This window comes from Streptomyces zingiberis, from assembly GCF_012034935.1.
In the GTDB taxonomy this organism is placed as follows: Bacteria; Actinomycetota; Actinomycetes; order Streptomycetales; family Streptomycetaceae; genus Streptomyces; species Streptomyces zingiberis.
On sequence record NZ_JAATEN010000034.1, the window covers coordinates 1 to 45,507 of the forward strand.

32 protein-coding genes and 1 pseudogene are annotated in these 45,507 nt (G+C 74.7%); 10 read left to right on the forward strand and 23 right to left on the reverse strand.

From position 1 onward, the window contains the following. Positions 1-348 precede the first annotated feature (348 nt). The 4 genes from HCK00_RS26175 to HCK00_RS26190 all read right to left on the reverse strand — a co-directional run bounded on the left by HCK00_RS26175 (position 349) and on the right by HCK00_RS26190 (position 4,537). The gene (locus HCK00_RS26175; protein ID WP_206321020.1) at positions 349-1,602 is read right to left on the reverse strand and encodes an MBL fold metallo-hydrolase; all 1,254 of its coding nucleotides are present in this window, start codon (positions 1,600-1,602) and stop codon (positions 349-351) included. Between the two features lie 723 nt (positions 1,603-2,325). Beyond that, positions 2,326-3,246: an SAM-dependent methyltransferase gene (locus HCK00_RS26180; RefSeq protein WP_311765504.1), complete on the reverse strand. Its 921-nt coding sequence runs from the start codon at positions 3,244-3,246 to the stop codon at positions 2,326-2,328. Positions 3,247-3,421: 175 nt separating this feature from the next. Continuing rightward, a complete protein-coding gene (locus tag HCK00_RS26185) occupies positions 3,422-3,667 on the reverse strand; it encodes a DUF397 domain-containing protein (protein WP_168104525.1) in 246 nt (81 codons plus the stop codon). 3 nt (positions 3,668-3,670) lie between these two features. Then, positions 3,671-4,537, reverse strand: coding sequence for a Sco1979 family transcriptional regulator (locus HCK00_RS26190; protein ID WP_168104526.1), 867 nt, complete (start codon positions 4,535-4,537; stop codon positions 3,671-3,673). A 137-nt stretch (positions 4,538-4,674) separates the two neighbouring features. Between HCK00_RS26190 and HCK00_RS26195 the strand changes: the two genes are divergently transcribed. Both HCK00_RS26195 and HCK00_RS26200 read left to right on the forward strand, forming a co-directional pair. Beyond that, a complete protein-coding gene (locus HCK00_RS26195; RefSeq protein WP_311765505.1) occupies positions 4,675-5,133 on the forward strand; it encodes an ATP-binding protein in 459 nt (152 codons plus the stop codon). A 432-nt stretch (positions 5,134-5,565) separates the two neighbouring features. Beyond that, a complete protein-coding gene (locus HCK00_RS26200) occupies positions 5,566-6,381 on the forward strand; it encodes a tyrosine-protein phosphatase (protein WP_168104527.1) in 816 nt (271 codons plus the stop codon). 102 nt (positions 6,382-6,483) lie between these two features. On the opposite strand, the gene hpnH is transcribed toward HCK00_RS26200, so the two are convergent. From hpnH to HCK00_RS26270, 15 genes and pseudogenes are all read right to left on the reverse strand, one after another. Further along, positions 6,484-7,506, reverse strand: a complete 1,023-nt coding sequence (gene hpnH, locus HCK00_RS26205) for an adenosyl-hopene transferase HpnH (protein WP_168104549.1) — start codon at positions 7,504-7,506, stop codon at positions 6,484-6,486. Positions 7,507-7,511: 5 nt separating this feature from the next. Further along, positions 7,512-8,216 carry a phosphorylase family protein gene (locus HCK00_RS26210; RefSeq protein WP_512700816.1) on the reverse strand — a complete coding sequence of 235 codons (705 nt, stop codon included), beginning with the start codon at positions 8,214-8,216 and terminating at the stop codon, positions 7,512-7,514. A gap of 21 nt (positions 8,217-8,237) precedes the next feature. Continuing rightward, positions 8,238-8,462: pseudogene (locus HCK00_RS28885) on the reverse strand (1-hydroxy-2-methyl-2-butenyl 4-diphosphate reductase); the annotation flags it as partial. Next, positions 8,462-10,498: a squalene--hopene cyclase gene (gene shc, locus HCK00_RS26215; RefSeq protein ID WP_168104529.1), complete on the reverse strand. Its 2,037-nt coding sequence runs from the start codon at positions 10,496-10,498 to the stop codon at positions 8,462-8,464. The gene shc and the pseudogene HCK00_RS28885, both read right to left, overlap by 1 nt. An 858-nt stretch (positions 10,499-11,356) precedes the next feature. Next, on the reverse strand, positions 11,357-12,415 hold the full coding sequence (locus tag HCK00_RS26220) for a polyprenyl synthetase family protein (protein WP_311765506.1): 1,059 nt from the start codon (positions 12,413-12,415) through the stop codon (positions 11,357-11,359). Between the two features lie 98 nt (positions 12,416-12,513). Next, positions 12,514-14,034 carry a hydroxysqualene dehydroxylase gene (locus tag HCK00_RS26225; protein WP_240966227.1) on the reverse strand — a complete coding sequence of 507 codons (1,521 nt, stop codon included), beginning with the start codon at positions 14,032-14,034 and terminating at the stop codon, positions 12,514-12,516. A 154-nt stretch (positions 14,035-14,188) separates the two neighbouring features. Next, positions 14,189-15,217 carry a squalene/phytoene synthase family protein gene (locus HCK00_RS26230; protein ID WP_168104550.1) on the reverse strand — a complete coding sequence of 343 codons (1,029 nt, stop codon included), beginning with the start codon at positions 15,215-15,217 and terminating at the stop codon, positions 14,189-14,191. 323 nt (positions 15,218-15,540) lie between these two features. Continuing rightward, entirely contained in the window at positions 15,541-16,617 is a 1,077-nt protein-coding gene (hpnC, locus tag HCK00_RS26235; protein ID WP_311765507.1) for a squalene synthase HpnC, read from the reverse strand. Between the two features lie 1,051 nt (positions 16,618-17,668). Further along, on the reverse strand, positions 17,669-18,466 hold the full coding sequence (locus tag HCK00_RS26240; protein WP_311765508.1) for an ABC transporter ATP-binding protein: 798 nt from the start codon (positions 18,464-18,466) through the stop codon (positions 17,669-17,671). Then, positions 18,459-19,394, reverse strand: a complete 936-nt coding sequence (locus tag HCK00_RS26245) for an ABC transporter permease (RefSeq protein ID WP_168104532.1) — start codon at positions 19,392-19,394, stop codon at positions 18,459-18,461. The genes HCK00_RS26240 and HCK00_RS26245 overlap by 8 nt, the downstream gene beginning before the upstream one ends. A 151-nt stretch (positions 19,395-19,545) precedes the next feature. Next, on the reverse strand, positions 19,546-20,400 hold the full coding sequence (locus HCK00_RS26250) for a glycosyltransferase family 2 protein (RefSeq protein WP_168104553.1): 855 nt from the start codon (positions 20,398-20,400) through the stop codon (positions 19,546-19,548). A gap of 38 nt (positions 20,401-20,438) precedes the next feature. Continuing rightward, complete coding sequence (locus HCK00_RS26255; RefSeq protein WP_168104533.1) at positions 20,439-21,218, reverse strand: CDP-alcohol phosphatidyltransferase family protein; 780 nt, start codon at positions 21,216-21,218, stop codon at positions 20,439-20,441. Further along, on the reverse strand, positions 21,196-22,257 hold the full coding sequence (locus tag HCK00_RS26260; protein ID WP_168104534.1) for an iron-containing alcohol dehydrogenase family protein: 1,062 nt from the start codon (positions 22,255-22,257) through the stop codon (positions 21,196-21,198). The genes HCK00_RS26255 and HCK00_RS26260 overlap by 23 nt, the downstream gene beginning before the upstream one ends. Then, positions 22,245-22,997 carry a phosphocholine cytidylyltransferase family protein gene (locus HCK00_RS26265; protein ID WP_168104535.1) on the reverse strand — a complete coding sequence of 251 codons (753 nt, stop codon included), beginning with the start codon at positions 22,995-22,997 and terminating at the stop codon, positions 22,245-22,247. Before HCK00_RS26265 ends, HCK00_RS26260 begins: the two co-directional genes overlap by 13 nt. Then, on the reverse strand, positions 22,994-24,898 hold the full coding sequence (locus tag HCK00_RS26270) for a DUF5941 domain-containing protein (RefSeq protein ID WP_168104554.1): 1,905 nt from the start codon (positions 24,896-24,898) through the stop codon (positions 22,994-22,996). Before HCK00_RS26270 ends, HCK00_RS26265 begins: the two co-directional genes overlap by 4 nt. Before the next feature lie 483 nt (positions 24,899-25,381). Between HCK00_RS26270 and idi the strand changes: the two genes are divergently transcribed. The 5 genes from idi (at position 25,382) to HCK00_RS26290 (ending at position 31,288) form a co-directional block, all read left to right on the forward strand. Beyond that, on the forward strand, positions 25,382-26,020 hold the full coding sequence (gene idi / locus HCK00_RS26275) for an isopentenyl-diphosphate Delta-isomerase (protein WP_168104536.1): 639 nt from the start codon (positions 25,382-25,384) through the stop codon (positions 26,018-26,020). A 226-nt stretch (positions 26,021-26,246) separates the two neighbouring features. Then, a complete protein-coding gene (locus tag HCK00_RS26280; RefSeq protein ID WP_168104537.1) occupies positions 26,247-27,128 on the forward strand; it encodes an SCO6745 family protein in 882 nt (293 codons plus the stop codon). A gap of 333 nt (positions 27,129-27,461) precedes the next feature. Beyond that, positions 27,462-27,587: an LPFR motif small protein gene (locus tag HCK00_RS28320; RefSeq protein WP_277348319.1), complete on the forward strand. Its 126-nt coding sequence runs from the start codon at positions 27,462-27,464 to the stop codon at positions 27,585-27,587. Positions 27,588-27,698: 111 nt separating this feature from the next. Further along, entirely contained in the window at positions 27,699-30,179 is a 2,481-nt protein-coding gene (locus tag HCK00_RS26285) for a Tex family protein (RefSeq protein WP_311765510.1), read from the forward strand. Positions 30,180-30,343: 164 nt separating this feature from the next. Then, a complete protein-coding gene (locus tag HCK00_RS26290) occupies positions 30,344-31,288 on the forward strand; it encodes an EamA family transporter (protein ID WP_168104538.1) in 945 nt (314 codons plus the stop codon). A 227-nt stretch (positions 31,289-31,515) separates the two neighbouring features. Here HCK00_RS26290 and HCK00_RS26295 read toward each other — a convergent pair whose 3' ends face one another. Then, positions 31,516-33,306: a BCCT family transporter gene (locus HCK00_RS26295; RefSeq protein WP_311765511.1), complete on the reverse strand. Its 1,791-nt coding sequence runs from the start codon at positions 33,304-33,306 to the stop codon at positions 31,516-31,518. A 612-nt stretch (positions 33,307-33,918) separates the two neighbouring features. Between HCK00_RS26295 and HCK00_RS26300 the strand changes: the two genes are divergently transcribed. The 3 genes from HCK00_RS26300 (at position 33,919) to HCK00_RS26310 (ending at position 39,186) form a co-directional block, all read left to right on the forward strand. Then, positions 33,919-34,665, forward strand: a complete 747-nt coding sequence (locus HCK00_RS26300; RefSeq protein ID WP_168104540.1) for a MerR family transcriptional regulator — start codon at positions 33,919-33,921, stop codon at positions 34,663-34,665. A gap of 577 nt (positions 34,666-35,242) precedes the next feature. Next, positions 35,243-37,258, forward strand: coding sequence for a hypothetical protein (locus HCK00_RS26305; protein ID WP_168104541.1), 2,016 nt, complete (start codon positions 35,243-35,245; stop codon positions 37,256-37,258). A gap of 380 nt (positions 37,259-37,638) precedes the next feature. Continuing rightward, a complete protein-coding gene (locus HCK00_RS26310) occupies positions 37,639-39,186 on the forward strand; it encodes an ABC transporter substrate-binding protein (protein ID WP_168104542.1) in 1,548 nt (515 codons plus the stop codon). 231 nt (positions 39,187-39,417) lie between these two features. On the opposite strand, the gene HCK00_RS26315 is transcribed toward HCK00_RS26310, so the two are convergent. The 3 genes from HCK00_RS26315 to HCK00_RS26325 form a co-directional block, all read right to left on the reverse strand. Continuing rightward, on the reverse strand, positions 39,418-41,718 hold the full coding sequence (locus HCK00_RS26315; RefSeq protein ID WP_168104543.1) for a 3-hydroxyacyl-CoA dehydrogenase NAD-binding domain-containing protein: 2,301 nt from the start codon (positions 41,716-41,718) through the stop codon (positions 39,418-39,420). 67 nt (positions 41,719-41,785) lie between these two features. Next, a complete protein-coding gene (locus HCK00_RS26320; protein WP_168104544.1) occupies positions 41,786-43,000 on the reverse strand; it encodes an acetyl-CoA C-acetyltransferase in 1,215 nt (404 codons plus the stop codon). A 481-nt stretch (positions 43,001-43,481) separates the two neighbouring features. After that, entirely contained in the window at positions 43,482-44,732 is a 1,251-nt protein-coding gene (locus HCK00_RS26325) for a CaiB/BaiF CoA transferase family protein (RefSeq protein ID WP_168104545.1), read from the reverse strand. Positions 44,733-45,507 lie beyond the last annotated feature (775 nt).

Consider the following 45,507-nt stretch of genomic DNA (forward strand, 5'->3'; position numbering starts at 1 on the left):
CACCGCCCCGGCCTCCCCACCCCCCCCGCCCCCCCCCCCGCCCCCCCCCCCGGGGGGCGCGGCGGCGGGGGGGGGGGGGGGGGGGGGGGGGGGGGGGGGGGGGGGGGGGGGGGGGGGGGGGGGGGTCACGATCCGCCTGCCGTCCAGCGGCGGGCGGGGGCGGTGCAGTGCGGCGGCACGCCGGGCCCGGACCCTCGGGTGAACCGGGCCCGGCGTACCGCCGCGCACCGAGGGCCCGTCGTGGGCCGCCGGCCCGTCCGCGGCCGGCCTCCAGCGGCGAACGGTCCGCCTCACCAGGCGGAGGCCGATCCGGCCCCGGCACCGCCGAACTCGCCCCCTACAGGGACGTCACCGCTCACCCGCGAGGCCGAGATCCTCCCTGCTCGTCCCGGCCGCGCCCTCGGTGCTCCGGGGGCGGCGCCACGGACGGTCGATCGGCGCGGACACCTCCCGCCACCACGCCTCCACCGGGAGCTTCCCCGCGGGCTCGAACGGCTCCCCCGGCCGGGGGAACGCCACCGCCTGACCGGCTTCCTCCGCCGCGTCCTTCGTCCACTCGCCCGGCTCCGCCCACGCGTGCGGCGCCAGGTTGAAGGTTCCCCAGTGGATCGGCAACAGCACCCCACCCGGACGGCCTCCCTGGAGGTCGAGGTGGGTCCGCACCCCCTGGGCCGGTGACATGTGGATGTCCGGCCAGGCCCCGGGCAGCGGCGTGGGGTCCGTGTGGTTCCTGGGCCAGTGCGCGCTGTAGGCCCCGATCTGGATCATCGTGGCGTCGAACGGGCCGTAGGTGGCGCCGGTCTCGGCGAAGCCGGGGAACCAGCCGGTGTCGCCGCTGTGGAAGATCCGGTGGTGGGGCCCGGCGACGACCCACGCCGCCCACAGGGTGCGCATGCGCAGCAGAGCACGGCCGCAGAAGTGGCGGGCGGGCGTGGGGGTGAGGGTGAGTTCGCCGATCCGGACCGGCTCGTGCCAGTCCAGTTCCTCGATGTGCGCCGGGTCCACACCCCAGTGCTCCAGGTCGGCGCCGACCCCGAGCGGGACGGCGAAGCGCGTGCCGCCGGCCGCCAGGGCGCGGATCGTCCCCATGTCGAGGTGGTCGTAGTGGTCGTGGGAGATGACGACGACGTCCACCGGGAGGAGTTCGGCGAGCGGCAGCGGCACGGGGTGGAGCCGGCGCGGTCCCGCGAAGGCGAACGGGGAACAGCGCTCGCCCCACACGGGGTCGAACAGCACCCGGTGGCCGTCGATCTCGGCGAGGACGCTGGAGTGCCCCGTCCAGGTCAGCCGGAGCCCGGACGCGGGCGGGCCGTCCGGGAGACTCCGGTGGAGCGGCACCGGCGCGGCCGGCGCGCGGCGGGCGCGCGCGGCGCGGCCGAACTGTCCCCGCAGCATCGCCCCGAGGTCGCCGGGCGACATCGACATGGTGCCCGTGGGCACGGGGTTGTGGAACCGGCCGCCGGCGTACTGCGGTGAACGGCGCATCCGCTCCAGCCGCTCCCCCGCCGGGCGCGCGCCGAAGGCGGCGGGCCGCAGCCGGGCGGCGAGGGACCGCCGGGGCGGGGTGGCCGGCTGACCTGGGCGGGGCGCGGATTCCGTCATGGGACCTCCGTGAGGCAGGGGCGGCAGGGGTGGCTCACGCCGTGCCGCTCCGTGCCGGAGGCGGCCCGGCACCCGGCCCGGTCCGGTACCACGCCGTGGTGAGGCGTGCGGGACCGCGCGGAAGGTGCGGGCGCGGTACGGACGGGGCGGACCGGGCGTGAGGAGTGAACGCCGGGCCGCTGCCGGGAATTCCCGCGCGATGCGCGCTCCGGCCCGCCTTCGGCGCCGGGCCCGGCCTGATACCCGCCCGTCCGGGCACCGGTTCTGCCCGGACGGGCGACCGGCCCGGCCCGTACGGGCGCGTCTCTTCTCCCGGCATGTCACCGGGCCGGGGCCCGGGAGTCACCGTTGCGGCGGCCGTCCGGCTGGTTCATGTCCGGCCATGCCCGCTCGTGTACGGGAGATTTCCGGGCGCCGGGGACGGGGCCAGGGCCTCCCGCACCGCTCATCCACCTCCGGGGATTCACCGCCCCGCCCGGCGCCGGGCTGTCCCCAACCAGCCCCGAGCGGTCCCGCGCGCCCACGCGCCTCCCGCCCCGTCGCCGCACCCGGCCACCACCGGGCGCCCTCTCGGGGACGGTTCACGGGCAGCGAGGGCCACCCCGCGGGGCCGGGCCACACCGGCCCCCGGACCCGCCCGTTCCGCCCGGAGTCGGGGGCCGGGGCGGGCACCCCGGCCCCGGCGGACCGGCCCGGGCGGACCGGCCGCCGCTCGTCACCCCGTCAGGGCTTCCGCGCCACCCCCGCGTAGAGGGCGGCGACGTCGTCGAAACCGGCCCGGATGCCGGCCCCGTCCTGCGCGTCCGCAGCCCCCGGGGCGTCCTGGAAGGTGCCGTCCTCCGCCTCCGCCGCATCGTGCCCGGCGTCCTCCGGCTCCAGCTCCGGACGCCAGGCGGAGGCCTGTACCAGCCCCGGTTCGAGGAGGTCCCAGCCTTCGAAGAACCGTGCCACGCCGTTCCGGTCGCGCAGGGTCACCGCGGCCGCGGTGCGTTCGTAGACCTTCCGCGCCCCGACCCCCGGGTCGTCCCGTCTCGCGATCTCCTGTTCGCCGCCGTGGAAGTCGGCGGTGACATGGCTGAGGATGAGGTGGCTGCCGCTGGGCAGCCCCTCGCCGAGGGCGGCGACGATGCCCGCCGGGTCGGCGGCGTCCTCCACGAAGTGCAGAACGGCCACGAGCATCAGCGCGACCGGCTCGCCGAAGTCGATGAGGTCGCGGAGCGCGGGGCTCTCGAGGATCGACCGCGGGTCCCGCAGGTCCGCGTGGACGAAGGCGGTGCCGCTCTCACCGGCCAGCTTGGCGTCGGCGTGCGTGGCCACGATGACGTCGTTGTCGACGAAGGCCACCCGGGCCGCGGGGTCGATCTCCCGGGCTATCTCATGGGGGTTGGGCGAGGTGGGGATGCCCGTGCCGATGTCGATGATCTGCCGGACCCCGGCCCCCACCACCGCGCGGACCGCGCGGCGCATGAAGGCGCGGTTGGCGAGCGCGGTCACGCGGGTGCTGGGGGCGAAGCGCAGGACCTCCTCGGCGGCGTGGCGGTCCACCTCGTAGTTGTCCCGCCCCCCGAGGTAGTAGTCGTACATCCGCGCCGGGTGGGGTCTGCTCGTGTCGATCCGCTCGGCGGGGAAACCCTGGTCGGTCACACCGGTCTCCGTTTCCGTCCGGCCCCCGGTGCCCGCGGCGGCTGCTGCCGCGGCGGGAGGGAGCCGAGTTCTGTCCTGGTCGGGACGCCCGTTCCGGACGTCGGTCGGGACGTCGGTCGGGGCGTCGGTCGGGGCGGGGCGTCCGGGACGGCGCCCGTCACGGCGCCGGCCCGGGTCAGGCGAGGAGGAAGTCCGCCTCGCCGCCCTTCGCGCCGCGGATGAAGGTCGCCATCTCGTGGTGTGTGTATATCAGCGCGGGGCCCTCGGGGTCGGTGGACTGCCGCAGGGCCACCCTGCCGTCCCCCAGCTTCATCGCCTCCACACAGCTTCCGCCGTTGCCGCCGCTCCACGGCCGCTGCCAGCCCTCCGTGCCCAGGTCCTTCGCGGGCATCCCGTTGTAGATACGTGTCCTGCGATCCATGGTTCAGATCTCCTTGCGAATACCACCCAGCAGGGACCGGATGGAGTGGGCGGGCGCGGCCTGCGCGCACATGCGGTCCAGCGCCTCCAGGAACGTCGACACGTCATCCCGCTGATCCATGTAGGCGGCGCCGACGAGGCTCTCCGTGTAGACGACGTCCGGGAGTTCCGGGACCGGGAACCGGAAGATGTGGAAGGGCCCGTACATGGCCGGGTGCGGTCCGGCGGCGAAGGGCATCAGCTGCAGCCTGACCCGGGGCATCTCGGCGGCCTCGGCGAGCCGGTCGATCTGCTCACGCATGACCTCGGGGCCGCCGATCGGCCGGCGCAGCACCGTCTCGTCCATGACCACCCACAGCAGCGGCGGTTTCTCACCGGTGAGCACCGCCTGGCGTTCGGCGCGGAGCGCGGTGAGGCGCTCCACCTCCTCCTCGGTGGCGTGGGGCATCCCGGCGCGCAGGACGGCGCGGGCGTAGGCGGGCGTCTGGAGCAGGCCGGGCACGTAGTGCGGCTCGTAGGCCCGGATGACGCTCGCCTCCCCCTCCAGGGCGACGAAGACGCTGAACCACTCCGGCAGGACGTCACGGAAACGGTGCCACCAGCCGGGCTGGTTGGCCTCCCGGACCAGGGCGAGGAACTCCTGGACCTCCTCCTCGCCGGTGACCCCGTACACCTGGAGCAGCTTCTCCACATACGGGGTCTTGAGCCCGACTTCCGCCTTCTCCATCCGGCGGATGGTGGCGTGGGTGACATCGAGGGCCCGCCCGGCCTGCTCGTAGGTCAGCCCCGCCGTCTCCCGGAGGTCCTTCAGGCGTCTGCCGAGCACGACCCTCAGGACGGTCGGCGCACCCCCCGACCGCGCGTCCTTCACCGCACATCCCCTCCAACAACCTTGACCCGCACGCAGTCTGGCACGGCGTCAGGCGACCGGGCCAGGTTGACTTCACCGTTTTGCAAATTACAGACTGATCCTTGCCAGGCGTGTGTGGCAAGCCGCATAGTGGCGACGTGGTCCCTTACCAAGACGCGTTGCGACTGGGCCGCTCCGGCGGTCTCGTCGCCCAGCCCTTGCAGGACGTCTTCCATCTGCCGGCGAAGAGCACATCGGTCGCGAAGGCACGGAGGCGCGTCCTGACGGTGCTGTGCGAGTGGGGAATCGGCGAGAGGTGCCGCGCCGACGCCGAACTCGTGGTGTCGGAGCTGTTCACCAACGCGGTGTGCCACACCGACAGCGTGAAGGTCACCTGTGACGTGCGGCTCACCGGGCGGCTGGTGCGGGTGGAGGTGGCCGACCAGGGCCGCGCGGAGACAGAGCCCCGCGCCACGTTCTCCCACGCCGACGACGAGGGCGGGCGGGGGCTGCTCCTGGTGGGGGCGCTGGCGGAGGAATGGGGAGTCCGGCCGCACGAGAGCGGGCGGGGCCAGGTCGTCTGGGCCTGCCTGCGCTGCGCCGGCCCGCGCGGCTGACCGCCGGGGACGGCGGGAACCAGCCGGGGGACGGTCGGCGAGGGGACCGGAGAGCGGCTCCCGGCCGCGTACGAGGCGGACGGAGCCAGGAGCGTCCGGGCCCGCCCGCGGTACGGCGGCACACGCCGCCGCGTCGCGGGGCGGGTGCCCGGACCGGTGCCGTCCCGCGCCCGGCACGGGGCGGGCGCGGGACGGCGGCGGGCAGGGGACGGCGGGCGCGACGGGGACGGCACGACGGCGGCCCGGGGCGCCCGCGCGCCCGGTGGCCGCCCCCGCCCGCGCCACGCCGGGGACGGCGTACCCGGGCCTCCGCGTACCCGGGCCTCCGCGCGCGGCCACCCTTCCGGGTGACGGGCCGGCCGTCCGCGCGGGTGCCGTAGGGTCGGCAGGACCGCGCCGGTGTGGGGCCGGCGCCGACCGGGAGGAGCGCCCGTGACGCAGACGCCTCAGGTATCCCAGGTTCCGCAGCCCGAGCCGGTGCTGGCGGGGGTGCGGAACTTCCGCGACGTGGGCGGCCTGCCGGCCGCGGACGGCCGCCGGGTACGCCGGGGGGTGCTCTACCGCAGCGGGCATCTGGCGAAGGCCACATCCGAGGACGCCGCGTTCCTCGCCTCCCTGGGACTGCACACCGTCTTCGACTTCCGCAACGAGGCCGACGTGGCCCTGGACGGCCCGGACGTCGCCCTGGACGGGGTGCGGCTGGTGAACCTGCCGCTGACCGACCCGGCGCACGGCGCGGAGTTCTGGCGCATGGTGCGCGACGGCGACCTGGCCCAGCTCCGCGCGGCGCTGGGCGACGGCCAGGGGGCCCGCCGGATGGCGGACACCTACCGGGAGATCGTCCTCACCCGCACCGCCGAGCACAGCCAGGTGCTGCACGCCCTGGCCGAGGACAGCGTGCCGGCGCTGATGCACTGCGCCGCGGGCAAGGACCGCGCCGGCCTCTCGGTGGCGGTCACCCTCCTCGCGCTGGGCGTGGAGCGGGCCGACATCGAACGGGACTACCTGATCAGCGCCGCACCGCACCGCCGCTACCGGTACCGGCGCGCGGAGGGCGCCGCCGGCGGGCTGTCCCCGGAGGTCGGCGAGTTGCTGGGCCCCCTCTTCGACGCCCGCCTGGAGTACCTGGCGGCGGCCTTCACGGCGATCGAGGAGGAGTGGGGCACGGCCGACGCCTATCTCACCCGCGGCCTGGACTTCGGCCCGCACGCCCGGGAGCGGCTGCGGTCCCGGATGCTCGACGGCTGACCGGCTCCGCCCGGGACCGGGTGACGCCGGGGCCGCACCGGGGCCGGTGCCCCTCCCGGGGCGCCGGCCCCCCAGGACCTGACCGGCCGTTCCCCCGCCCCGTCAGCGGCGGCTCCCGCCCGCGGTGTCGCGCACGGCCCGCAGGGACTCCCGCAGCGATCCCATGGTGGCGAGCACGGCGGTGGGTTCGTAGCCGCAGTGGGCCATGCAGTTGGCGCAGCGGGGGTCCCGGCCCCGGCCGTAGGCGTCCCAGTCGGTCTCCTCCACCAGTTGCCGGTAGGTGGGGACATGGCCGTCGCCCATCAGATAGCAGGGCCGCTGCCAGCCGAGCAGGGAGTAGTTGGGAATGGCCCAGGCGGTGCAGGGGAAGTCCACCCGGCCCTCGAGGAAGTCGAGGAAGAGCGGGCTGTGGTTGAGCCGCCAGCGGCGCCGGTTCCCGCCGTCGAACGCCTTGGCGAACAGTTCGCGGGTCTGTTCCACCCCGAGGAAGTGTTCCTGGTCGGGCGCCTTCTCGTAGGCGTAGGCGGGGGAGATCATCATGTGGTCGACGCGCAGGTCGTCGTTGAGGTAGTCCAGCACCTCGATCACCGTCTGCGGGGTGTCGGTGTTGAAGAACGTCGAGTTGGTGGTGACCCGGAAACCGCGCCGCTGGGCCTCCCGGATCGCCTCGACGGCCTCGTCGAAGACGCCCTCCTTGGCGACGGAGGCGTCGTGGCGCTCGCGCAGCCCGTCGATGTGGACGGTGAAGGCGAAGTAGCGCGAGGGCGTGAACTTGTCCAGATGCTTGCGGAGCAGCATCGCGTTCGTGCAGAGGAAGACGTAGCGGCGCCGGGCCACCAGCTGCCGCACGATCTCGTCGATGTGCGGGTGCATCAGCGGCTCGCCACCGGCGACGGACACCATCGGGGCGCCGGACTCCAGCACCGCTCCGACGGCCTGGGCGACGGGCATCCGCTGCCGGAGCAGCCCGGCGGGGTGCTGGATCTTCCCGCACCCCTCGCATTTGAGGTTGCAGGCGAAGAGTGGTTCCAACTCGACGATCAGCGGGAACTTCGCCCGCCGCCGGAGCTTCTGGGCGAGGAGATAGGTTCCGACGCGGATGGTCTGGCGCAGCGGCATGGCCATCTGGCTCACCTCCTGGGGAGCGGCAGGGAACGGTGCCATTCGTAGAAAGCCGGCAGGACGGTCCGCAGGACGCGGAAGGCCGATATTCCACCGAGCACCGTGGCCGCCCGGGCCAGTTCGCGCTCCGGGGTGTCCACGACCACCCGTACGGCGGCAACGGGGCGGTCCCCAGCGGCCAGGGCGGCACGGAGCGTGGCCGCCGACTCCATGTCGGCGGCGATCGCCCCGGTGGCGGCGTGGAGGCGGGCGCGCTCGGCGCCACGGACGAGACGGCCACCGCTCACGAGCGGCCCGGTGTGCACGGTCACGCCGCCCCTCCGCCGTGCGGGCGGGGCCGGCGCGGCGGTGAGAGCGGCGGCGAGGACGGCGGCGCCGTCGCACGGGATCACCCGGGCCGGTGTGCGCGGGTCACCGTCCGCCGTGCCCCGCGTCCGGGCGGCTCCGCCGGCGGCCCCGGCTGCGTTGCCGACTGCGTTGCCGACTGCGTTGCCGACTGCGTTGTCGACTGCGTTGCCGGCCGTTTTCCCAGCTGCCTTCCCGGCCATGTGCCCTCCGGCAGGTGCGCCGGGCACATCGCCGCCCGCCTCCCCGTGCACCCCGTCGCCCGCCGGGTCGGCCGTGGCGCCGGCTGTGGCGCCGGCTGTGGCGCCGGCCGCCTCCGCCATCACCTCGGCCACCACCTCCGCCACCACAAGGTCCCCGGGGCGCATCCCCGGGGCGAGCGCTCCGCAGAAGCCGGTGGCGAGGACGGCGGTGGGCCCGGTGCCCCCGGTGCCCGCGCCGGCGCTCCGCAGCCCGCGGCGGACGGCGTGCTCGGCGGCTCGTGGGCCCATCCCCGTCCGCAGCAGGGTCAGCCCGTCGGGCGCACCGGCCCGGCCGGCGGTGCGCAGGGCGAACCGTTCGACGGAGAGCGCGCAGGCCACCAGCAGCGACGGCGGGCTCGCGGGGGGCCTCATCAGCCGTCCCGCGGGCCGGGCCGGACCGTGGGCCGCACCGCGGCCACATAGCGGCCCAGCGCCGTGAGGGGGAACACCACGCGGTAGAGGTGGTAGTTGATCGAGAAGTCCCAGGGGAAACCGGTGCCGGTGAACTGCGGCTCGTCCCACGAGCCGTCCTCGCGCTGGGTGCGGGCGAGCCAGGACACGCCGCGCTCCACGGCCTTGCAGTCCTCCTCACCGGCGGCGAGGAGGGCGAGCAGCGCCCAGCCGGTCTGGGAGGCGGTGGAGTCACCGCGGGCGATCCACTCCGGGTCGGGGTAGGAGCGCAGGTCCTCACCCCAGCCGCCGTCCTCGTTCTGGACGCTCTTCAGCCAGTCGACGGCACGCCGCACCGCGGGATGACCGGCCGGGACCCCGGCGGCGGTGAGCGCGGGGACCACGGAGCCGGTGCCGTAGAGGTGGTTGACACCCCAGCGCCCGAACCAGGCGCCACTGGGCTCCTGTTCGGCGAGGAGCCAGGTCACGGCGCGCCGTACGCGCCGGTCACCCACGAGCCCCTCCCCCGCGAGCATCTCCACGACATGCGCGGTGACGTCGGCGGACGGTGGGTCGATGACCTCCCCGAAGTCACAGAACGGCAGCCGGCCGGCCAGCCGGCTGGTGTTGTCGGCGTCGAACGCGCCCCAGCCGCCGCCCGCGGACTGCATCCCGAGCGTCCAGCGGACGGCGCGCCGCACGGCCGTGTCCACCCGTTCCCGGTCGGGGTGGGCGGCGCGGCGCAGCGCCAGGACGACCTCGGCGGTGTCGTCGGTGTCGGGATAGGTGTCGTTGTGGAACTCGAACGCCCAGCCGCCGGGCTCCAGCCGGGGCCGGCGGACGGACCAGTCGCCGGGGCGCCGGACCTGCTCGCCGAGCATCCAGTCGGCGGCCCGGACGAGCGCGGGGTGATCGGCGGGCAGCCCCGCCTCCGCGAGCGCGACGGTGGCGAGGCAGGTGTCCCAGACCGGGGACTGGCAGGCCTCCACCATCCGGCAGGGCCCGCCGTCCGGCCCGGGGAGTTCGCTCCACACGGCGTAGCGGTCGAGCGAGGCCAGCCCGGCGCGGAGCACGGGGTGGTCGAGGTCGTGGCCGAGCAGGTGGAGCGCGATGACGGAGTAGACGGCGGGCGGCTGGATGCCGCCCCAGCAGCCGTCGTTCTCCTGCCGTTCGGTGATCCAGCGGGCGCAGGCGGCGAGCGCCGCGCGGCGCAGCGGGCGCAGCGCGAACGGGCGGTAGGCGCGCAGGGCCCGGTCCAGACGGTGGAAGAGACCGTCCCAGCTGGTGAGGGGGGCGCGGGTGGCGCCCCGCTGCGCGGTGTCCGGGCCGGCGCGGAGCTCGTCCAGCGGGAAGGGGGCGCGGCGCACGGGGCGCTTCGCGGAGACGACGGTGAGCGGCACGATGGTCTGCCGGGCCCAGCAGCCGAAGTCGTAGATGTTGAGCGGGAACCACCGCGGCAGGAAGATCATCTCGGGCGGCAGTTCGGGCAGGTCGTCCCAGGACCACCAGCCGAACAGGGCCAGCCAGACGCGGGTGAAGACCCGGGTGGCGGCGATACCGCCACGTTCGCGCGCCCAGGCGGAGGCGGCTGCCATGTGCGCGGCGTCGGGCGGGTCGCCCGCCAGCCGGAGCGCGGTGTACGCCTCGACGGTGGCGGAGAGATCGCCGGGGCCGCCGTGGAAGGTCGACCAGGTGCCGTCGGCACGCTGCCGGGAGCGGATCCAGCGGGCGGCGGCCTCGGTGGTGCGCGCGTCACGGATGCCGAGGAACTCGCGGAGCAGCAGGTCCTCGGCGTCCATGGTGACGTTGGTCTCCAGGTCGCCCTTCCACCAGCCCTCCTCGTCCTGGCGGGCGAGCAGGTGACGGACCGCGGCCTCCGCGGCGCGCGCGGCGTCCTCCGGGGGGCCGGAGGGCGTGGTGGCGGCCGGGAGGACGGGGGCCGGGCCGGCCCCCACGGTGGTACGGGCGGCGGGCGGGCGCGGCGGGGTGCCGCCGTCGGTGGTGGACGGTGCCGTCATGGGGTGCCCTTCGTACGTCGGCGGGGAGGGTGAGGTGGTGGGCCGGGCCGCTCCGGTCGGTATGGGGCCGGGGTGCGGGATCGGGGGGCGGGGCCGGGTGCGGCGCCGCCCGGCGGCCGTTCTCCTGCTCCAGGCCCCGGGGGCCGGGCCCTGGAGCGGGGCGCCACCACACGGCGGACCATGCGGCGCGGTGCGAGGGTGCGACGGGGCGGGTCGACGAGGCGGGGTGCCGGAGCGGGGCGGGGCGGCGGGATGGGGCGGCGGGCGGCGCCACGAGGCGGGGGCCGCGGCGGTGCGTCGCGGCGTGCCCTGTGGCGCCGTCACGGCTGCGGCACGTGCCCGCGGCCCGGCCGGGAACACCCGGCCGCACGAGCCCGGTCTCAAGTGACCCGGTCTCCCCGGTCCGGCTCACGGCCCCGGTCTCACAGCCCTCGTCTCACGGGTCCCGTCCGCCCCGGCACCACGCCCCGCGTCGGGCCCCGGGCGGCCCGGCCGCCCGGGGTTCCGCCCGCCGCCGCTCGTCCCGGTCCGGGCCTACGGGCGGCGGGCGCCGTCCTCATATGGACCGGCGGGGCTCCTCCGGGCCGGGGACGCGGCGGCTCGGCCGGTCCGTCCCTCCGGCGGCCGGAACGCCGCGTCCCCGGCCTGTGCTCTGCGGCGGCTCGGGCCTCACCCCCCGCACCGTCCTCGTGGCCACGGACCGCGGAGCGGCCGTGACCTGTCCGGCGGTTGCCCGCTCCTGCACGGGCGCCGTCCTCCCGGCGGCCTGCGGGACACCGCCGGCTGCCCGCCCATCCGGGTACGGCCGGTCCCCCACGGCCATCACCCGCGCCGCGGTCCCTCCCGCCGTGCGGCCGGTCATCTCTGCCGCACGACGACGAAGTCCGCCAGGGCGACGAGCTGTTCGCGGACGCCGGGGTCGAGTTCGACCCGGTCGAGGGCGGACAGCGCGGCGGTGTGCTGGCGCTGTGCCTCCTCCGCCGTCCAGGAGCGGCCGCCGGCCTCCTCGATCAGCGCGGCGCGCTCGGCGAACTCCGTCTCGTCGAAGTCCTCGGCGCCGTCGCTCCCCGCGTCCACGGCCAGGATCGCCCCCAGCCGGTCCGAGGCGGGGCCGCCGGCGGCGAGGGCGGCGACCACCGGCAGGGATTTCTTGCGCTGGCGCAGATCGCTCCAGGTCTGCTTGCCGGTGGCCTCCGGGTCGCCCCAGATGCCGAGGATGTCGTCGACGGCCTGGAAGGCGAGGCCGAGGTGGTAGCCGTAGTCCTCCAGCGCGTCCGCGAGGTGGTCGCCGGCGCCACCGAGGACGGCGCCGATGGAGGTGGCGCAGGCGAGGAGGGCACCCGTCTTGTTGCCCTCCATGCGCAGGCACTCCTCGACGGTGACCCGCTCACGGTGCTCGTAGGAGATGTCCTGGGCCTGACCGTCGATCAGCTTGCGGCTGGCGGTGGTGAGACGGCGCGCGGCGCGGGCCCCTTCGGCGGTGCCGAGTTCCAGCAGGACCTCGCTCGCCAGGGCGAAGAGGGCGTCGCCGACGAGGATGGCGAGGGCCGGGCCGTGCACCTTCCAGACGGTGTCGCGGTGGCGCCGCTGCTCGTCCCCGTCCATGAGGTCGTCGTGGAGCAGGGAGAAGTTGTGCACCAGTTCCACGGCGACGGCCCCGGGGACGCCGGTCTCCGGGGCGGCGCCGGCGGCCTCGGCGGAGAGCAGGGCGAGCGCGGGGCGCACCGCCTTGCCGCCGTCGCCCTCGGCGGGGCGGCCCCCGGCGTCGATCCAGCCGAAGTGGTAGGCGGCGACGGTGTCCATGGGCGGGGCGAGGCGGGCCACGGCGGCTCGCAGCACCGGCGTGGCGAGCGTCCGTCCGCGCAGCAGCAGCGCGGCGACGTCCGCGGTGTCGATGGCGGGATGCGCCGTATTCACACTCTCTCCTCTGGTTCCTGGACGGCCGGGGTCCTGCTCCGGCCGGGACGGCCCGGGTGGTACGGGGTGCCCGGTGCGGGCGGGTACGGGCGTGGTGGTCATACGGCCGTGCCTTCCTGGGTGTGTCCCGGGCGGCGGCCCGGGTCCACGGCGGTCGGGGCGGGGGGCGGGTCGGCGCGGCCGCGGGCGGCGCCCAGATGGCGCAGGGCCGCCGCGGCCGCGGTGGCGCCGCTGCGGGCCGCGCCTTCCATCGTGGCGGGCCAGCCGGTGTCGGTCCACGCCCCGGCCAGCAGGAGACCGGGGGCACGTGAGATCGCGTGGGGGCGCAACCGCGCGGTGCCGGGCGCGGGAGCGAAGGTGGCCGCCCGTTCGCGGGTGACGAAGAAGTCGAGGACCCGGGCGGGCCGGGCGGCCGGCAACAGGCGGGCCAGCTCGGGCAGGAAACGGGCGCGCAGGTCGGCGGCGGGCTGGTCGATGATGTCTCCGGCGGCCGACTGCGACAGGGCGAGGTACTGGGCGCCGCCGGTGAGGCCGGAGGGCTCCGTCCGGTCGAAGACCCACTGGACCGGGGTGCCCAGCGCGGCGAGGAAGGGGCGGCGCAGCACCCTGCGATCGTAGACGACGTGGAGGTTGACGATCGGCGCGGTCCCGAGCCCGCGCAGGCGTGCCGGCCGCTCCAGGGCACCGTCCGGCAGCAGCCGTTCCGCCTCTTCGGGCGGGACCGCGAGGACGACGGCGTGGGCGCGGAGGACCGTCGGAGTGCCCCCGGGACCGTCGAGGTCGGCCCGCCAGCCGCCGTGCCCCGTCCCGCTCCCGTCCGCGGCGCGGTCCGGGGAGGTGCCCCGGGAGGTGCCGGTGGAGGTGTCCGGCGGTCCGGGCTCCGGGGCCGCCCCCGGTGGACGCAGCCTGCGGAGACGGGTGCGGAGCAGGGTGCGGACGCCCGCGCGGTCCAGGGCCCGGCGGGCGCGGACGTCGTGGAGTTCGCCGAGCGGCACCCGGGCCCGTCCGATGTCGGCGGCGCCCGCCTCGCCGAGCAGCCCGGTGCGGAAGACCATGGCGGCGAGAGCCAGGGAGACCTGGTCGGCGCGGGCGTTGAGGGTGGCCGTGCCGACGAGGTCCCACAGCGCCTCGACGGCGCGCGGCGACTGGCCGTGGTGGCGCAGCCAGTCCCCGAAGCGGGCCCCGTCGAGTGCCGGATCGGCCGGGTCGAGCCGGCGCAGGGCGAGCGCGGCGCGGGCGGCGGCGGAGCGCTCGGCGAGGGACAGGTGCGGGTAGCGGGCGAGGGAACCGGCCAGGTGCAGCGGCGCGGGGAGCGCGGAGCGGCGCAGCCTCCCCAGCGTGTGGTCGCGGGCGTCCAGGACGGGCACGTCGAGGCGGTCCTGCACGGGCGCGAGCGGGGCGCCGCCGACGCGGTCCAGCAGCGCGCGGTAGGCGGTGCAGCAGCGCAGATGGACGTGCTGGCCGTTGTCGGCCGTCAGGTCCCCGGCCGGGGAGGAACGCCGGAAGGAGAAGGCCAGGCCGCCCAGGCGCGGCCGGGCCTCGGCCAGCACCACGCGGACGCCGGCGTCGGCGAGCGCGAGGGCCGCGGCCGTCCCGGCGATGCCCCCGCCGGCGACCAGAACGGTGGGCTGGCCGTCCGGGCCGCCCGGGGCGGGAACCCCGGGCGTGGCGCCCGGCGAGACGGGGACGGCGGTCACCGCACGCACCTCCCACCGGTCCGGACGGGACGACGGCGGGACACGGACCGGGCGCCCGGCCCCGACAGGGCGACGGTCACCGCACGCACCTCCCACCGGTCCGGACGGGACGACGGCGGGACACGGACCGGGCGTCCAGCCCCGACAGGCCCCGCACCGCGACATACGCCTTCTCGGGCGCGGGCAGCGAGACCCGGCCCCGCAGCACGGCCTCCGGATCCCGCGCGATGCGGTCCAGCAGCCGGCGGTAGATACCGGCCATGGCGGCGACGCAGGCCCCGCTGCGCCGGTCCAGCAGCGGCAGCAGCCGCAGCCCTTCGGTGAACAGGGACCCGGCGCGGCGGGCCTGGAAGCGCACCAGCCCCGTGAAGTCGGCCCCGGCGGGCGGGACGAGCGGGGCGGCGGGGGCGCCTGCGCCGGGGGTGTCACCGGAGGCGCCCGGCTCGGCGGGGGCGCCCCGCGGGCCGGCCGGTGGACCGACGGGGAACGGAAGGCAGTCGAACGCGGCGAGATCCTCCGTGGGGAGGTAGATCCGGCCGTCGGCGGCGTCCTCCCGGATGTCGCGGAGGATGTTGGTGAGCTGGAGGGCGAGGCCGAGCGTGTCGGCGTACCCGGGGGCGCGCGCCGCCTCGCCGGCGCCGTGCCCTTCCGGGTCCGTGACCCCGAACACCCCCAGGGAGAGCCGGCCGACGGACCCGGCGACGCAGCGGCAGTACGTCCGCAGGTCCTCCCAGGTGCCGTAGGCCGTGCCCCGTACGTCCATCAGCACGCCGTCGACGAGTTCGCCGAACGCCCCGAGGGGGATGGGGTACCGTCCGGCGGCGTGCGTGAGGGCCACGGCGACCGGGTCGGTGTCGTCGGGACGGATCTCCCCGGCGCGGATCCGGCCGAGCAGGGCCCGGGTGGCCTCGAGGCGTTCCCGCTTGGCGGCCTCGGGGAGGTCACCGTCCCCGATGTCGTCGATGCGGCGGGACAACGCGTACAGCGCGGACATGGCCCGCCGCTTGCCCGGCGGCAGCAGCCGGATGCCGTAGGCGAAGTTCCGCGCCTGCCGTCCGGTGACGGTCTCGCAGTACCGGTAGGCCGCGAGCACCGGTTCCGCCAGCGGCGGCGGCGCGGGAACCGCGGACGGCGGCGTGGGCACAGATCGGGTCACCGCGCCTCACCCCCTCTCTTCGCCGGGGAGCACCGGCGGCCCCCATCCACCGCGGTCGGGGGCGGAAGCGCGGGCCGGGTGGCGGCGCCTCCCCCCGCCTCCGCACGGGGGAGGACCACCGGCGGCCCCCCGTGCGCCGCGGGCGGCAGCGGAAACACCGGCCGGCACCCGGCCGGGGACACACACCGGCACACAGACCGGGACACAGCCCGGGACACAGGCGGGAACACAGACCGGGTCAGCGGCCGGGGCACGAACCGGGGCACCACCGCTCACCCCTCTCTTCGCAGGGTGACCGCCACCGCTCGCAGCAGGGCGGTACGGGACGGCCGCGGGGGTTCCGGCAGCACGTCGTACCCGGCGGCGGCGATCGCGCCCAGCGCGGCCCGCCCGCCGCCCACGAACCCCGCGAGCAGCAGCCGGAGCCGGCCGGTGACGCCGCGCACCAGCGGGCCCCCCTCGTCCAGCAGCGCGTGGGCGCGCAGCGCCTCCTCGCGTACCAGAGCGCGCACCGAGGGGCTGCCCTCGGGCCGGCGCAGGTCCTCCTCCCGGACGCCGTGCCGGGCCATGGCGTCGGCGGGGAGGTAGATCCGGCCGCGGGTGAGGTCCTCGGCGACATCCTGCAGGTGCTCGACGACCTGGAGTCCGGTGCAGACCGCGTCGGAGCGCCGGACGCGTTCGGCGCTGGTGGTCCCGGTGACGGCGAGGACCAGCCGGCCGACGGGGTTGGCGGAGAGTTCGCAGTAGCCGAGCAGGTCCTCCCAGCTCCGGTAGCGGGTGACGCGCTGGTCACGGCGGCCCGCCTCGATCAGGGCCAGGAACGGTTCGGGCGTCAGACCCTGACGCCGCACCAGCGGCCGGAGCGCCCGCAGCAGGGGGTGGCGGGGCTCGCCCCCGGGGGCGAAGACCCGGTGCAGGTCCCGCTCGGCGGCGTCGAGCAGGGCCAGGCGATCGACGGCCGGAACGGCGGGCTCTGCCGCGCCGGCCACCGGGCGGGTGACCCGGCCGGACGGGTCCGGGTGGGCGACCGGCTCCCGGCGTCGCTCCCCGTCGGGCCGGCGGTCCGCGACCGGATCAGCGGCCGGACGCCGGGGACCGTCCGCCTCCGGGCCACCGGCCAGGTCACAGGGGCCCTCACCGAGCAGGACCGCCGCGTCACCGCCCGCCGGGTCGAGGTCGCCGTCTCCGATGTCGTCGACCAGGCGTGCGTAGCCGTAGACCGCCATCAGATCGGCGCGCCAGGCGCGGGGCAGGAAGAACGGCGCGACGGGGAAGTTCTCCCGCGCCGCCTTGGCGAGGGTGGCTTCCGGCCGGGCCCGGGCCGGATGCGGCTCCGTCGCGGCGGTCACCGGCGCCCGCCCGGGGCGGGGCGTCTCGTGGGGCCGACCGGTCGCGGGACGGCACAGGCGCCGTGGATCCGGAGAGTTCCCGTAGCCATAGCCGTCACGTCCTCTGTTCTCCACCGTCCGCACAGAACACCTTGCTCCCGGCACAAAGCCCGGGCGATCACCCCATCCATACCACTTCATACGGAAAACACGCATGGAGCGGCAAATGCCCGTGATGCGATGCGCGCCCAGACTACGGGACAGGACACCCGAAGGCGCGCCGGGAGCGCAGACGGCGAGCGGCGGGCCACGCGAGGCCCGGCGCCACCGGCCCCGGGCGAGCGGGCCCGGGCGGACGAACACCCCCCGGTCCCTCGTCACTTCGGCGCCGGCGGGCGCGCCGCCACCCGCGAGGGAGCGCGAACGCGAGGGTGGACGGCCCGGCGCGGCCACCTCCGGCTAACGGGCCTGATCGGGGGACCCCCCGCACCACCACCACGCCCCATCACGCCCCACCACGCCCCACCACGACCGGACGCCACGAGGCGGCTCCCCGAACACGAACGGACAGCCGGCCGAACAGACCGGCACGACGAACGGACGGGCGCAACCAACCGACATACAGACAGGCAGACAGGCAGACAGGCAGACAGGCAGACAGGCAGACAGGCAGACAGGCAGACAGGCAGACAGGCAGACAGGCAGACAGGCGAGTGGATCACCGGGAGCCGGCGGCCGCGAGCTTCTCCGCCCTCGGCACGGACGCGGAGTCGGCGCTGCGGCGGACGGCGGGGCATCACGCAGTGCTGGGCGGAGCCGGCGCGGCGGCTGGGGCGAAGCCGGTGGGGACCACCGCCCCGGGGCCCCACCGGGCGCCGGGGCGGGAGCGGGAACGGGAACAGAAGCGGGGCCGACACCACGGGGTCCCCGCCGGATCGTTCCGGCGGGGACCCCGTGGTCGGCTTCCTCTCCTGTCCCCCGTCCCCCGCCCCCGCCTCCCAGGCGGGCCCGGTGACCGGGGGGCCGACGGGGCCGACGGGACCGACGGACCGACAGGACTCAGGGGCCCGGGTTACTTCCCGGTCTCCTTCTCGTACGCCTTCAGCACCTCGTCGGTGGAGCCGTCCATGACCAGTTCCCCGCGCTCCAGCCACAGCGTCCGCTCGCAGGTGTCACGGATGGACTTGTTGTTGTGGCTGACCAGGAAGACCGTGCCGGCCTCCTTGCGCAGTTCGCGGATGCGGGCCTCGGAGCGCTTCTGGAACTTCCGGTCGCCGGTGGCCAGCGCCTCGTCGATCATCAGCACGTCGTGGTCCTTGGCGGCGGCGATGGAGAAGCGCAGCCGCGCCGCCATGCCGGAGGAGTACGTGCGCATGGGCAGGGTGATGAAGTCGCCCTTCTCGTTGATCCCGGAGAAGTCGACGATGCTCTGGTAACGGGAGCGGATCTGCTCGCGGGTCATGCCCATGGCCAGCCCGCCGAGGATCACGTTCCGCTCGCCGGTGAGGTCGTTCATCAGGGCCGCGTTGACACCGAGGAGCGAGGGCTGGCCGTCGGTGTAGACCTTGCCACGCTCGGCGGGGAGCAGTCCGGCCACCGCCTTCAGCAGGGTGGACTTGCCCGAGCCGTTGGAGCCGATCAGGCCGATGGCCTCACCGCGGTAAGCGGTGAAGGACACGCCCTTGACGGCGTGCACCTCGCGCATCCCGGCCGGCGCCTTGCGGCGGATCAGCCGGTTGAGGGCGGCGGTCGCGCTGCCCTTGCCGCGCGGCCCGCCGTTGACCCGGTAGACGATGTGCAGCTCGTCGGCGATGACGGTGGGGACGCGGGTGGCGTCGCCGCCCGGACGGGATTCGCTCTGCTCAGCCACGGCCGTACCGCTCCTCAGCCTTCCAGAAGTAGATGAAGCCGCCGATGCCGATCAGGAGGGCCCAGCCGAGGCCGAGGGCCCAGACGTGGTCCGGCAGGCGTGAGCTGCCGTATCCGTCGATCAGCGCGAACCGCATCAGGTCCATGTAGACGGCGGCGGGGTTGGCCATCAGCACGTCGGCGAGCCAGCCGGGGGCCGAGGCCTTGGAGAGCATGTAGTCCAGCGGGAACATCACACCGGAGGCGTACATCCAGGTCCGGGTGACGAACGGCATGAGCTGGGCGAGGTCGGGGGTCTTGGCGCCCAGCCGGGCCATGATCATGGCCAGTCCGGAGTTGAAGACGAACTGGAGCGACAGCGCCGGCAGCACGAGCAGCCACGACAGCATCGGGTAGTGCCCGAACGCCGCCAGCACCACCACCAGGACGATCATCGAGAACAGCAGTTGCTGGAGCTGCTGGAGCGAGAAGGAGATCGGCAGCGAGGCCCGCGGGAAGTGCAGCGCCCGCACCAGGCCCAGGTTGCCGGAGATCGACCGCACGCCCGCCATCACCGAGCTCTGGGTGAAGGTGAAGACGAACACCCCGGTGACCAGGAACGGCACATAAACGTCATGGCCCAGGTCGCCACGGGCGCCGAGCAGCAACCCGAAGATCAGGAAGTAGACCGCCGCGTTGAGCAGCGGGGTCGCCACCTGCCACACCTGGCCCAGCTTGGCCTGGCTGTACTGGGCGGTCAGCTTGGCCTGCGAGAAGGCGACGATGAAGTGGCGCCGGCCCCAGATCTGCCGGACGTACTCCAGGAGGGAGGGCCGGGCCCCGCTCACCGACAGTCCGTACTTGGCGGCGAGCTCGGCCGGGGACAGGCCGTCGTCGGGGGATGGCGGGGCGCTCACCGCGACCGCACCTTTGTGCGATGTCTCACTCACAAGTGGAAACTTTCGTCCTCATGTAACGCAGCCATAGGGAACGCGGCCGTACGGGGCCGGCCTGGACCCGGCCCCGGGCACGGCCGGGGCTCACACCCGCTCCCCCGGTCAAAGGTTCTCCGGGGTCTCAAGGGGTCCCAGGGAGAGCTTGTCAGATGATGGGAGGCCGGCCCAGTCGGGTCAGACGCCATACCGTACGCCACTTCATGGGCCGCCGGGGACCGCAGGGCGACCGCCAGCCCTCCGCGAAACCGCCGAACCAGGCCCGCAGCGCCGGCCGGGACGGCCGGCGGGCGAGGGTGAGCAGCAACCACACCCCCAGATAGAGCGGCACCAGCGGAAACGGCAGGTTACGGCGGGCCAGCCAGACGCGGTTCCGCGCCACCATGCGGTGGTAGACCGCGTGCCGGCTGGGCGAGGTCGCCGGATGCAGCAGCACCAGGTCCGCGCGGTAGTCGATGGACCAGCCGGCGTCCAGGGCCCGCCAGGCCAGGTCGGTCTCCTCGTGAGCGTAGAAGAAGTCGTCCGGCAACCCGCCGACCTGCTGGAAGACGGCCGTGCGCACCGCGTTGGCGCCACCGAGGAAGGTGGTGACCCGGGAGGAGCGCATCGGGTCGGCGGCGCGCAGCCGGGGGACGTGCCGCCGCTGCGTGACCCCGGAGTCCGGGTCCGCGATCCGGAAGCTGATGATCCCCAGCCGCGGGTCGGCGCCGAACGCCTGCCGGCAGCGCTCGGCCGTGCCGGGGTCCGGCAGCAGGCCGTCGTCGTCCAGGAAGAGCAGGACGTCCACGTCCCGGCCGCCGGGCCCGAACGCCTCGATGCCGACGTTGCGCCCGGCGGGGATGCCGACGTTCTCCTCCAGCTCGACCGTCCGCACGGTGAGGTCCGGCACGCTCAGGTCGGGCAGCGGCGACCCGTTGCCCACGACCACGACCTCGACGGGGTCGCCGTCCTGCTTGGCCACCGAGTCGAGCAGCGCGCGCAGCTCCTCGGGACGGTTGCCCATGGTGAGGACCACCGCCCCGAGGCGGGTCACCGGCGCGCTCACTTCAGCCTGCTGGAGGCGAGGACGGACACGAGGTGGAGCAGCGTCTGCAGCAGGGCGATCCCGGCCAGCACGGCCACGCCGAGGCGGGTGAAGAAGAGGTCGCCCCGGACGGCGTCCGCCACCGCCACCACCAGGATGAACAGCGAGGCCTCGACGCCGAGGATCAGCCGGTGGAACTTGAGCGCCGCGGCCGCCTTCCGCGCCGTCGCCACCCCGGAGGAGCGGGGCTCGGAGGCCGCCTCCTGCACCGGCGGCAGCCCGCCCTGGTGCCGGGCGACGCCGACGAGGTCGGTCTCCGCCTTGATCAGCACGGCGCCGAGCGCCGCGAGGGTGCCGAGGAAGGCCCACAGCCAGTCCACCCGCCCCTCGCCCCACAGGTCGGCGGCGCGCAGCCCGAAGCCGACCAGCACGGCGGCGTCGCACAGGTAGGCGCCGACCCGGTCGAGGTAGACCCCGCCCAGGGAGAACTGCTTCTTCCAGCGGGCCACCTCACCGTCCACGCAGTCCAGCAGCAGGTAGAGCTGGACCGCCACCACGCCGAGCAGCGCGCCGGTGATCCCCGGCACCAGCAGCGCCGGGGCGGCGAGGACGCCGCAGACGGTCATCACATAGGTCAGCTGGTTGGGCGTGACCCGGGTGTTCACCAGGTGCCGGTCCACACGGAGCGAGAGTTCGCGCATGTAGAGCCGGCCGGCCCAGTGCTCGCCGCTCCGCCGGTCCTTCACCCCGGGGGGGTGAACGACCGGGCGGAGTTCAGCTACCGATGGCTTTGGCATAGTCGGCGTAAGCGTCCCTGATCTGGTCGGTGGAGAGGTTGAGGTGCTCCAGGATGGTGTACCGCCCGGGGCGGGTCCGCGGCGCGAACTCCACCGCCTTGACGAACTCCTCGTCGCTGAAGCCGATCTCGCCCGGGAGCACCGGCAGCCCGTGCCGCCGCAGCCCCGCGGCCATCAGCGCGGCCTGCTCGTGCGCGCCACGCAGGTGCATGGCGAAGGCGGCGCCGAGCCCGCACTGCTCACCGTGGGCGGCGGCCCGCTTGGGGTAGAGCAGGTCGAGGGCGTGGTTGATCTCGTGGCAGGCGCCCGAGGCGGGACGGCTGTCCCCGGCGACCGACATGGAGATGCCGGTCAGGACCAGCCCTTCGGCGAGCACCGTGAGGAACTCGTCGTCCCCGCAGCCGCCCGGGTGGCGCAGCACGGCCTCGCCGGACTGCCGGGCCATGGCGGCGGCCAGGCCGTCGAGGTGCTCCCCGGTCTCCCGGTGGGAGAGCTCCCAGTCCGCGACGGCGGAGATGTTGGAGATCACGTCTCCGACGCCGGAGCGGACGTAGCGGATCGGGGCCTCACGGATCACGTCGAGGTCGATGACGATCGCGATCGGGTTGGGCACCCCGTAGGAGCCGCGGCCCGCGTCGTTGTCGAGGGTGGCGACCGGCGAGCAGAGACCGTCGTGGGAGAGGTTCGTCGCGACGGCGACCAGCGGGAGGCCGATCCGCGCCGCGGCGAACTTCGCACAATCGATGATCTTGCCGCCGCCCATGCCCACGACCGCGTCGTAGTGGCCGGACTTCATCGCGTCGGCCAGCTTGATCGCGTCGTCCAGGGTGCCGCCGCCGACCTCGAACCAGGCCGCGTCGGGCAGCGCCGGGGCGAACCGCTCACGCAACGCGGGCCCGGAGCCCCCGCTGATCGCGATCGCCAGCTTGCCGGAGGCGGAGATCCGCTGGTCGGCGAGGAGACCGGCGAGATCGTCCAGCGCCCCGGCGCTGATGTCGACGACGAGGGGGGAGGGGATGAGTCGGGTCAGTACCGGCACGCGATCTCCCGGCCACGTGCGAGGTCGTCGTGGTTGTCGATCTCGACCCACTCGACCTCGCCGATCGGGGCCACGTCGACCTGGAAGCCGCGGTTCACCAGTTCCTGGTAACCGTCCTCGTAGTAGAGGTCGGGGTCGCGCTCGAAGGTGGCCTTGAGCGCGTCGGCCAGCTCGGCGGCGGCCTCCGGCTCGATCAGGGTGACGCCGATGTACTCGCCGGTGGCCTCGGAGGGCTCCATCAGCTTGGTGATGCGCCGCACGCCCTTCTCCGCGTCGGCGACGACCTTCATCTCCTCGTCGGCGAGGGTCTTCACGGTGTCCAGGGCGAGGATGATCTTCTGGCCCCGGCCGCGGGCGGCCAGCAGGGACTTCTCGACGGAGACCGGGTGCACGGTGTCGCCGTTGGCGAGGATGGCGCCCTGGGCGAGGACGTCACGGGCGCACCACAGGGAGTAGGCGTTGTTCCACTCCTCGGCCTTGTCGTTGTCGATCAGAGTGATCTTCAGGCCGTACTTCCGCTCCAGGGCCTCCCGGCGCTCGTACACGGCCTCCTTGCGGTAGCCGACGACGACGGCGACCTCGGTGAGGCCGACCTCGGCGAAGTTGCCCAGGGCGATGTCGAGGACGGTGAGGGACTCGGGGTCGCCCTCGGGGCCGACCGGCACCAGGGCCTTGGGCAGCGTGTCGGTGTAGGGGCGCAGACGCCGTCCGGCGCCGGCGGCCAGCACAAGGCCGATCATGCGGGTTCTCCTGATTCGTCGTGTACGGCGGGTGCTCCGGAGGAGACCCAGAAGCGGATGCTCTCGGCGAGCACCACGAGCGCGACGGCCACCGCGAGGGCGGTCAGCGCGAGCGTGAATCCCGGGGCGGTCAGCAGGGCCGCGGCGGTGACCACGAGGACCCGGCCCTCCTGCCCCCCGGCCGCCCGGACCAGCCAGGCCGGCGGGGCGCCGGTGCCACCGCGGATGCGGTACACCGTGTCGTAGTGATGATAGGCGGCCGCGGCCACCAGCCCGAAGGCCGCGGGCAGGGCGCCGTCCGCCGCGGAGCGGGCCGCCAGCAGCAGCACGGTGCCGTACTCGGCGGCGCGGAACACCGGGGGGACGAGCCAGTCGACGGGCCCGGTCAGCGGCCGGGCGGTGGCCAGCCCGGAGAGCGCCGCGTAGCCGAGCGCGGCCAGGACCGGCCAGACGCTGCCGAACGGGGCGAATCCCGCGGTGAGCAGGATCAGCGCGGCGGCGAGCAGGGCGGCGGCCGGGGCGCCGAACAGCGCGGGCAGCCGGCGGGCGGCACCGCCCAGCGCGGCGGACGCGGCCGAGGCGAGCGGGCCGGAGTCGGCGAGTTCCGCCAGCGCGCGGGCGGCGCGGCCGGTGCGGGGGCCGCGGCGGGCGAGGGAGCGCAGCAGCCGGCCCGCGGTGGTGTAGCAGGCGGCGAGGGAACAGCCGGCGAGCAGGGCCAGGAAGACGACGCGGGGTGTGGTGAGTGCCGTGAGGACGGCGATCATCGCCCAGCGCTCCCCGATCGGGAGCACGATCATGCGGCGGGCCCAGACCGTCCAGCCGACCCTGTCCAGCTTGCCGGAGAGCCCGGCGGCGGGGCCGGTGGAGCCGGGGGCGTCGTGATCGGCCTCGGTGAAGGAGAAGTCGACCACGTGCCGGACGGTCTGGAGCACCATCGCGGCGAGGGCGAGCACCCATACGTCCACCCCGCCGAGGTCCCAGGGACCGCCGCCGTCACCGCCGCCGTCGCCGGCGCGGACGGCGCCCACGGCGAGGCCGGCGTAGAAGGCGTACTCCTTGGCCCGGTCGAAGGTGGCGTCGAGCCAGGCGCCGAGGGTGGAGTAGCGCAGCGCGTAACGGGCGAGCTGCCCGTCGGCGCAGTCCAGCACGAAGGAGAGGAGGAGCAGCGCCCCGGCGGCGACGAAGCCCGGACGGGTCCCGGTGGCCGCGCAGCCGGCCGCGGCGAGCGCGGTGAGCAGCGAGGCGGTCGTGACCTGGTTGGGGGTGAGGCCGCGCCGGGCGCACCACCGGGCCAGATGGCGCGAGTAAGGGCTGATGAAGAATGTGGTGAAGAAACCGTCACGCGCCTTCACCGCGCTCCGCAGCCGCACCTGCTCGTCGTCGGTCCCCGCGACGGCGGCGAGCGCCCGCTCCCGCTCCTCGGGGCCGGTGGCCACGGTGGCGACCAGCACGCCCAGCTCCGGCCGGTGCACCTCTTCACCGGCGGCGGCCAGCGCGGCGGCGGCCGCCCCGGGCACCGAATCGGTCGCGGACGGCGCGGGGGGCGCCGCCGCGGTGGCGCCGGCGGCCGCGTGGCCGGACGGCCGTACCCCGGAGACCGGTCCGGCCAGGGCGCGGACCAGCGCGGCCCGCGCGGGCGGCTGTGCCGTGACCGCGCCGGGCACGGCCGCGGCGGGGAAGCGGGGGTCGGTCAGCGCCAGGCGCAGCGCGTGCCGGTGGGCGACCAGGCGGGTGTCCACCAGGGCGACCCGCTCCCCGGCGGGCAGCTCGCGGACGCGGGCGGCCAGGTCTGCCAGGTCGTCGCCCTCCGCGGCCGTGACCACGGCGAAGCCCAGCGCCCGGAGGTCGCTGTGCAGCTGTTCCCCGGCGACCGGCGGGCCGGTGAGGATTGCGGTCGGCAGGACGACTCACTCCTTGGGGCAACTGGGTTCGGCCGGAACGCGGCCGGGGCAGGGCGCACAGGCCCGTGGGCCGGGGCCCGCCCGCGGCCGGGGCGTGTCGGGAGAGGCTATCCGATCCCCGGAAGCCGCCGTTCATCGGCCGTTTACCGGGCGGGGCCAGGGGGGAGGCGGGGCTGTCGATCTTGATCATACGGAGCGCCGGGCGGATGCCGGACCACGGGCCGCGCCGGCCCCGGGCACCCCCGCCGGGCCCCGGCCCGGAGCCGCGCGGAACACCACCGGGCGAACACCCGCCCGAGCGAAAGCGGCGACCGGGCGGCCCTCCGTCCCGGCGGCCGGCCCCCCGTACCACCGGCCTGCCCGTCGGCGCAGGCAACCGCCGGAGTTTTCACATCATTCGGGTGTACGTCATGACGGGCGGCGAGGTAACGGACGGGAGGTGTGAGGCAGACTGGTCCCTCATAGCCGACCAGAAGGATGGCCATGCGGACCACACCAGCCACGCCGGCGGACACCCGTTCCGCGCCCCCCGCCGGACGCTCCGCCGGGGATGCGGGAGCGGCACCGGAGGACGCCGCCGAACCGATCATGCTCGAACTGGTCGACGAGGACGGCAGGACCACCGGTACCGCGGAGAAGCTCTCCGCCCACCTTCCGCCCGGCCGGCTGCACCGGGCGTTCTCGGTCTTCCTCTTCGACTCCGCGGGGCGGCTGCTGATCCAGCAGCGCGCGCTGGGCAAGTACCACTCCCCCGGCGTGTGGTCGAACACCTGCTGCGGCCACCCCTATCCGGGTGAGGCACCGTTCGCCGCGGCGGCCCGGCGGACCTCGGAGGAACTGGGTATCTCCCCCTCGCTGATGTCGGCGGCGGGCACCGTCCGTTACAACCACCCCGACCCGGCCTCCGGGCTGGTGGAGCAGGAGTTCAACCACCTCTTCGTCGGTCTCGTCGACGAGGAGCCGCGGCCGGATCCGGCAGAGGTGGGCCGTACGGCGTTCGTGACCCCGGCGGAGCTGGAGCGGCTCCACGGCGAACGGACGTTCTCCGCGTGGTTCTCCACCGTGCTCGACACCGCCCGCCCCGCCGCCCGCGAGCTGACCGGGCCGGCGGCCGGCTGGTAACCGGCGGGCGGGGGCCCGCCCGGGGCCTCGGGCCGGGCGGACGGCCGAGCACGGTCCGGGCCACGGGGCACGGGACCCCGGCCGGCGAGCCTCGACCGGCGACTCACGGAACAGGGCCGACGGGACACCCGTCCATCCGGCGGAGTCCCCGGCCCCGGATCCACCCGCTCGCCCCCGGTGACGGTCGCCCTTCCCACCCTCACCGACGGCGCATAGCGTGCTCGCCATGACGACGACCTCACCCTCCCCCGCACTGCCCCGGCGCGCCGGCCGGACCTGCCACAACGCGGTCAACCCGCTCCACTCCGTGCTCTACTTCTCCCCCGATCTGCTGCGGGAGTCGGCCGCCATCGGCCTCGACAGCTTCGCCCCCGCCTATCTCGCCTTCCGCGCCGCGCCGCTGGGCGCGGTCGGGGCGGGTGTCGTCACCTCCACCTTCAACAGCTTCAAACACGACCTGGTCGCCCGCCACGTCCCGGCCGTCTGGGAGACCGCCTCCCCGGCCGCGGCGCTCGCGGCGCGGCTGCGCGCCGTCGACGCGACCCTGCGCCGGGTGCTGGGGGACGACGTGGTCACGTCGCCGGAGATGGCCGAGGCGGCCGGGCTGGCGCTGCGCGCGGCGGAGGCGTGCGACCGGACCGGGCGCCCGCTGTACTCGGCGCACGCCGACCTCCCGGTACCGGAGGAGCCGCACCTGGCGCTCTGGCACGCGGCCACACTGCTCCGGGAACACCGGGGCGACGGTCACATCGCGCTGCTCCTCCACGCGGAGCTGTCCCCGGTGGAGTCCGTGGTCACGCACAGCGCCAGCGGTCGCGGCATGCGGCCCGAGTGGGCCATGCGCATCCGCGGGTGGACGGCGGAGGACTGGTCCGAGGCCGAGGCGCGGCTGCGCGACCGGGGCCTCCTCGACGCCGCGGGCGAACTCACGCCCGAAGGTGCCGAGTTGCGCAAGACGCTCGAGGAGGAGACGGACCGCTTGGACCACGCGCCCTACGAGCACCTGGGGGCGGCCGGGGTGGAACGGCTGACCGAACTGGCCTCCGCCTGGCGCGACCGCGCCCTCTCGGGCGGGGCCTTCCCGGCGGACCTCTTCGGCAAGGGCTGAGCCCGGCCGCCGCGCCGCCCCGCCACGCCCGTCGGGCGGGGCCGTGCGGGAAGGCCATGGGCGCAAAGCCGTGCAGGAGGCCGTCGTCAGAAGCGGTGTCGGGAAACCGTGTCAGGACCGTCTCGGGAAGCAGTCCGGGCAAGCCGTGCCAGGAGAGCGCCGCACGGCTGTTTGACGCGTCCGTGCGGGGTTAAGCGCAGCGTACGGCCGCACGGACCGGGAAGTTCCGGTCACCGGCGGCCACCGTACCGGCGTTTTCCCAGCCCCCGGGTCTCACCGGGGGCGGCCGTCCGGACCGGCCGGTCCGGACCGCACACACCAGAGGAGGCCCTCATGTTCAAGGCCATCGCAGACGCCCTGCGCACCGTCGGCGGCGCGCTCGCCACCGTGGTCACCCTGCCGTTCCGCGTCGTGGCCAAGCTCTTCGGCGGTGCCTCCCGCTCCACCGGCCGCGCCTGATCGCGGGCCGGCTCCCGGACTCCCGGGGCCGCCCGACGAGTCCCCCGCCCGGCTGTCCGTGCCGCCTGCCACAATGCAGGCTCCAGCACGACGACAAGGCGGAACGGGATCGTGACAGTCGGGACAACCTCGATCGAGGGCAGGATCGCCGAGGAGCTCGGTGTAGGGGAACGGCAGGTCAGGGCGGCCGTCGAGTTGCTCGACGGCGGCTCGACCGTGCCGTTCATCGCGCGCTACCGCAAGGAGGCCACCGGCACCCTCGACGACGCTCAGCTGCGTACCCTCGAGGAACGCCTCCGCTACCTGCGGGAGCTGGAAGAACGCCGCGCGGCCGTCCTGGAGTCGGTACGCTCCCAGGGCAAGCTGGACGCCGCGCTGGAGGCGAGCATCCTGGCCGCCGACTCCAAGGCGCGGCTGGAGGACATCTACCTCCCCTTCAAACCCAAGCGGCGCACCAAAGCCCAGATCGCCCGTGAGGCGGGGCTGGAGCCGCTGGCGGACGGCCTGCTGACCGACCCGTCCGTCGAGCCGGCCGCCGCCGCGGCGGCCTTCGTCGACCCGGACAAGGGCGTCGCGGACGCCTCCGCCGCGCTCGACGGCGCGCGGGCGATCCTCACCGAACGGTTCGGCGAGGACCCCGACCTGATCGGTGAGTTGCGCGAGCGGATGTGGGAACGGGGCCGGCTGGCCGCCCGGGTGCGGGAGGGCAAGGAGGAGGCGGGCGCCAAGTTCGCCGACTACTTCGACTTCTCGCAGGAGTTCACCGGTCTTCCCTCGCACCGGGTGCTCGCGATGTTCCGCGGTGAGAAGGAGGAGGTGCTCGACCTCGTCCTGGAGCCGGAGGGGCAGGAGGAAGCGCCCGCCGGGGGAACGCCCGCCGGGCCCACCTCCTACGAGAGGGCCATCGCGCGGCGGTTCGGCATCGCCGACCGCGGCCGGCCCGCGGACCGCTGGCTCGCGGAGACGGTGCGCTGGGCCTGGCGCACCCGGATCCTGGTCCGCCTGGGGATCGACCTGCGGCTGCGGCTCCGGCAGGCCGCGGAGGACGAGGCCGTGCGGGTCTTCGCCGCGAACCTGCGGGACCTGCTGCTGGCCGCCCCCGCGGGCTCCCGCCCCACCATGGGACTCGACCCCGGTTTCCGCACCGGGGTGAAGGTGGCCGTGGTGGACGCCACCGGCAAGGTCGCCGCCACCGACACCATCCACCCGCACGTCCCCCAGCAGAAGTGGGACGCCTCGCTGGCCACCCTGGCCCGGCTGGCCCGGGAGCACCGTGTCGAGCTCATCGCCATCGGGAACGGCACCGCCTCCCGGGAGACGGACCGGCTGGCCGCCGATCTCATCGCCCGGGAACCGGAGCTGGGGCTGACCAAGGTGGTGGTCTCGGAGGCGGGTGCCTCGGTGTACTCGGCCTCCGCCTTCGCCTCGCAGGAGCTGCCGGAGCTCGACGTCTCCCTGCGCGGCGCGGTCTCCATCGCCCGGCGGCTGCAGGACCCGCTGGCCGAGCTGGTGAAGATCGACCCCAAGTCGATCGGCGTCGGCCAGTACCAGCACGATCTCTCCGAGGTGAAGCTCTCCCGCTCGCTGGACGCGGTGGTGGAGGACTGCGTGAACGGCGTGGGGGTGGACGTCAACACGGCGTCGGCGCCGCTCCTCGGGCGGGTGTCCGGCATCGGCGCGGGGCTGGCCGAGAACATCGTCGCCCACCGCGACGCCCACGGCCCGTTCGGCAGCCGCACGGCGCTCAAGGACGTGGCACGGCTCGGCCCGAAGGCCTACGAGCAGTGCGCGGGCTTCCTGCGTGTCCAGGGCGGGGCGGACCCCCTGGACGCGTCCGCCGTCCACCCGGAGGCGTACCCGGTGGTGCGCCGTATCGTCCGGTCGTCGGGCACCGATGTGGCGGGCCTCGTCGGCAACACGGCGGTGCTGCGCAAGCTCCGCCCGGCGGAGTTCGTCGACGACTCCTTCGGGCTGCCCACCGTCACCGACATCCTGCGCGAGCTGGAGAAGCCGGGCCGCGACCCGCGGCCGGCGTTCCGCACCGCCGCCTTCAAGGAGGGCGTGGAGAAGATCGGCGACCTGGTGGCGGGGATGCTGCTGGAGGGCGTCGTCACCAATGTCGCGGCGTTCGGCGCGTTCGTGGACGTCGGCGTGCACCAGGACGGCCTGGTGCACGTCTCGGCGATGTCCAGGACGTTCGTGAAGGACCCGAGGGACGTGGTGAAACCGGGTGACATCGTCCGGGTCAAGGTGCTCGACGTGGACATCCCGCGCAAGCGGATCTCGCTGACGCTGCGGCTGGACGACGAGGTTCCGGCACCGGGCGGTGGCTCCGCCGGCGGTTCCGGGGAGCGGCGTCAGGGTGGCCGGGCCCCTCAGCCGCGGCAGGGCCGTCCGGGCCAGGGCAGCCCGGGCGGCCGGGGCGCGCAGGGCGGCCGGGGTGGCGATCAGCGCCGCGGTGGCGGGCAGCCCGGCCGGGGCGGTGGCCAGGCCGGCCGGGGCGGCCGGGGGCCCGCACCGGCGAACGACGCGATGGCGGACGCCCTGCGCCGGGCCGGTCTGCTCGGCCCGGAGGGCGGCGGACGCCGCTGACCACCGCCTGCCGCGTGCCCCGGCCCCACCCGCCGGGGCACGCGGCGGGCTCGCGGCCCGGGTACACCCCGGGCCGCCACGGCCGACCGGCCCGGTAGCCCTTCCCGTCCTCACCTGCGGCTACGGTTTTCCTCCCGTGACGGCGTCCCCGTAGCGTGGGGGGGATGCCTGAGGAGACCACCGTCCACGCGCCACGCACCTCCGCCTCCGGTGCGGATCCCGGCCCCGGCCCGTCCGGAGGGCGGGGAACCGGCCGGTTGCGGGCCTCGGGTCTCGTCCTCGGGAGCGCGCTGTCCCTGCAGTTCGGGTCGGCCGTGGCGGCGCTGCTCTTCCCCCGGGCCGGGGCGCTGGGGGTGGTCACCCTGCGGCTGGTGCTGGCGGCCGTGGTGCTGATGGTCGTCCTCCGGCCGCGGCTGCGCGGGCACACCCGCGCCGACTGGGGCCTGGTGGCGGCGTTCGGGCTGGCGCTCGGCGGTATGAACACCCTCTTCTACCAGGCGATCGAGCGGATCCCGCTGGGGGCCGCCGTGACCCTGGAGGTGCTGGGCCCGCTGGTGCTGTCGGTGGTCGCCTCCCGGCGGGCGGCGAGCTGGCTCTGGGCACTCCTCGCCCTCGGCGGGGTGCTGCTGCTGGGGCGGGGCGGTTTCGACGAGCTGAACGCGTCCGGCGTCGCGTACGCCCTGGGCGCGGGCGCGATGTGGGCGGCCTACATCCTGCTGTCGGCCCGCACCGGCCGCCGTTTCCCGGGCAGCGACGGCCTGGCGCTGGCCATGGTGGTGGCCGCGGCGGCGAGCCTGCCGCTCGGCGTGGCGAGTTCGGGGCGGGCGCTGGTCGACCCGGTGACGCTGGGGCTGGGCGCGGCGGTGGCGCTGCTGTCGTCCGTCCTCCCCTACAGCCTGGAGCTGGCGTCGCTGCGCCGTCTCCCCGCCGCCACCTTCGCGGTGCTGATGAGCGTGGAACCGGCGGTGGCGGCCGTGGCCGGTGCCGTGGTGCTGGACCAGGCGCTGACGCTGATCACAGCCGCGGCCATCGGCCTGGTGACGGCGGCGAGCATCGGTGCCGTCCTCACGCCCCCGGCACGGGGCCCCGTGGCCCCCGGCGCCCCGTAGGGCCGGTCCCGCCCTCCCCCGAGCCGCACGCAGGCCCCGGCACGCGGACCGGGGGCGTCCCGCCCTCCTCTCCCGCCGGTCCACCCGCACACGCCCCTGAGAAAGCAGACGCCGGGAGGCCCGGGCCGAAGCCCGGCTCCTCCCGGCGTCTGACACCGGCCGCCGGTCACACCCGCCCGCCGGTCACCGCCGGCCGGCGGAGGGAGGGCGGAGTCCGGTGGCCCGGATCACGGGGTGCCGCTCGAACCCTCCGGTCCCTTCGCGGGACCCAGGTCCTTCGGGCCGTCCGGACCGGCGGCGGGACCGGAACGGTCCGGTGCGCCCGGCTCCCCCGGCCCGCCGGTCCCTTCGGACCCGCCGGTTCCGTTGACGCCGTCCTCGCCGCCGGGGCCGATGTGCAGCTCGAAGTCGCCGGCGTACCGCTCGTGACCGGCGATCACCGCCGTCTCGATCGCCTCCTCGGCGCGCTCACCTCGGACGATCAGCGGGTCGCGGCGCAGGTCCCGCATGAGGGCGACACAGAGGCCGACCATGACGAACGTGAACGGCGCCGCGGCGAGGATGGTGATGCGCTGCAAGCCGGACAGCGCTTCGTCGCCCCCGCCTCCCACGAGCAGCATGACGGCCGCGACCGCTCCGGTGACCACACCCCAGAAGATCACGACGGGGCGGGTCGGCTCGATGGAGCCCCGCTGGGAGAGGGTGCCCATGACGACGGAGGCGGCGTCCGCGCCGGAGACGAAGAAGATGCCGACCAGGATCATGACCAGCACGCTGGTCGCCGCGGCGAGGGGGTACTCGCGCAGGACGGCGAAGAGCTGGCCCTCGGGGGTGGACTCGTCACCGAGGCGGCCCGCCTCCTGGAGGTTGATCGCGGTACCACCGAAGATCGCGAACCAGACGAGGCTGACGACGCTCGGCACCAGGATGACACCGCCGATGAACTGCCGGATGGTACGGCCGCGGCTGATGCGGGCGATGAACATGCCGACGAACGGCGTCCACGAGATCCACCAGGCCCAGTAGAAGACGGTCCAGCTGGAGAGCCAGTCGGCGACGTCCTGGCCGCCGGAGGCCTCGGTGCGGCCCGCGAGCTGCGGCAGGTCGGCGAAGAAGCCGCCGATCGAGGTGGGCAGCAGGTCGAGGATGAGCACCGTCGGACCGACCACGAACACGAAGAACGCCAGCACCACGGCGAGCACCATGTTGATGTTGGACAGCCACTGGATGCCCCGGGCGACACCGGACACGGCGGAGACGATGAAGGCCACGCTCAGCACGGCGATGATAGCGACGAGCAGCCCGGTGCCGATCGAGTCCATCCAGCCGAGTTCGGTGACACCGCTGCCGATCTGGAGGGCTCCCAGGCCGAGGGAGGTCGCGGAGCCGAAGAGGGTGGCGAAGATCGCGAGGATGTCGATGACCCGGCCGGCCGTGCCGTTGGCGTGCTTGCTGCCGATCAGCGGCTTGAAGACGGAACTGATCAGTTGCCGGCGCCCGCGGCGGAAGGTGCTGTAGGCGATGGCCAGGCCCACGACCGCGTAGATCGCCCACGGGTGGACCGTCCAGTGGAAGAGCGTGGTGGACATCGCGGTGCGCATCGCCTCGGCCGCGTCGGCCGGGTCCGTGCCCGGCGGCGGGTTGGTGAAGTGCGACAGCGGCTCGCTCACGCCGTAGAACATCAGGCCGATGCCCATGCCGGCGCTGAACATCATCGCGATCCAGGACACCGTGCGGAACTCGGGTTCCTCGTCCTCGCCGCCCAGCGGGATCCTGCCGTAACGGCTGAAGGCGAGCCACAGGGCGAAGACGACGAAGCCGGAGGCGGCCAGCACGAACGCCCAGCCGGCGTTGTGCATCAGCCCACCGAGCATCGAGGTGGAGAGGGAAGCGACCGAATCGGTGGCGACGGCGCCCCAGACCACGAAGGCGAGGGTGAGCGCCGCGCTGACGCCGAAGACCAGGCGGTCGGTGTGCGGACGGCGGGTCAGATGAGGACTGCCGGGCAGGGTCGCCACGACCTCATGGAGTGGATGGGGAGCCGGGCCACCATCGGTGGCCTCCCCGTTCTCGCCCTCATGGACGGAATGAGCACCCCTCCTTTCCACCGCATGCTCATGCTCCTGCTCCGCCATGTCTGAAACCTTTCGTTGACCGGGTAACGCGGATGACCGCTACCCATACTCTCTCGTCTCACTCGTGCGGAAGGTCACAACAACCTCACAGGTCATACCGTGACCATCGCCGACTGGCGGCCCCGCCACGAGGGCTCCGTCCCATCCGGCCGCTCCGCCCGGCAGCCTCACGCCCTGGCCGGTAATCGGCGCCGCCGACCCCTGCGGCGGCCGGTCGCGGCCGGCGCGGCGTGCGCGCCCCGCCGGGAACCTCGCGCGGTCCGGCCGGGCCCGGCTCCGTCCCCCGCGGCCGCCCACCGGACGCGGCAGGCGGCCACCGTGGCGCTCCCGGCGCCGCTCCGTTCCCCGTCGCCCCCGGACCGGGGATCAAGATCAGCCGCCGGCTGCCCGCCCGAGAGGTTACACACTCCTGGTGGGACAGCAATACTGTTGGGCGCCCGGCCGCCCCAGCCCGGCGGACGGGGAGGCGAGACGTGAGAGAGTGAGGCGCCGCGGATGACGCACGAGCTGACCGCCCACGGCCTGACGGTCGACGAGCTGGCGGCCCGCGCGGGGGTGACCGTCCGCACCATCCGCTTCTACTCGACCCGCGGCCTGCTGCCGCCCCCCGAGATCGGCCCCCGCCGGGTGGGGCGGTACGGCCAGGAGCACCTGTCCCGGCTCGCGCTCATCGAGGAGCTCCAGCAGCAGGGCATGACGCTCGCCGCGATCGAACGCTATCTGCGCCGGCTCCCCACCGACCTCAACGCCCAGGACCTCGCCATCCACCGGGCCCTGGTGGCCTCCTGGACACCGGACGCGGCGGAGGAGATCACCCGGGAGCAGCTGGAGAGGCGCGCCGGGCGGCCGCTGGAGGAAGGCGACATCGACCGCCTCGGCGCGATGGACGTCCTGGTACGGACGGACGAACCGGACGTGTACCAGGTCGATCCCGCGCTGGTGCACCTCGGTGTCCGGCTGCTGGACCTGCCGATCACCCTGGAGACGATCCTCGCGGCCCGCTCCGTGGTCGTCGAGCACACCCGGGAGGCCGCCCGGGAGCTGAGCCGCCTCTTCCGCGAGGAGGTCTGGGAGCCGTACCGGCAACGGGAGACGGACCCGGAGCAGGTGGAGTCGGTGCGCTCGCTCTCCGCGCACATGCAGCCGATGGTGGTACAGGCCCTGGTGACCGCCTTCCGGCGGTCCATGCGGGAGGAGCTGCGCCCCGTGTTCCCCGGGGAACACGGCGACGGCGCACCCTGACCCGCCCGCACGGCGCACACGGCCGGCCCCCTTCGGGCAGGTCGTTCGGCTCCCGGCTCAACCGGCGGCCCGTACCCCGGACCGCCCGGCGGGCGCCCGCCGGGCACCGTCTCCCGCACGGCGGGCACCCCTGCCCCGCCACACGGGTGGGGACGCACCCCCGTAGCGGGAACCCACCCGCCCCATCCGCGCCGCATTCCCCGCCTGTCCCCCGAGCCCCTGGTCCGGGCGCGCGGAGCGGGAATGTTCATTTCCGTTCCGTCACGACCCGGGCACGCACGGACATCGAACGGCGCCGAGGGGGAAGACTTGCTGGGCGCGGTGCGGCCCCGGCGGGAAGGGGCCTCGGCCCGATCAGTCGCACGGAGTCCCGGGAAGGCCCGTACCGGAACGAACCGAAGTCCCGCCACCGGCCGTCGACCCGGCTCGGGGCGGTCACGATCGGGACGGGGTGTGACGTGCGGGGAGGACCAGCGGACCGGCTCCGGCTCCGGCGGCCGGACCGCGCGGGCGGGGTGCGGCTCCGGGAGGACCGCCGCCCACGCCGGACCACGGGGGATCTCAAGGGGGACGTGTCATGCCGGAACCACCGGGCGAGCTGCGCGGCCGTGTGCCGGTCCTGGAACTGGTCCGTGACTGCCTGGCGCTGCCGCCGGGCGCGGACCGGCCACTGACGGTGCTGCTCGGGCCCACCGGCATCGGCGCCACCGATCTGCTCGCCCGGGCCAAGGAGAAGTTCGCCCCCGGCACGCCGTGCGCGTACCTCAACTTCGACGCCGCGAGCGGGCTGGACATGCGGACGGTGCTGGGCGGCCTGGCACGCGAGCTGGAACGCAAACTCACCGACTACAAGGAGCCGAGCTTCCCCCGCTTCATCGTCGGGCTGCTGGCCACCGGCACCCCCGTGGACGAACTGGTCCGCGCCCAGGCGCGGCGGCGGGTGCCCCGGCTGATCCGTGACGAGCTGCGGAACCGCGAGGGCCGCTACGGCAGCTTCCTCGGCCAGCTCGCGGAGGTCCTGGCGGAAGCGCTCGACGCGCCACCGGGTGTCTCGGACGCGGCCGGCGCGGTGCTCTCCTCGGTCACCCCGCGCACGGGCCAGCTCCCCTGGCGCGCGCTGGGCCGCGGGATCGCCTGGTACGGCGGCGGGCGCATTCCGCCCTGCGCGGACCCGGCCGACGCGCTGGTGGAGCTCAACAGCTGGCAGCACGGCGGCGACGGCGGCCGGGAACAGGGTCCGCAGGACGTCGAGCGGGTGCTGCTCTCCGCGTTCCTCGCCGATCTGCGGGAGCACGCCAAGGGCTGGCTGAACCACCGCTCGTTCCTCGTACTGCTCGACAACTGCCACACGGACACCGGCCGCCGGTTCCTGAACCTGCTGCTGGAGGCGCGTCAGGAGGACAAGGCGGCGCGGCGCGGCTGCGACCCGCTGGTCACCCTCGCCAGCATCCACCGGTGGCTGCCGGAGTGGGGCCCGTCCACCGGAGTCCAGTGGGGCCTGCGCCCGCACGACTCCGACCTGGCCTCGCTGGCCCACTGGCGGGACGGGCGGCCCGGTGAGAGCAGTGCCGAGTTCTGGTGGTACCCGCTGACGCTGCGCCCGCTGCGCACGGCCGACACCCGGGTGTTCTGCGCCGAGGCGCCGCGCCGCCCGGACATCGTGCCGGGGGTGCAGCGGCTCACCGGCGGACTGCCCTGGGCCGTCCGGCACACCGTCAGCACCCTGCTGCGCGCCGCGCGTGAGGGGGAGGCCGCCGAGGACGATCCCTACCGCCGGCTCCGCCAGGTGCCCGGCCTGCCCCCGGCGCCGCCCGTGCCGGGCCCGGACCCGGCGGCCCCGACGCTGGCCGTGGCCTCCCTCGGCCATCTGCTGGAGGACCTGGCCGACGAGCCCGGGAGCGACCGGCGCGCCACCCTCGTCCGCTGGTCCGCCGCGCGGGATCTCTCCGTGTGCGCACGGGTGTTCGCGGGGCACCCCGGTGACCAGGGCGAACCGCTGTCCGCACGATTGCGGGAGCGGTGGCTGCTCTCCCTCTCCCAGGACGGGCGGCTGGTCCTCCACCCCTGGCTGCGCCGTCTGCTGCTGTGGGAACTGGCGGCCGACGAGCGGGCCTGGCGGGAGAGCCACGAGGCGCTGGCCGCCTACTACCGGGCGGAGAGCAGCCGTCCGCCGCAGGTGGCACCCGGGAAGGACATGGCGCTGGAGGAGGCCTACCACCGGCTGGCGCTCGGCGAGACGGAGCCGGTCGCCGCCCTGCTGACCCAGCGGTTCACCGAGGGCAGCGGCGAGGGCTTCATCCGCGACCTGGAGCTCGTCACCTCGGCGCCCAACCGGCTGGACAAGTCCCTCCCGCCCCTGCGGTTGCTGGACACGCTCACCTCCGTCGGAGGCGCCCCGGCGATGACACCGGAGGGGGTGATCCGGCGGCTGGTGGTGGCGCGCTGGATCTGGAACGACCCGCTGAGCGACCCGGGGCGCCGGCTCTCCACGGTCATCGCGGGCAACTTCGATCATCTGGCCGCGCTCCGCGGCTCGGGCATCGTCCCGCTGTACGACGAGGCCATCCGCTACCGGCAGTGGCGCGACGAGTGACGGGGCCGGAGGGAGCGGCCGGGGAGGCGAGGGAGAGAGACGAGGAGGGAGCCGCGGTGGGGAGCTCACCGCACCGTGCGCGAGGTACCTGACCACCGGAGAGGCCGCACGCCGGACGCCGCGGCGGGACCAGGGGACGGGACGACGGGGACGGGACGAGGCGGCCCAGGCCCGGCCCGGGAGGGTTCCCCGTCGGCCGCCGGCCGGCCGTACCGCGCGACCCCGACGGCACGACCGGCCCCGACGGCACACGCGCGGACCGCGCACGGAGGAACCGCGCCGCCGGCCCGACCACACCGGCGTATCGGAGAACCACACGGAGAACCGCACGCGGAACCACACGGAAAGCCACACGGAGAGCCACAAGAAGCAGTGGGGAGATGGGGGACGTGTCCATGGGGAGTTGGCGGCCGACCCGCCCGGTGGTGCGCTGGGCGGTCTGCGTGGTGGTGGCGGCACTGGTGCTCGGTACCGGTGTCCCGGCCCTGTACGACTGGTGGCAGCAGCGGGAGGCCCGCTGCGCGGAGGGGGTGACACGGCTCGGCCCGCTGGACGAGTGTGTCGGTGTGAGCGACGGAGTCGGCGAACCCGATTTCGCCTTCGATCAGCATCTGGCCGACATCCAGCGGCGTATCGGCAAGGAGAACCGGCGGGTCGTCGACGACGCCGAAGGGGGAAACGGAGGCGAGAGCGAGAGCGCCGGGACGGGCGGCGCCGGCAGGAGCTACGTCACCATCGCCTACATGACGTCGCTGACCGTCCAGAGCGACGACAGCAACTCCGAGGGCGCGGTGCGCCGTCAGCTCCAGGGCGCGTATCTCGCCCAGTACCGGGCCAATCGGGGTGACCAGCCGGGCTCGCAGAAGATCCGGCTGCTGGTCGCCAACACGGGCAGCGGCGCCGCGCACTGGGAGCACACGGTGGACCAGCTCATCGAGATGAGCACGGCCGGCAAGCGGCAGGACCGGGTGCTGGCGGTCGCCGGCCTCGGCCCGAGCACCGACCGCAACCGTGCAGCGATGCGGAAACTCTCCGAGCACGGCATCGCCATGGTGGCGAGCACCATGACCGCCACCAACCTCACCGGCATCCCCGGCCTGGTCAGGGTGGCTCCGACCAACCGGGACGAGGCCCGCGCGGCCTCCGCCTTCCTCAAGCGGCACGACTTCAGGAGCGCCGTGATCGTCCAGGACGAGGCGGAGGCGAATCTCTACGCGCAGACGCTCGCCGAGGAGTTCCGCAAGGTCTACCCGGACAAGAAGCACCATCTGCCGGAGGAGAACGCCGGGTACGACGCCTCCCGGCCGGACAGCTGGGAGGGGGAGCTGTACTGGATCACCCGGACCCTCTGCGACGAGAAACCGGACGTGGTGTATTTCGCGGGCCGCGGCAAACACCTGATGACCTTCATCAACTCACTCGCCAACCGCACCTGCCAGTGGCGCGACTTCACGGTGATGACCGGTGACGACACCACCAACCTGACGCCCTCCCAGCTCCGTGCCGCCGCCGCGAAGGGCATCGACGTCTACTACACCGGGCTGGCTCATCCGGACATGTGGCGGGACCATCCGGACGCGGTGTCGGCGCCGTCCGCGGAGTACTTCCAGGAGGGCGGCTGGATGAGCAAGACCTTCCCCTCCGACCCGCGGGACGACGCGCAGGCCCTGATGGCCCATGACGCCACCCTCACCTGCGTGCGCGCGGTCCGGATGGCCGCGCACGAGGGCAGCACCCTGACCGGTGCGGCGACGGCCCGCATGTTCCGGCAGATGCGGGGCCGGAACCAGCAGGTGGAGGGGGCCAGCGGCTTTCTCGCCTTCCGCAACAACGGCGATCCGCTGAACAAGGCCGTCCCCATCCTGAAGCTGGAACGGGACGGGCACTTCACCCTGGACGACGTCGTCCTCGGCGACCACGCGCGCTGAGCACCGCCGCGCCCGCACCGCCGGCCGGGGCCGGGCCGGCCGCCCGGGCGCGGGCCGGTGCGGACGGGCGCGGTGGACGCCCGCGCGCCGGGGCACCCCGGCCCGGCCCCGGTGGAAGCCCACCACCGGACGCCGGGGAACAGGCCGCGCGACGGGGGAAGTCGTCACCGAGCGCGGGGTCCCCAGGGTGGCCGTGGGACCGAGACCGGGAAGCCGGAGCCGGGCCGGTCCTCAGTCCCCGGGGCCGTGCTCCGCCCGGTAGTCCGCCCGGCCGCGCTCCGCCCGGTCCCCGGGGCCGTCGGTGAACGTCTCGCCCCTCTCCGCCTTCTCCCGCAGCAGTTCCGGCGGCGCGAACCGGTCACCGTACCGCTCCTGGAGCTCCTCCGCGCGGGCCAGGAACCCGCGCGGCCCGCCGGGGTAGCCGTTGACGTACTGGAGCACGCCGCCGGTCCAGGCGGGGAAGCCGATGCCCAGGAGGGAGCCGATGTTGGCGTCGGCCACGGAGGTGAGCACGCCCTCCTGGAGGCAGCGGACCGCGTCCAGGGCTTCGGAGAAGAGCATCCGCTCCTTCATGTCCTCGAACGGGATCGCTGCGCCCGGCTTGCCGAAGTGCTCACGGAGCCCCGGCCAGAGCCCGGCCCGCCGGCCGCCCCGGTGGCCTCCGCGGCCGTCCCCGGCGCCCCGGGCTCGCCCTTCCCCCCCGTCCTCCGGGGCCTCGTAGTCGTAGAAACCGGCGCCGCCGTTCCGGCCGGTGCGGCCGAACTCGTCCACCATGCGGTCGATGACCGTCTCCGCCGGGTGTTCCAGCCAGACACCGCCGGCCGCCTCCACGGCCCGCCGGGCCTCCTTGCGAATGCGCCGGGGCAGGGTGAGGGTCAGCTCGTCCACCAGGGAGAGCACCTTGGCGGGGTAACCGGCCTGCGCCGCGGCCTGTTCGACGGAGGCCGGGTCGAGGCCCTCACCGACCATGGCGACCCCCTCGTCGAGGAACTGCCCGATCACCCGGGAGGTGAAGAAGCCCCGCCCGTCGTTGACGACGATCGGGGTCTTGCGGATCTGCCGCACCAGGTCGAAGGTGCGCGCCAGCGCCTCGTCACCGGTCCGGGCGCCCTTGACGACCTCGACCAGGGGCATCTTGTCGACGGGCGAGAAGAAGTGCAGCCCGACGAAGTCGGCCGGGCGCTCCACCCCCTCGGCCAGCAGCGAGATGGGGAGGGTGGAGGTGTTGGAGCAGAGCAGCGCGTCCGGCGCCACGACATCCTCGATCTCCCGGAACACCCGGTGCTTGAGATCCGGGTCCTCGAACACGGCCTCGATCACGGCGTCGCAGCCGGCGAGGTCGGCGGGGTCCGCGGTGGGCGTGATCCGGGCCAGCAGCGCGTCCCGTTCGGCCTCGGTCGTCCGGCCACGGGCGACGGCCTTCTCCAGCAGCGCCGCGCAGTGCGCCTTCCCGCGCTCCGCCGCCTCCCGCGAGACGTCCTTGAGGACGACCTCGATCCCGGCGCGGGCACAGGAGTGGGCGATGCCGGCGCCCATCATCCCGGCACCGAGCACCGCGGTCCTGCGCACGGTACGGGGCCCCGGGCCATCGGGGCGGCTGCGCCCCGCGTTGACGGCCCGCAGGTCGAAGAAGAACGCCTGGATCATGTTCTTCGCGGTCGGCCCGGTGACCAACTCGGTGAAATAGCGGGCCTCGATCGTCTGGGCCGTCGCGAAGTCCACCTGCGCGCCCTCGACGGCGGCGGCCAGGATGTTGCGCGGCGCCGGACAGGGCGCGCCGCCGAGCTGCTTGCGCAGGCTCGCGGGGAATGCCGGGAGGTTGGCGGCGAAGGCCGGGGTGGACGGGGTGCCACCGGGAACGCGGTACCCCTTCTCGTCCCACGGCTGACGGGACTCCGGGTGGGCGTCGATGAAGGCGCGGGCGCGCGCCGACAGGTCCTCCGCGCCGGCGGCGAGCTCGTGGACGAGGCCCGCCTCCAGGGCGCGGTGCGGGGTGTGCCGACGGCCCTCCAGCAACACGGTGAGCAACGCGTCGGTGATGCCGAGCAGCCGCACGGCGCGGACCACGCCCCCGCCGCCGGGGAGCAGGCCGAGGGTCACCTCGGGCAGCCCGAACCGGATGTCGGGGTCGTCCAGCGCGACGCGGTGGTGACAGGCGAGGGCGATCTCCAGACCACCGCCGAGCGCGGTGCCGCCCAGCGCCGCGACGACCGGTACGCCGAGCGTCTCGATCCGGCGCAGATCACGCTTGACGGCCATGCTCGAGTCGAAGACGCGCCGGGCGTCCCCGGGATGGGCCGAGAGGAGGTCGTGGAGGTCCGCACCGGCGAAGAAGGTCTTCTTGGCGGAGGTGATGATCACGCCGCGGACGCCGTCCCGCTCGGCCTCCAGCCGGTCGGCGACAGCCGTGAGGGAGGCGCGGAAGGCGGCGTTCATCGTGTTGGCGGAGTGCGCCGGGTCGTCCAGGACGAGGGTGACGACGCCGGTGCCGTCCTGCTCCCAGCGGATGGTGGTGGGTGTGGGCTCGTTCATGGTGTGGGACGTCTCCGTGGAAGGGTGCGGGGGCCGGGTCCGGGGTGGCGTGGGGGTCGGCGGCCGCTCAGAGGCGTTCGACGACGGTCGCGATGCCCATGCCGCCGCCCACGCAGAGCGTGGCGAGCCCGTAGCGCAGCCCGCGGAGTTCCAGTTCGTCGACGAGCGTGGAGAGGATCATCGCGCCGGTGGCGCCCAGCGGATGCCCCATGGCGATCGCTCCCCCGTTGACGTTGACCTTCTCGATGTCGAGGTCCATATCGCGGATGAAGCGGAGGACGACGGCGGCGAACGCCTCGTTGATCTCGACGAGGTCGATGTCACCGATGGTCAGCCCGGCCTTGGCCAGTGCCTTGCGGGTGGCGGGCGCCGGGCCGGTCAGCATGATCGTCGGGTCGGCGCCGGAGACGGCGGCGGAGACGATCCGGGCGCGCGGGACGAGGCCGTTACGCCGCCCCGCCTCCTCGCTGCCGACGGCCACCAGAGCGGAGCCGTCCACCATTCCGGAGGAGTTGCCCGCGTGGTGCACATGGTCGATCCTCTCGACCCAGTGGTACTTCTGGAGCGCGACGGCGTCGAAACCGCCGGCCTCGCCGATGCCCGCGAAGGACGGTCCGAGCGCGGCGAGTGACTCGGCGGTGGTGCCGGGGCGGATGTGCTCGTCGTGGTCGAGGACGGTGAGGCCGTTACGGTCCCTCACCGGGACCACGGAGCGGTCGAAGCGGCCGTCCTTCCAGGCGGCGGCGGCGCGCTCCTGGGACAGGGCGGCATAGGAGTCGACATCGTGGCGGCTGAACCCCTCCACGGTGGCGATGAGGTCGGCGCCGATGCCCTGGGGCACGAAGCCGGTCTCGTAGGCGGTCATCGGGTCCATCGCCCAGGCACCGCCGTCGGACCCCATCCGCACCCGCGACATCGATTCCACACCACCGGCCAGGACCAGGTCCTCCCAGCCCGAACGGATCTTGGCCGCGGCGAGGTTGACGGCCTCCAGCCCGGAGGCGCAGAAGCGGTTCTCCTGGACTCCGGCCACGGTGTCCGGCAGCCCGGCGGCGATGGCGGCGATCTTCGCGATGTCGGAACCCTGGTCGCCGATCGGGCTCACCACGCCGAGCACGATGTCGTCGACCGCGGCCGGATCCAGCTCGGGACAGCGGCGGCGCAACTCGTGGATGAGTCCCACGACCAGGTCGATGGGTTTGGTGCCGTGCAGGGCACCACCGGCTTTGCCGCGGCCCCGCGGGGTGCGGATCGCCTCGTAGACGTACGCTTCGGTGCTCACGATCGGCGGCCTTCCGTTCTTCCGTGCGGTCCGGGCGCGGTTTGCTGTGCGGTCTGCTGTGCCGTCTGCTGTCCAGTCTCCCCGCGGAGGGGAGGTGCCGGTGGAGGGCCGGGCCCTCGCGGGTGTGCCGCGCCACACGGGGCCCTCCCGTCCTGAAGGCCCGGTGTCAGCGATGGGACGCCGATCCGCCCGGCAGGGCCCCAGCCGGCGCCCTGGCCCTGCCGGCGTGCTGATTCCCCCGGTGTATCCGGCCCGTCCCTTTCCGCGTCCCACCCTGCTGATGCGCGGTTCCCGGGCGCGCCGCCGCTGAGACGGCACGTCGTGAGGGTGCGCATGCCGTGCCGGCCGCCGGACACGGCCCGCGCACCGACCGGCCGTCCGGCCTGCTCCCCCATGCTCCTCTGGATACCGTCGTTCTCGGTTACACCGCCCCGCGTCCGGCGGGCGCCCTCCGGCTGCGAGCCGCCGCGCGCCACGGTGTTCACTCACGCGCCCGTGGCAGCCCCGGAGCGGGAGGCGCCGATCGGCGGCCTTCTTCCGGCCGGCCGGTGAGACCGGGAACATCCCAGTCCCGGGCCACGGCGCCGGCGTCCGCGCCAGGCAGAGCCGGCGGCCTGCGGATGGAACCGGGCGTCACGGAGAAACGAGGCGCCGGAGCGGGCTGGGTGACCCCGGCATACTCGGTGAAGGTCGCCCGGGCAGCGAGATGCGGGTGGTCCGCGGCCTCGCGGAGCGAGAGCACCGGTGCCACACATGCGTCGGAACCGGAGAACACCTCCGTCCACTCCTCGCGGGTGCGGCTGCGGAAGCGGGCGGCCACGGCCTCCCGCAGTTCGGGCCAGTGACGCGGGTCCCCGCGGTCCGGCACCACTGCGGGAACACCGGCCTCCCCGGGACCGGCGGGCTCCGCCTCCCCCTCGCCCCCATCCGTCTCCCTGCCGCCTCCGCCCAGGCCGAGCAGACGGATGAACTCGGCATAGAAGCGTTCCTCGAGGGCGCCGACCGCCATCCAACCGCCGTCGGAGGTCTCGTACACCCCGTAGAAAGGGGCTCCGCCGTCGAGCAGGTTGACACCCCGCCGGTCCTGCCAGGCGCCGGCGGCCAGCAGGGCGTGGATCATCGTGGTGAGGTGGGCCGTGCCGTCCGTGACGGCCGCGTCGACCACCTGTCCGAGGCCGGTGGCCCGCGCGTGGTGGAGCGCGGCGAGGACACCGACGACGAGATAGAGGGATCCCCCCGCGTAGTCGCCGAGGAGATTGGCGGGAAACGCGGGCGGCCCGCCATCCGGGCCGGTCAGGTGAAGGGCACCGGTGAGAGCGATGTAACCGATGTCGTGACCGGCGGTCGAAGCGAGCGGCCCGTCCTGGCCCCAGCCGGTCATCCGCCCGTAGACGAGACGGGGGTTACGTGCCAGACAGTGATCCGGACCGAGGCCCAGGCGCTCGGTCACTCCAGGACGGTGACCTTCCAGGAGGACGTCCGCGCGGTCGATGAGCGCGAGGGCGGCCTCACGACCGGCATCGCTCTTGAGGTCGAGGAGCACGGACCGCTTGTTCCGCCCGGTGAGATCGGAGGCCGGGTCGACACCGAGGCCGGGGCCGCCGGGGCGATCGATCCTCACCACGTCGGCGCCGAGGTCGGCGAGGAGCATCGCCGCGAACGGCCCCGGGCCGATCCCCGCCAGTTCCACCACCCGCACGCCTGTCAGCGGACCGCTTCCGGTTACTGCCATCGAGACCTCAGATCCCAGACTCACGCCGCGCGGCCGGACTTCTCCCGCCGCGGTCCGCCCCACCCCGGCTCCACTGCGGAATTCCGGATCCGCGGGGTGCGGATCTCCGGGACTCCGGACGGGCCCGGCGGATCCGGCGCGCGGTCCCGGACGGCCGGACGCACCGCTTCCACCGCCGCTCGACCCACACTGACGCGATGCTGCTGTGACACCACTGATGTGACAGCAACAATGCTATGGACGGGCCGACACTCAGCACAACCCCTCTGTCCGGGAGTGCGACAGGACAGCCGCACCCCGGGAACGTCCCCCCGCGCCCCTCTCCTTCCGGCCGGAGACCTGCCGCACCGGCGGCGCTGAGGGGACGGAAGGCTCCTCCGGCGCGGTGAGAACGCAGTGAAGTTGAAGAGGAGAGGGCAAGGCCTGGCGGACACCGTGAGCGGTCACCGTGCTGGATAGGGACGCCGACCGCAGAATCCTGGCTTGCGCATGCGTGCGGTAGGGGCGAGGTCGAGGCGTGCGCCGTGAGCCACGCCGGGTGGACGTGCGGTGGCGTGTCTCGGATGCGTTGACGGGCTGCGGCTCGGTGGTGCCCTTGCACTGCGGTTACGGCTCGATGGAGCCCTTGCACTGCGGTTACGGCTCGATGGAGCCCTTGCACTGCGGGGTTGAGGCTTGGGGTGGGGTGCGGTTACGGCGCCGGGGGGGGGGCGCGGGGGGGGGGGGGGGGGGGGCGCGGGGCGGGGGGGTTTGGGGGGGGGGGGGGTTTTGGGGC

What these genes read in the sequence shown, in the direction of transcription:
- HCK00_RS26175 (WP_206321020.1), bottom strand. Translation starts at nt 1,602, where the DNA reads ATGACGGAATCCGCGCCCCGCCCAGGTCAGCCGGCCACCCCGCCCCGG.
- HCK00_RS26185 (WP_168104525.1), bottom strand. Translation starts at nt 3,667, where the DNA reads ATGGATCGCAGGACACGTATCTACAACGGGATGCCCGCGAAGGACCTG.
- hpnH (WP_168104549.1), bottom strand. Translation starts at nt 7,506, where the DNA reads ATGGCCATGCCGCTGCGCCAGACCATCCGCGTCGGAACCTATCTCCTC.
- HCK00_RS26210 (WP_512700816.1), bottom strand. Translation starts at nt 8,216, where the DNA reads ATGCGCCCCGGGGACCTTGTGGTGGCGGAGGTGGTGGCCGAGGTGATG.
- shc (WP_168104529.1), bottom strand. Translation starts at nt 10,498, where the DNA reads ATGACGGCACCGTCCACCACCGACGGCGGCACCCCGCCGCGCCCGCCC.
- HCK00_RS26250 (WP_168104553.1), bottom strand. Translation starts at nt 20,400, where the DNA reads ATGGGCAACCGTCCCGAGGAGCTGCGCGCGCTGCTCGACTCGGTGGCC.
- HCK00_RS26255 (WP_168104533.1), bottom strand. Translation starts at nt 21,218, where the DNA reads ATGCCAAAGCCATCGGTAGCTGAACTCCGCCCGGTCGTTCACCCCCCC.
- HCK00_RS26265 (WP_168104535.1), bottom strand. Translation starts at nt 22,997, where the DNA reads ATGATCGGCCTTGTGCTGGCCGCCGGCGCCGGACGGCGTCTGCGCCCC.
- idi (WP_168104536.1), top strand. Translation starts at nt 25,382, where the DNA reads ATGCGGACCACACCAGCCACGCCGGCGGACACCCGTTCCGCGCCCCCC.
- HCK00_RS26280 (WP_168104537.1), top strand. Translation starts at nt 26,247, where the DNA reads ATGACGACGACCTCACCCTCCCCCGCACTGCCCCGGCGCGCCGGCCGG.
- HCK00_RS28320 (WP_277348319.1), top strand. Translation starts at nt 27,462, where the DNA reads ATGTTCAAGGCCATCGCAGACGCCCTGCGCACCGTCGGCGGCGCGCTC.
- HCK00_RS26290 (WP_168104538.1), top strand. Translation starts at nt 30,344, where the DNA reads ATGCCTGAGGAGACCACCGTCCACGCGCCACGCACCTCCGCCTCCGGT.
- HCK00_RS26300 (WP_168104540.1), top strand. Translation starts at nt 33,919, where the DNA reads ATGACGCACGAGCTGACCGCCCACGGCCTGACGGTCGACGAGCTGGCG.
- HCK00_RS26305 (WP_168104541.1), top strand. Translation starts at nt 35,243, where the DNA reads ATGCCGGAACCACCGGGCGAGCTGCGCGGCCGTGTGCCGGTCCTGGAA.
- HCK00_RS26310 (WP_168104542.1), top strand. Translation starts at nt 37,639, where the DNA reads ATGGGGGACGTGTCCATGGGGAGTTGGCGGCCGACCCGCCCGGTGGTG.
- HCK00_RS26315 (WP_168104543.1), bottom strand. Translation starts at nt 41,718, where the DNA reads ATGAACGAGCCCACACCCACCACCATCCGCTGGGAGCAGGACGGCACC.
- HCK00_RS26325 (WP_168104545.1), bottom strand. Translation starts at nt 44,732, where the DNA reads ATGGCAGTAACCGGAAGCGGTCCGCTGACAGGCGTGCGGGTGGTGGAA.